The organism is Burkholderia sp. Bp8986, from assembly GCF_003854225.1.
Classification (GTDB): domain Bacteria; phylum Pseudomonadota; class Gammaproteobacteria; order Burkholderiales; family Burkholderiaceae; genus Burkholderia.
This window is the reverse complement of the sequence record NZ_QTQM01000006.1, coordinates 113,208-168,858: the sequence shown is the minus strand read 5'-3', so window position 1 is coordinate 168,858 and position 55,651 is coordinate 113,208. Positions and strand designations below refer to the sequence as shown.

56 protein-coding genes (2 of these 56 only partly in view) are annotated in these 55,651 nt (G+C 67.9%); 13 read left to right on the top strand and 43 right to left on the bottom strand.

Annotation, left to right across the window (positions count from 1 at the left end; genetic code table 11):
• Positions 1-172: 172 nt before the first annotated feature.
• On the bottom strand, positions 173-988 hold the full coding sequence (locus DID99_RS08975; RefSeq protein ID WP_044848208.1) for a MetQ/NlpA family ABC transporter substrate-binding protein: 816 nt from the start codon (positions 986-988) through the stop codon (positions 173-175).
• A gap of 245 nt (positions 989-1,233) precedes the next feature.
• Here DID99_RS08975 and DID99_RS08970 point away from each other — a divergent pair, with 245 nt between their 5' ends.
• Complete coding sequence (locus tag DID99_RS08970; RefSeq protein ID WP_044848209.1) at positions 1,234-1,524, top strand: YciI family protein; 291 nt, start codon at positions 1,234-1,236, stop codon at positions 1,522-1,524.
• Positions 1,525-1,682: 158 nt separating this feature from the next.
• Here the strand turns inward: DID99_RS08970 and DID99_RS08965 are convergent, their stop codons facing one another.
• From DID99_RS08965 to DID99_RS08945, 5 genes are all read right to left on the bottom strand, one after another.
• Positions 1,683-2,300, bottom strand: a complete 618-nt coding sequence (locus DID99_RS08965; RefSeq protein WP_124486528.1) for an SCO family protein — start codon at positions 2,298-2,300, stop codon at positions 1,683-1,685.
• An 18-nt stretch (positions 2,301-2,318) separates the two neighbouring features.
• The gene (cyoE, locus tag DID99_RS08960) at positions 2,319-3,221 is read right to left on the bottom strand and encodes a heme o synthase (RefSeq protein ID WP_006477738.1); all 903 of its coding nucleotides are present in this window, start codon (positions 3,219-3,221) and stop codon (positions 2,319-2,321) included.
• An 8-nt stretch (positions 3,222-3,229) separates the two neighbouring features.
• Positions 3,230-4,342 carry a heme A synthase gene (locus DID99_RS08955; RefSeq protein ID WP_124666518.1) on the bottom strand — a complete coding sequence of 371 codons (1,113 nt, stop codon included), beginning with the start codon at positions 4,340-4,342 and terminating at the stop codon, positions 3,230-3,232.
• 25 nt (positions 4,343-4,367) lie between these two features.
• Positions 4,368-4,994: a cytochrome C oxidase subunit I gene (locus tag DID99_RS08950; protein ID WP_124571330.1), complete on the bottom strand. Its 627-nt coding sequence runs from the start codon at positions 4,992-4,994 to the stop codon at positions 4,368-4,370.
• A gap of 62 nt (positions 4,995-5,056) precedes the next feature.
• Positions 5,057-5,767 (bottom strand): SURF1 family protein, encoded by a 711-nt coding sequence (locus DID99_RS08945; protein WP_260428100.1) that lies wholly within the window; start codon positions 5,765-5,767, stop codon positions 5,057-5,059.
• Between the two features lie 84 nt (positions 5,768-5,851).
• On the opposite strand from DID99_RS08945, the gene DID99_RS08940 reads away from it, so the two are divergent.
• Positions 5,852-6,061: a twin transmembrane helix small protein gene (locus DID99_RS08940; protein ID WP_044848213.1), complete on the top strand. Its 210-nt coding sequence runs from the start codon at positions 5,852-5,854 to the stop codon at positions 6,059-6,061.
• A gap of 186 nt (positions 6,062-6,247) precedes the next feature.
• On the opposite strand, the gene DID99_RS08935 is transcribed toward DID99_RS08940, so the two are convergent.
• The 8 genes from DID99_RS08935 to DID99_RS08905 all read right to left on the bottom strand — a co-directional run bounded on the left by DID99_RS08935 (position 6,248) and on the right by DID99_RS08905 (position 13,324).
• Entirely contained in the window at positions 6,248-7,105 is an 858-nt protein-coding gene (locus DID99_RS08935; RefSeq protein ID WP_044848214.1) for a cytochrome c oxidase subunit 3, read from the bottom strand.
• Positions 7,106-7,243: 138 nt separating this feature from the next.
• A complete protein-coding gene (locus DID99_RS08930; protein ID WP_006760730.1) occupies positions 7,244-7,444 on the bottom strand; it encodes a DUF2970 domain-containing protein in 201 nt (66 codons plus the stop codon).
• A gap of 16 nt (positions 7,445-7,460) precedes the next feature.
• Entirely contained in the window at positions 7,461-8,069 is a 609-nt protein-coding gene (locus tag DID99_RS08925; protein WP_044848216.1) for a cytochrome c oxidase assembly protein, read from the bottom strand.
• Positions 8,070-8,106: 37 nt separating this feature from the next.
• Entirely contained in the window at positions 8,107-8,247 is a 141-nt protein-coding gene (locus DID99_RS37170; RefSeq protein ID WP_027789063.1) for a cytochrome oxidase small assembly protein, read from the bottom strand.
• A 91-nt stretch (positions 8,248-8,338) separates the two neighbouring features.
• Positions 8,339-9,946, bottom strand: coding sequence for a cytochrome c oxidase subunit I (gene ctaD / locus DID99_RS08920; protein ID WP_124666516.1), 1,608 nt, complete (start codon positions 9,944-9,946; stop codon positions 8,339-8,341).
• Between the two features lie 43 nt (positions 9,947-9,989).
• Entirely contained in the window at positions 9,990-11,585 is a 1,596-nt protein-coding gene (gene coxB / locus DID99_RS08915) for a cytochrome c oxidase subunit II (protein WP_124486532.1), read from the bottom strand.
• A gap of 56 nt (positions 11,586-11,641) precedes the next feature.
• A complete protein-coding gene (locus tag DID99_RS08910) occupies positions 11,642-12,163 on the bottom strand; it encodes a DUF2244 domain-containing protein (protein WP_044848219.1) in 522 nt (173 codons plus the stop codon).
• A gap of 195 nt (positions 12,164-12,358) precedes the next feature.
• The gene (locus tag DID99_RS08905) at positions 12,359-13,324 is read right to left on the bottom strand and encodes a methyltransferase domain-containing protein (protein WP_124666515.1); all 966 of its coding nucleotides are present in this window, start codon (positions 13,322-13,324) and stop codon (positions 12,359-12,361) included.
• 83 nt (positions 13,325-13,407) lie between these two features.
• On the opposite strand from DID99_RS08905, the gene DID99_RS08900 reads away from it, so the two are divergent.
• Both DID99_RS08900 and trmL read left to right on the top strand, forming a co-directional pair.
• The gene (locus DID99_RS08900; protein ID WP_124571332.1) at positions 13,408-14,220 is read left to right on the top strand and encodes a ComF family protein; all 813 of its coding nucleotides are present in this window, start codon (positions 13,408-13,410) and stop codon (positions 14,218-14,220) included.
• Between the two features lie 106 nt (positions 14,221-14,326).
• Positions 14,327-14,797: a tRNA (uridine(34)/cytosine(34)/5-carboxymethylaminomethyluridine(34)-2'-O)-methyltransferase TrmL gene (trmL, locus tag DID99_RS08895; protein WP_044848221.1), complete on the top strand. Its 471-nt coding sequence runs from the start codon at positions 14,327-14,329 to the stop codon at positions 14,795-14,797.
• Between the two features lie 44 nt (positions 14,798-14,841).
• Here the strand turns inward: trmL and DID99_RS08890 are convergent, their stop codons facing one another.
• From DID99_RS08890 to DID99_RS08870, 5 genes are all read right to left on the bottom strand, one after another.
• Entirely contained in the window at positions 14,842-15,366 is a 525-nt protein-coding gene (locus tag DID99_RS08890; protein WP_124486536.1) for an O-acetyl-ADP-ribose deacetylase, read from the bottom strand.
• A 106-nt stretch (positions 15,367-15,472) separates the two neighbouring features.
• Positions 15,473-16,471, bottom strand: a complete 999-nt coding sequence (locus DID99_RS08885; RefSeq protein WP_044848223.1) for an NAD(P)H-dependent glycerol-3-phosphate dehydrogenase — start codon at positions 16,469-16,471, stop codon at positions 15,473-15,475.
• 26 nt (positions 16,472-16,497) lie between these two features.
• Positions 16,498-16,980, bottom strand: coding sequence for a protein-export chaperone SecB (gene secB, locus DID99_RS08880; RefSeq protein WP_014895954.1), 483 nt, complete (start codon positions 16,978-16,980; stop codon positions 16,498-16,500).
• 107 nt (positions 16,981-17,087) lie between these two features.
• Positions 17,088-17,348, bottom strand: coding sequence for a glutaredoxin 3 (grxC, locus tag DID99_RS08875; protein ID WP_124666514.1), 261 nt, complete (start codon positions 17,346-17,348; stop codon positions 17,088-17,090).
• Positions 17,345-17,767, bottom strand: coding sequence for a rhodanese-like domain-containing protein (locus tag DID99_RS08870; protein ID WP_050014781.1), 423 nt, complete (start codon positions 17,765-17,767; stop codon positions 17,345-17,347). The genes grxC and DID99_RS08870 overlap by 4 nt, the downstream gene beginning before the upstream one ends.
• A gap of 136 nt (positions 17,768-17,903) precedes the next feature.
• Here DID99_RS08870 and gpmA point away from each other — a divergent pair, with 136 nt between their 5' ends.
• The 3 genes from gpmA to DID99_RS08855 all read left to right on the top strand — a co-directional run bounded on the left by gpmA (position 17,904) and on the right by DID99_RS08855 (position 21,323).
• Complete coding sequence (gene gpmA, locus DID99_RS08865) at positions 17,904-18,650, top strand: 2,3-diphosphoglycerate-dependent phosphoglycerate mutase (RefSeq protein WP_044848226.1); 747 nt, start codon at positions 17,904-17,906, stop codon at positions 18,648-18,650.
• Positions 18,651-18,896: 246 nt separating this feature from the next.
• Positions 18,897-20,438 carry a S41 family peptidase gene (locus DID99_RS08860; RefSeq protein ID WP_124486538.1) on the top strand — a complete coding sequence of 514 codons (1,542 nt, stop codon included), beginning with the start codon at positions 18,897-18,899 and terminating at the stop codon, positions 20,436-20,438.
• A gap of 132 nt (positions 20,439-20,570) precedes the next feature.
• Positions 20,571-21,323, top strand: coding sequence for a molybdopterin-synthase adenylyltransferase MoeB (locus tag DID99_RS08855; RefSeq protein WP_124666513.1), 753 nt, complete (start codon positions 20,571-20,573; stop codon positions 21,321-21,323).
• A 100-nt stretch (positions 21,324-21,423) separates the two neighbouring features.
• Here the strand turns inward: DID99_RS08855 and ptsP are convergent, their stop codons facing one another.
• From ptsP to DID99_RS08820, 7 genes are all read right to left on the bottom strand, one after another.
• A complete protein-coding gene (gene ptsP, locus DID99_RS08850) occupies positions 21,424-23,196 on the bottom strand; it encodes a phosphoenolpyruvate--protein phosphotransferase (protein WP_044848237.1) in 1,773 nt (590 codons plus the stop codon).
• 207 nt (positions 23,197-23,403) lie between these two features.
• Positions 23,404-23,673, bottom strand: coding sequence for an HPr family phosphocarrier protein (locus DID99_RS08845; protein ID WP_006752075.1), 270 nt, complete (start codon positions 23,671-23,673; stop codon positions 23,404-23,406).
• A gap of 74 nt (positions 23,674-23,747) precedes the next feature.
• Positions 23,748-24,218 carry a PTS sugar transporter subunit IIA gene (locus DID99_RS08840; protein ID WP_044848229.1) on the bottom strand — a complete coding sequence of 157 codons (471 nt, stop codon included), beginning with the start codon at positions 24,216-24,218 and terminating at the stop codon, positions 23,748-23,750.
• Between the two features lie 231 nt (positions 24,219-24,449).
• Entirely contained in the window at positions 24,450-25,406 is a 957-nt protein-coding gene (gene gshB / locus DID99_RS08835; protein ID WP_124571335.1) for a glutathione synthase, read from the bottom strand.
• Positions 25,407-25,431: 25 nt separating this feature from the next.
• Complete coding sequence (gene gshA / locus DID99_RS08830; RefSeq protein WP_044848231.1) at positions 25,432-26,721, bottom strand: glutamate--cysteine ligase; 1,290 nt, start codon at positions 26,719-26,721, stop codon at positions 25,432-25,434.
• A 241-nt stretch (positions 26,722-26,962) separates the two neighbouring features.
• A complete protein-coding gene (locus DID99_RS08825) occupies positions 26,963-28,480 on the bottom strand; it encodes an ammonium transporter (protein WP_124571336.1) in 1,518 nt (505 codons plus the stop codon).
• A 33-nt stretch (positions 28,481-28,513) separates the two neighbouring features.
• Positions 28,514-28,852, bottom strand: coding sequence for a P-II family nitrogen regulator (locus DID99_RS08820; RefSeq protein WP_006398175.1), 339 nt, complete (start codon positions 28,850-28,852; stop codon positions 28,514-28,516).
• Between the two features lie 365 nt (positions 28,853-29,217).
• Here DID99_RS08820 and DID99_RS08815 point away from each other — a divergent pair, with 365 nt between their 5' ends.
• The gene (locus DID99_RS08815; RefSeq protein WP_006398174.1) at positions 29,218-29,469 is read left to right on the top strand and encodes an accessory factor UbiK family protein; all 252 of its coding nucleotides are present in this window, start codon (positions 29,218-29,220) and stop codon (positions 29,467-29,469) included.
• Positions 29,470-29,788: 319 nt separating this feature from the next.
• Positions 29,789-31,450, top strand: coding sequence for a YifB family Mg chelatase-like AAA ATPase (locus tag DID99_RS08810; RefSeq protein WP_124666512.1), 1,662 nt, complete (start codon positions 29,789-29,791; stop codon positions 31,448-31,450).
• A gap of 334 nt (positions 31,451-31,784) precedes the next feature.
• Here DID99_RS08810 and DID99_RS08805 read toward each other — a convergent pair whose 3' ends face one another.
• A complete protein-coding gene (locus DID99_RS08805; RefSeq protein WP_044846738.1) occupies positions 31,785-32,357 on the bottom strand; it encodes a hypothetical protein in 573 nt (190 codons plus the stop codon).
• Positions 32,358-32,520: 163 nt separating this feature from the next.
• Here DID99_RS08805 and DID99_RS08800 point away from each other — a divergent pair, with 163 nt between their 5' ends.
• Positions 32,521-33,057, top strand: coding sequence for a TlpA disulfide reductase family protein (locus DID99_RS08800; protein ID WP_124666511.1), 537 nt, complete (start codon positions 32,521-32,523; stop codon positions 33,055-33,057).
• Between the two features lie 103 nt (positions 33,058-33,160).
• Here DID99_RS08800 and DID99_RS08795 read toward each other — a convergent pair whose 3' ends face one another.
• The 9 genes from DID99_RS08795 to DID99_RS08755 all read right to left on the bottom strand — a co-directional run bounded on the left by DID99_RS08795 (position 33,161) and on the right by DID99_RS08755 (position 46,126).
• Complete coding sequence (locus tag DID99_RS08795) at positions 33,161-34,516, bottom strand: sigma-54 dependent transcriptional regulator (protein WP_044846740.1); 1,356 nt, start codon at positions 34,514-34,516, stop codon at positions 33,161-33,163.
• Between the two features lie 72 nt (positions 34,517-34,588).
• On the bottom strand, positions 34,589-36,613 hold the full coding sequence (locus tag DID99_RS08790) for an ATP-binding protein (protein WP_124486543.1): 2,025 nt from the start codon (positions 36,611-36,613) through the stop codon (positions 34,589-34,591).
• 4 nt (positions 36,614-36,617) lie between these two features.
• Positions 36,618-37,907 carry a dicarboxylate/amino acid:cation symporter gene (locus tag DID99_RS08785; protein ID WP_044846742.1) on the bottom strand — a complete coding sequence of 430 codons (1,290 nt, stop codon included), beginning with the start codon at positions 37,905-37,907 and terminating at the stop codon, positions 36,618-36,620.
• Positions 37,908-38,268: 361 nt separating this feature from the next.
• A complete protein-coding gene (locus DID99_RS08780; protein ID WP_124666510.1) occupies positions 38,269-39,954 on the bottom strand; it encodes a cation acetate symporter in 1,686 nt (561 codons plus the stop codon).
• 11 nt (positions 39,955-39,965) lie between these two features.
• Positions 39,966-40,271, bottom strand: a complete 306-nt coding sequence (locus DID99_RS08775; RefSeq protein ID WP_014895931.1) for a DUF485 domain-containing protein — start codon at positions 40,269-40,271, stop codon at positions 39,966-39,968.
• A gap of 97 nt (positions 40,272-40,368) precedes the next feature.
• Positions 40,369-41,574, bottom strand: coding sequence for a CaiB/BaiF CoA-transferase family protein (locus DID99_RS08770; protein ID WP_124666509.1), 1,206 nt, complete (start codon positions 41,572-41,574; stop codon positions 40,369-40,371).
• Between the two features lie 30 nt (positions 41,575-41,604).
• Positions 41,605-42,750, bottom strand: a complete 1,146-nt coding sequence (locus tag DID99_RS08765; protein WP_124571341.1) for an acyl-CoA dehydrogenase family protein — start codon at positions 42,748-42,750, stop codon at positions 41,605-41,607.
• A gap of 14 nt (positions 42,751-42,764) precedes the next feature.
• Positions 42,765-43,961: an acyl-CoA dehydrogenase family protein gene (locus tag DID99_RS08760; protein ID WP_044846745.1), complete on the bottom strand. Its 1,197-nt coding sequence runs from the start codon at positions 43,959-43,961 to the stop codon at positions 42,765-42,767.
• Between the two features lie 29 nt (positions 43,962-43,990).
• The gene (locus DID99_RS08755) at positions 43,991-46,126 is read right to left on the bottom strand and encodes a 3-hydroxyacyl-CoA dehydrogenase NAD-binding domain-containing protein (protein WP_124666508.1); all 2,136 of its coding nucleotides are present in this window, start codon (positions 46,124-46,126) and stop codon (positions 43,991-43,993) included.
• A 244-nt stretch (positions 46,127-46,370) separates the two neighbouring features.
• Between DID99_RS08755 and DID99_RS08750 the strand changes: the two genes are divergently transcribed.
• Both DID99_RS08750 and ggt read left to right on the top strand, forming a co-directional pair.
• Complete coding sequence (locus DID99_RS08750; RefSeq protein ID WP_124486547.1) at positions 46,371-47,333, top strand: LysR family transcriptional regulator; 963 nt, start codon at positions 46,371-46,373, stop codon at positions 47,331-47,333.
• A 71-nt stretch (positions 47,334-47,404) separates the two neighbouring features.
• On the top strand, positions 47,405-49,288 hold the full coding sequence (gene ggt, locus DID99_RS08745) for a gamma-glutamyltransferase (protein ID WP_124666507.1): 1,884 nt from the start codon (positions 47,405-47,407) through the stop codon (positions 49,286-49,288).
• A gap of 61 nt (positions 49,289-49,349) precedes the next feature.
• On the opposite strand, the gene DID99_RS08740 is transcribed toward ggt, so the two are convergent.
• The 6 genes from DID99_RS08740 to DID99_RS08715 all read right to left on the bottom strand — a co-directional run bounded on the left by DID99_RS08740 (position 49,350) and on the right by DID99_RS08715 (position 54,572).
• Entirely contained in the window at positions 49,350-50,315 is a 966-nt protein-coding gene (locus tag DID99_RS08740) for an ABC transporter permease subunit (RefSeq protein ID WP_124666535.1), read from the bottom strand.
• Positions 50,315-51,112 carry a taurine ABC transporter ATP-binding protein gene (locus DID99_RS08735; RefSeq protein WP_124666506.1) on the bottom strand — a complete coding sequence of 266 codons (798 nt, stop codon included), beginning with the start codon at positions 51,110-51,112 and terminating at the stop codon, positions 50,315-50,317. The genes DID99_RS08740 and DID99_RS08735 overlap by 1 nt, the downstream gene beginning before the upstream one ends.
• Positions 51,113-51,152: 40 nt before the next feature.
• Positions 51,153-52,169: a taurine ABC transporter substrate-binding protein gene (tauA, locus tag DID99_RS08730; protein WP_124486550.1), complete on the bottom strand. Its 1,017-nt coding sequence runs from the start codon at positions 52,167-52,169 to the stop codon at positions 51,153-51,155.
• Between the two features lie 252 nt (positions 52,170-52,421).
• Positions 52,422-53,414 (bottom strand): lipoyl synthase, encoded by a 993-nt coding sequence (gene lipA / locus DID99_RS08725; RefSeq protein WP_124486554.1) that lies wholly within the window; start codon positions 53,412-53,414, stop codon positions 52,422-52,424.
• Entirely contained in the window at positions 53,407-54,162 is a 756-nt protein-coding gene (lipB, locus tag DID99_RS08720) for a lipoyl(octanoyl) transferase LipB (protein ID WP_124571346.1), read from the bottom strand. The genes lipA and lipB overlap by 8 nt, the downstream gene beginning before the upstream one ends.
• Before the next feature lie 83 nt (positions 54,163-54,245).
• Positions 54,246-54,572 (bottom strand): DUF2917 domain-containing protein, encoded by a 327-nt coding sequence (locus DID99_RS08715; RefSeq protein ID WP_044846777.1) that lies wholly within the window; start codon positions 54,570-54,572, stop codon positions 54,246-54,248.
• Between the two features lie 102 nt (positions 54,573-54,674).
• Between DID99_RS08715 and DID99_RS08710 the strand changes: the two genes are divergently transcribed.
• Positions 54,675-55,651, top strand: the 5' portion of a protein-coding gene (locus DID99_RS08710) for a transcriptional regulator GcvA (RefSeq protein ID WP_044846754.1). Its footprint extends 13 nt past the window's final position; the window shows 977 of its 990 coding nt (coding positions 1-977); the start codon lies at positions 54,675-54,677; its stop codon lies off the right edge, out of view.
• A protein-coding gene (locus DID99_RS08705) for a YbeD family protein (RefSeq protein ID WP_044846755.1) crosses the window boundary here: on the bottom strand, positions 55,648-55,651 show its end. 305 nt of this gene lie beyond the right edge of the window; the window shows 4 of its 309 coding nt (coding positions 306-309); the start codon falls outside the window, past its right edge — the gene reads right to left on this strand; the stop codon is at positions 55,648-55,650. The genes DID99_RS08710 and DID99_RS08705 overlap by 17 nt on opposite strands.

Below are 55,651 nucleotides of genomic sequence, written 5' to 3'. Positions count from 1 at the left end.
TTACCAGCGAGTACGCAGCAATTGCGTTGTGTGATCTTCCCTGCGCTGGCGAATCTCGGGCATGTTAAAGCCAGCGAGGCGGCGCCTGCGCAGCGTCAATAGAACATCCCTCACCGCACAAACAAAAAAGGCCTGCGCACATGCAGGCCTTCGTTCGGTCAATCGATCGCGTTCAGAACGACGCGACCATCGAGCCCTTGAACTGCTTCTTGATGAACTCCCGCACTTCCGCCGACTGGTACGCCTTGACCAGCTTCTTCACCCACGGCTGATCCTTGTCCTTCGCGCGCACGGCGATCAGGTTCGCATACGGGCTCGTCAGCGATTCGAGCGCGATCGCGTCCTTGGTCGGCTGCAGGTTCGCGGCGAGCGCGTAGTTCGTGTTGATCACGGCGGCGTCGACGTCCGACAGCACGCGCGGCAGTTGCGCGGCGTCGAGCTCGGAAATCTTCAGCTTCTTCGGGTTCTCGGCGATGTCGAGCACCGTCGCGTTGTTGCCGCCCGTGCCGGCGCCCGTCTTCAGCTTGATCACGCCTTGCGTCTGCAGCAGCAGCAGCGCGCGGTTCTCGTTCGACGGATCGTTCGGCACCGCGAGCTTCGCGCCTTGCGGCAGGTCCTTCAGCGCCTTGAACTTCTTCGAGTACACGCCGATCGGCGAGATGTAGGTCAGGCCCGCGCTGACGATCTTGTAGCCGCGCTGCTTCACCTGGCTGTCGAGGTAGGGCTGGTGCTGGAAGCTGTTCGCGTCGAGGTCGCCCGAGTCGAGCGCCGCGTTCGGCTGCACGTAGTCGTTGAACTCGATGACCTTCACGTTCAGGCCTTCCTTCTCCTTCGCGACCTTCTGCACGACCTGCCAAACTTCCGCATCCGGGCCGGCCACCGTGCCGACCTTGATGACCTTGTCCTCGGCGTGCGCGCCCGCCGACAGCGTCAGCGCGGCACCGGTGGCCAGCACGGAAAATACCTTCAGGAGACTGCGACGCTTCATCTGTTTCTCGCTTTCTTGCTAACTGAAAATGGGGCGCGATACGGGTATCCCCGGACTCGCAGGAAGGGGCAAATGGTGTCACAGGATCGGCCGGAAGTGAAATACATCCCGCTCATATGGGTATGCACCGCGGCGGTGCTGGTGGACGATGCGCGACGACGGCCGGCACGACAGGGAACGGCCGCTGTGCTAAAAAGACCGGCCGACCGGCACACCACGCGCCGGCGACAATTCCAGGGCCATCCATGTACGTCATCGACATCCATTACAACGCATCGCTCGAGCGCATCGACGATGCACTCGAACGCCACCGCGCGTATCTTCAGCCGCTGTTCGAGCGCGGCATCTTCATCGCGGCGGGGCCGAAGGTACCGCGCGAAGGCGGCGTGATCCTCGCTGCCCGCATCGACCGCGACGAACTGGACGCGATCCTCGAGACCGATCCGTTCGTGACCGAAGGGCTCGCGACGTATCGCGTGACGGAATTCCGGATCACGCGTGCCGCGCAAGGCTTCAACGTGCCGGCGCTGCCGTAACGCGCGCAAGCGCATCAGCGCCCGAATGTTCATACGCAGCCGCCCCGCGAGGCGGCGCATGCAGATCGAGGGGGAGAAGGAGGAATGCGTGACGGCGCGTCGCGGCCGTCACGCGTAGCGCCAGGCGAGCGCCCGGGCGAACCTGCGGCGTACGCCGTTCAGTCGACCAGCAGCTTCAGGTCGTGGACCCACGGGCCGGGGCCCTGGCCGTCGCGCACGAACAGGCGCAGCTTGCCGTCGCGATCGAACACGTAGCTCGCGGCGGTGTGATCCATCGTGTAGCTGCCGGGCGTCTTGCCGGGCACCTTCGCGTAGTACACGCGGAAATCCTTTGTAACCTTCTTGAGCTGCGCCTCGTCGGCCGGCCGCAGGCCGATGAACGACGGATCGAACGCAGGCACGTACTGGCCGAGCAGCGCGGGCGTGTCACGCTCCGGATCGATGGTGACGAACAGCACCTGCACACGCTTCGCGGCATCGGGGCCGAGCTGCTTCAGCGCTTCGGACAGTTCGGCCATCGTCGTCGGGCATACGTCCGGGCAGTGCGTATAGCCGAAGAACACCACGACCGCCCGGCCCTTGAAGTCGCCGAGCGTACGCACCTTGCCCGCCGTATCCGGCAGCGAGAAATCGCTGCCGAACTGCGTGTTGCCGGTGATGTCGAGATTCTGGAATTTCGGCGCGTTGTCGCAGCCGGCGAGCAGCGTGGCTGCCGCGAATGCGCACGCGAGCATCCAGCCTTGGCGCGCGCGGCGCCCGAACCATGAATGGAGCATTGCGTTCAAACCGTGCGGTTACACGCCGAGCAGCGGGCGCGCATAGTGATCGACGAGCAGCGCGGCGAACAGCAGCGACAGGTAGACGATCGAGTAACGGAAAGCCTTGCGGGCGAGTTCGTCCGAATAGTCGCGATGGATCTTCCACGCATACGCGAGGAACACCGCGCCGAGCAGCACCGCGCTCGTCAGGTAGACGGCGCCGCTCATCCCGGAGATGAACGGCATCAGCGTGACCGCGAACAGGATCACCGTGTACAGCAGGATGTGCAGCCGCGTGAACTTCTCGCCGTGCGTGACGGGCAGCATCGGCAGGCCCGCGTTTTCGTAGTCCTTGCGGCGATAGAGCGCCAGCACCCAGAAATGCGGCGGCGTCCACACGAAGATGATCAGCACGAGGATCCACGCGTCGCCGGGCACCGCGCCGGTGACCGCGGCCCAGCCGAGCGCCGGCGGCATCGCGCCCGATGCGCCGCCGATCACGATGTTCTGCGGCGTCATCGGCTTGAGCAGCAGCGTGTAGATCACCGCGTAGCCGACGAACGTCGCGATCGTCAGCCACATCGTCAGCGGGTTCGTGAAGGTATAGAGCGTCCATGCGCCGACGCTGCCCAGCACTGCCGAGAACAGCAGGATCTGCGGAGTCGTGATCTCGCCGCGCGCGGACGGACGCCACGCGGTACGGCGCATCATCGCGTCGATCTTCTGCTCGACGAGGCAGTTGATCGCGAACGCGGCGCCGGCCAGCAGCCAGATGCCGACCGTGCCGCCGATCAGCACATGCCACGGCACCATGCCCGGCGTCGCGAGAAACATGCCGATCACCGCGCAGAACACCGCGAGCTGCGTGACACGCGGCTTCGTCAGCGCCATGTACTGCGAGAACCGGCTACCGGGCGATTGGGAAAGGGTGCTTTGCATGGGGACGGTCACGCCGGGGCGGCGTCGCGCGCGGGCTGCACGACACGGCCGGGGCGGCTTGAAAGGATGCGAAAGTTTAACATGACGACGAGCAGCAGCAGGATCGCGGCACCGCCGTTGTGCGCGACGGCGACCGGCAGCGGCCACTGCAGCACGATGTTGGTCAGGCCCGTCAGGAACTGCAGCAGAACCACCAGCAGCACGCCGTTCGCGGGCCGGCGCAGCGACTCGAAGCGGCGCATCTTCAGCGCGAACGCGACCAGGTACGCGACGACGACGAACGCGAACGTGCGGTGGGTCCAGTGGATCGCGACCAGCGCGTCCTGCGTGATCGCGTCGCCGTCCTTCGTCATGCCGAGCGCGCGCCACAGATGGAAGCCCTGACCGAAGTTCATCGGCGGAATCCACTGGCCGTTGCAGGTCGGGAAGTCGGTACACGCGAGCACCGCGTAGTTGGTGCTCACCCAGCCGCCGAGCGCGATCTGCACGACCAGCAGCACCAGCGCCGCGAGCGCGGCCGCGCGGTAGCGGCCGGCCTCCGGGTCATGCGACGGCAGCGGCGTCTGCCGCGCCGCGAGCCAGCCGAGCGTGCCGAGTAGCATGAGGCCGAGCAGCAGGTGGGTCGTGACGATCACCGGCTGCAGCTTCATCGTGACCGTCCACGCGCCGAACACGCCCTGCACGACGATCAGCAGCAAGAGGCTCGTCGGCCACCACGGCGACACGTGCAGCGGGCGGCGGCGCAGCCGCGCGGACCAGGCGATCACGACCTGCGCGATGATCAGCACGCCGATCGCCATCGCGAAATAGCGGTGGATCATCTCGATCCATGCCTTCGTCATGCTGACGGGGCCGGTCGGCATCGCCTGGTGCGCGGCCGTGATCGCGGCGTGCGCGATGAACGGCGACGACGTGCCGTAGCAGCCGGGCCAGTCGGGGCAGCCGAGGCCCGAATCGGTCAGCCGCGTGAAGCCGCCGAACATCACCAGGTCGAGGGTCAGGAACGTGGTGATCCACACCAGCTTGCGGAACTTGTCGTCGTCGGCCTTCACCCACACGTACGACAGCGGCAGCAGCGCGATGCAGAGGCCGATCAGGCCGAGTTGCAGTAGATACGACATCGAATGGTTGCCTCGTCGTCTCGCCTTAGCCGATGCTCGACCACTTCAGCAGCTTGGTCACGTCCGACTTGATCTTGCTGGGATTCGGGTCCTTCGGGAAACGCATCATCAGGTTGCCGTTCGGATCGACCATGTAGAGGTGGTCGCTGTCCTTCGTGCCGGCGTCGGCCGGCAGCCATGCAGCCACCGCGGCCGGATCGGCGACCAGCCGGCGCGTGTCCGGATAGGCTTCCAGAACCTTCTGCGGAATCGCGTCCGCATCACTGCGCAGCCACACCATCGTGATCCGGTGCCGCTCGCCCGCCTGCGTGACGCGGATCTGGCGCATGAAGTAGAGCTTTTGCGCGCATGCATCGTCGCACGCGCTGCGGTCGGTCATCACGAACAGCCACACGCCGCGCAGCGACGACAGCGGCACCGTCTTGCCGGTTTCGTCGGTGACCTGCAGGTCGGCCGGGATCGGCCGCTGCGGCTCGATCAGCGTGCCGTAGTTGGTCGAGCCGCCCTTCGGCTTGATCACGTAATAGGTGAAGTACGACGCGATGATCGGCGCCGCGCACACGAGACCCAGCAGCACGAGCATCCAGCGGCCGCGCTTGCGGGCCGCGGGCGAGATCGGCGCGGCGGCCGGACCCTGACGGGAAGATTGCATGGACAAATCAGACCTCTCGAAACGAACCCGCGGCGCGCGTGCGCCGCGTCCTGCCATGGCGCTCACGCGCCGGCCGACTTCTTCGCCGCACGCCGCGCGGCGTACAGGCCAAAGCCGAGCGCGACCGCCGCCATGGCCCACCACTGAAACATGTAACCGTAATTGCGCTCGACGCCGGTCGTCGCCGCCGGCCAGTCGCGCACGAGCTTGTCGCCGTCGTCGCTCGTCTGCTGGATCACGAACGGCTGCAGCGGCAGCCCCGTTTCCTTCGCATACGCGGCGACGTCCAGGTTCTGCCGGATCTTCTGGTGCGCGGCCGAGCCGCCTTCGCCGAGTTCGAACGCGCGCGACGCGTCGGCGCGCGCGATGCCTTCGATCTCGATCTCGCCGTCGGGCGTCGGGAACGGCTCGATCGCCGTGCGATCGGCGATGTTGCGCGGCAGCCAGCCGCGGTTCACCAGCACGGCGCCGCCGCCCGTGAGTTTAAACGGCATCACGACGTAAAAACCCGGCTGGTCGTTATACGGCCGATTGTCGAGGAACACCGCCTGCTCCGGCAGGAAGCGGCCCTTCGCCCGCACGCGGTGGAACTCGATCGACGCGAGCGGAATCGGCTGCGCACCGACGTCGACGGGCACCGCGTGCTCGTAACGCACGACGTTCGCCTGCAGCGCTTCCTTCTGGTGCGCGCGGTCGCGCTGCCAGAACCCGAGGCGAATCGTGACCGCGACGACGACGAGAATCAGCAGCGCAGGCAGCCAGCGGATCTTCATCGGGCCACCCGCGAGGCGCATTCGCGAAAGCGAAGTGCGATAATTATCCTCTTCCTTTCGAATTGCCGTCGTCCGGTTCGTGTCATGCACATCCTCGTTCCCATCGCCTTCGTCCTCATCGTCGCCAGCATGGGCTCGGCGCTCTACTTCATGATGCAAGACCGCGGCCATACGAAACGCATGGTGTGGTCGCTTGCCACCCGTGTCGGGCTGTCGATCTCGCTGTTCCTGTTCATCCTGTTCGCGAACTGGATGGGCTGGATCCATTCGACCGGCCTGCCGATCGGGCGTTGATGCCTTCACCGCGCCGGCCTCTGTAATCGCTGTGACATTTCGCCGCACAGCGGCGCTACCAAGCAAAAGCGCCGCCTGACTGAGTCGCGGCGGCGCCGGATTGGCGTTGAGCGCAAGCAGCCGGCCGCTGCCCCGTCCCCGCCAATGAAAACGGCCCGCGCATCGCTGCGCGGGCCGTTGTTGCATTTACAGCCAGTAGACGACGACGTACAGGCCGAGCCAGACGACGTCGACGAAGTGCCAGTACCACGCGGCGCCTTCGAATGCGAAGTGGTGATCAGGCTTGAAGTGGCCGCGGATCATCCGCACCAGCACCACCGCGAGCATCGTGCCGCCGAGGAACACGTGGAAGCCGTGGAAGCCCGTCAGCAGGAAGAACGTCGAGCCGTACACGCCCGAGTTCAGCGTCAGGTTCAGTTCGTTGTACGCGTGGTAGTACTCGAAGCCCTGCGTGAACAGGAAGCAGACGCCGAGCACGAGCGTCGCGGCCAGCCACGCGATCGCCTTGTTGCGATGATTGTCGCGCAGCGCGTGGTGCGACACCGTCAGCGTCGCGCCCGACGACAGCAGCAGCGCCGTGTTCAGCGTCGGGATCGGCCACGGGCCCATCGTCTTGAAGTGACCGGCGAGCGCGGCCGGGCCTTCGTTCGGCCACACGGCGGAGAAATCCGGCCAGATCAGCTTGTAGTCGAGGCTGCCGAGCTGGTGCAGCGCGATTTCACGCGCGTAGAACAGCGCGCCGAAGAATGCGCCGAAGAACATGACTTCGGAGAAGATGAACCAGCTCATGCTCCAGCGGTACGACTTGTCGACGTTCTTGCCGTAATGACCGCCTTCCGACTCGGCGATCGAATCGCCGAACCAGTGGTACAGCGTGAAGAGCAACCACAGCAGGCCAAGCAGCGCCGTGTACGGAGCCCAGTCGTGACCGTTGATCCACAGCGCCACCGACGCGAGCATGACCAGCAGGCCGCAGGCCGCGCTGATCGGATGCTGCGACGGATGCGGCACGAAATAGTACGGGGTCTGGTTTTGACCGCTCATGCTTGATTCTCCACTTCAGTCCAATTTGTGTACCGGAAACCGCTCCGGCTTTATTTCTTGCACGGCACGACCGCCGCCGCTCTTTCCCGCACGCAGCGCCCGGGCGCTACGCACTGCATTCTTTCGTGGCCGCGAGCCTCAGCCCACGACCGCACGCACGATCAGGATCAGCACGCCGATGAACACACCGGCCGCGATCAACGCGACGATCAGCACGTGCAGCGGATTGAGCTGCGTCGCGTCGGCCTCCAGGTCGCGCCGCTTGCGCACACCGAAGAACGACCACAACACCGCTCGCAACGCCTGGCCGAACGACCCGCTCCGCTTGGTCTCTGTCACTGCCCCGTCTCCGTCGTCATGCGTCCGGCTTCGCGTCGCCCTGCGCCGCCGTCTTGCGCGGTGCCGGCGCCGGCGCGGCCGGCGTGTTCAGCTCGAAGAACGTGTACGACAGCGTGATCGTCTTCACGTCCTTCGGCAGCTTCGGATCGATCACGAACACCACCTGCATCTTGCGCGACTCGTTCGCAGCCAGCGTCTGCTGCGTGAAGCAAAAACACTCGATCTTCTTGAAGAACTCCGTCGCCTGCTTCGGCGCGTAGCTCGGAATCGCCTGCGCCACCACCGGCCGGCCCTGCCCGTTGGTCACGTCGTACACGATCGTCGTCAGTTCGCCCGGATGCACGTCGAGGCTGTTGCGCTCCGGCTTGAAACCGAGCGGGCCGCGCGCATTCGCGTCGAACTCGACCGACACCGTGCGGCTCATGTCGACCTGCGAGTTCTTCACCTCGCGTTCGCTGACATCGCGCTGCACCAGGTTGTTGATGCCGGTGATCTGGCAGATCGCGCGATACATCGGAATCAGCGCGAAGCCGAAGCCGAACATCAGTCCGGCCACGACGAAGAGCTTCACCAGCATCGAACGATTGAATGCGCGATCGACGGCGCCCTCTTCCGGCTTCGACATACGACGACTTCCTCGCTACTGCGTCAGTTACTGCATATCAGTGAGTGGACAGCCACCACTGCTTGATCACGACACCCACAAAAAAAACGGCGGCGATGACGAGCAGGATGAGGCCGAGCCGCTTGTTGCCCGCGCGAATCTGCTCGGGCGTTCGTCTTTGTTGTGGATTCCGGTTCATCTGAAACTTCGCTGAAACTTCGCTGATACATCGATTCGGCGCCCGCCGCGCCTGCCTGCGCGGCAGGCAGCGGCGGAACGCCGGGTGAAACTTATTCGACGTGCGGCGGTTGCTCGAACGTGTGGAAGGGAGCCGGGCTCGGCACCGTCCACTCGAGGCCCGTCGCGCCATCCCACGGCTTGTCCGACGCCTTTTCCAGGTCGCCGCCGCCACGGTAGGCCGGCAGCGCGACCGCGAACAGGAAGTACACCTGCGCGAGGCCGAAGCCGAATGCGCCGATCGTCGCCACCTGGTTGAAGTCCGTGAACTGCGCCGGGTAGTCCGCATAACGACGCGGCATGCCCGCGAGACCGACGAAGTGCATCGGGAAGAACGTCAGGTTGAAGAAGATCATCGACGACCAGAAGTGGATCTTGCCGCGCGTCTCGTTGTACATCCAGCCCGTCCACTTCGGCGCCCAGTAGTACCAGCCCGCGAACAGCGCGAACAGGGAGCCTGCCACCAGCACGTAGTGGAAGTGCGCCACCACGAAGTAGGTGCCGTGGTACTGGATGTCGAGCGGCGCCATCGCCAGCATCAGGCCCGTCAGGCCGCCGAACGTGAACACGAACAGGAAGCCGATCGCGAACAGCATCGGGGTCTCGAACGTCATCGAGCCGCGCCACATCGTCGCGAGCCAGTTGAACACCTTCACGCCCGTCGGCACCGCGATCAGCATCGTCGCGTACATGAAGAACAGCTGGCCGGTGACCGGCATGCCCGTCGCGAACATGTGGTGCGCCCAGACCATGAACGACAGGATCGCGATCGACGCCGTCGCATACACCATCGAGCTATAGCCGAACAGCGTCTTGCGTGCGAACGCCGGGATCACCTGCGACACGATCCCGAACGCCGGCAGAATCATGATGTACACCTCGGGGTGGCCGAAGAACCAGAAGATGTGCTGGTACATCACCGGGTCGCCGCCGCCTGCCGCGTTGAAGAACGACGTGCCGAAGTGGCGGTCGAACAGCACCATCGTGATCGCGCCTGCCAGAACCGGCATCACGGCGATCAGCAGGTACGCGGTGATCAGCCAGGTCCATGCGAACATCGGCATCTTCATCAGCGTCATGCCCGGTGCGCGCATGTTCAGGATCGTCACGACGATGTTGATCCCGCCCATGATCGACGACGCGCCCATGATGTGGACCGCGAAGATCGCGAAGTCCATGCCCGGGCCCATCTGCGTCGACAGCGGTGCGTACAGCGTCCAGCCGGCGGCCGTCGCGCCGCCCGGCGCGAAGAACGAACCGACCAGCAGCACGGCCGCGACCGGCAGCAGCCAGAAGCTGAAGTTGTTCATCCGCGCGAACGCCATGTCGGACGCGCCGATCTGCAGCGGAATCATCCAGTTCGCGAAGCCGACGAACGCCGGCATGATCGCGCCGAACACCATGATCAGGCCGTGCATCGTCGTGAGTTCGTTGAAGAACTCCGGACGCATGATCTGCAGGCCCGGCTCGAACAGTTCGGCACGGATGCCGAGTGCCATCACGCCGCCCGACAGGAACATGATGAACGAGAACAGCAGGTACAGCGTACCGATGTCCTTGTGGTTGGTGGCGAACAGCCAGCGCCGCCAGCCGTGCGGCATTTCGTGCGCGTGGTCGTCGTGCGCGTGGTCCGCGGCTACGTCGTGCCCGATGCTAGACATGAGAATCTCCTAATGCGAATACGTCGACTAACTCAGCGACACGTCAAGCCGCCGGCCCGATCTCGACCCGCCGGGCTTCCTTCGCGTCAGCCCCGCCCGTGATCGTTTCCGGCTTTTTGAGAATAATGTGGTCTTCCGCCACGCCTGCTGCCTTCAGCGCGTCGCGCACGGCCTGTGCACGATGCTTGGCCAGTTCGGCGTTCGCGTCGGCCGAGCCCGTCTTGTCGGTGAAACCCGACAGCGCGAGCTTCGCGTCCGGATGTGCCTTCGCATAGTCGGCCGCTGCGGCGATCGCCGCCTTCGCGTCGGCCGGCAGCACGCTCTTGCCCGTTTCGAAGTAGATCGTCGACACAGCCGCCGATGCCGACGCTGCCGCCGGTTGCTCGGCCGCACCCGACGCGGCTTGCGCCGGTGCCGAGGCCGCTTCGGCGGGCGCCGCGGCGCCCGCCACGTCTTCCGGCATCTTGCCGTTGCGCGCGTCGGTCACTTGCTTCGGCTGCAGCAGGTCGTTCTTGTGGTTGCCCCACGAGTTGCGCTCGTACGTGATGACCGATGCGATGTCGAGGTCCGACAGCGACGCCCACGACGGCATCGCACCCTTGCCGTGCAGCACGCGCTCGACGTGGCCGGCGATCGGGCCGTTCACGATCGGGCTGCCGTCCATCGCAGGGAAGGCGCCGAGGCCCTTGCCGTTCACCTGGTGGCAGGCCGCGCAGTTCGCCTTGTAGACTTCCTCGCCGTGCGCGACGAGTTCGGCCATCGTGTAAACCTTGTTCGGATCGACCGACGCGCTGGCCAGCTTGGCCTTCTGCGCGCTCACCCACTTCGCGTAGTCGTCGTCCGACAGCACCACGACCACGACCGGCATGAACGCGTGTTCCTTGCCGCACAGTTCGGTACAGAAGCCGCGGAACGTGCCGACCTTGTCGGCCTTGAACCACGTATCGCGCACGAAGCCGGGGATCGCATCCTGCTTCACGCCGAACGCCGGCACGTACCACGAGTGAACGACGTCGTTCGCGGTCGTGATGATGCGGATCTTCTTGTTGACCGGCACGACGAGCGGGTTGTCGACTTCCTGCAGGTAGGTCTCGGTGATCGGCTTCTTGCCCATCACTTCGTCACGCGGGGTGCTGAGCGTCGACAGGAAGCTGATGCCCTCGCCCGGCCCCTTCACGTAGTCGTAGCCCCACTTCCACTGGTAGCCGGTGACCTTGATCGTGAGATCGGCGTTGGTCGTGTCCTTCATCGCGACGACGGCCTTCGTGGCCGGCAGCGCCATCAGCACGACGATGATGAACGGCACGATCGTCCAGATGATTTCGACGGTCGTGCTTTCATGGAAATTGGCGGCCTTGTGGCCTTTGGATTTGCGGTGCGCGAAGATCGAATAGAACATCACGCCGAACACGCCGACGAAGATCACCGTACACAGGATCAGCATCATCGTGTGGAGATCGTAGAGCTCCTCGGCGATCTTCGTGACAGGCGGCTGAAAGTTGATCTCGTTGACGCGGGGGCCGCCCGGGCTATCACCGACCGCCAGAGCCGCGCCGGCAAAGAGCAATCCGCTGCATGCCAGCACGCCCGTGAGGGCTCGCTTGATTGTTTTCATAGCATCCTTACCCAAAATTTCCATTCAAACCCTCCCCCGTCGCAAGGCGCCGGCCTGTTCCGGCCGGTGCCCGCGCCTCGTCAGCCGCAGCGCCTGAGCGACACGCGCAGTTCGTCGGCGAACTGCGCACGCTTGTGCTGCGCGAGATGCTGCCCGATTACGACGGTCTGCCCGCGCGATACCAGTCGAATCGGATCGCGTGGCGTCGCACCCGGCTCGACCCGCACCCAGCGCGGATTGAATTCGATCTGCGTGAGCCGCTCCGCATCCATCCGCTCGATCACGAGCCGGTGCGGAAACAGCCTGATGCGCTCGTAATCGACCGCATGACGGGCATGGATCGCAAACGCGACGCCGACCGCCAGCAATTCGATTCCCGTGAAGGGCATGACGAGCCAGGCCCCCCGCCACATCAGCACTGCCGCGATCACCAGCGAGAAGCCCGCGAGCGACGCGTAAAACAGCACGAACTGGCGCGGCGACACCGAACAGTTGCGTTTCATGAGCCAGTCTTCGAGGACCGGTTCATCGTTCGTCTCCGCCGACACCCTTGCTGCTTCCATCGCCGCCTCACGCGAATGGCATGCGATGCATGCCTGCATCGGACTCGTCGGCCCGTATTGCGGGGACCCCGGGACGACAAGCTGACGCATTATAGGCGGGTTCAATGGCATCCACAAGCAAGCGGCTATCGGCCCGCGAGCCAAGCGCCACAAGCTTCCCGGCCGTTTTTGGCGTCTATTCGACCCCGCTTTGCGCCGCTAATTTCAGACATAACAAAACCCCTCTTTACCGCTTTACCGATTCTTCGGACGCCCCTTGCCGATATCTTCGATGCGCACGATGCCGTGCCCCTCGGCGGTCGTGCGCGGCACGGCCTTCCATGCGTGGCCGTAGATCACCTCGAACGTCAGGGCAATCGTGCCGTCCGCGCGCCGGCGCGCTTCCAGCGCGTCGCCGAGCGCCGCGCGAAAGCGCCGCGCCGCATGCTGCGGCACCGCGCGGTCGAACGGATAGGCGCCCCAGCGGCGCACGTCGGCCAGCAGGGAATCGGGGGTCTTGTACGTGACGGTCAGCACTTCCTGGTCCATCACCGGAATCTCGAAGCCGCTCTCGACGAGCATGTCGCCGAGGTCGTGCATGTCGACGAAATCGACGACGCGCGCGGCCGCCGGCGCGATGCCGAGCGCCGCTTCGGCGTCCGCGCAGGCCGCGCGCAGCTCGCGCAGCGTGTCGGGGCCGAGCGTGCTGAACATCAGCAGGCCGTTCACGCGCAGCACGCGCTGCCATTCAGGGAACACCGTATCGGGACGCGAATGCCAGTGCAGCGCGAGATTCGACCAGATCAGGTCGAACGCGCCGGCCGCGAACGGCAGCACCGAGAAGTCGGCCTGCGCGACGCGCGGGCCGCGCTGGCCCAGCGCCCGGCCGAGCGACGCGGGCAGCCAGCGGCGCCAGCTCGCCTGCTCGACCTCGCGCTGGCCCGCCCGTGCGAGCATCGCGCCGGACAGGTCGACGCCGAACACCGGGGCTTCGGGAAAGCGCGCGCGCAGCGCCGGCAGGTCGTCGCCCGGGCCGCAGCCTGCGTCGAGCACGGCCGCGGGGCTCACCTTGATGTATTCGAGGCGCTCGTTCATCCGCTGCGCGATCTCGCGCGGCAGGAACGCGACCGCGTCGAACGTGGCGGCGCGGCGATCGAAGATCCGCCGCAGACGCCGGGCGTCATTGGCCGGACGGCCGGTTGAAGTCGAAGCTGGAGACATGTCGGGCACACTGGCGAAGAGCCCGAAGTATACTCGCTCGCCTCGTAGCCTTCATCGAGGCGGGGCCGCCAGGAGTGTTCGCGATGGATCGCAGTTCCGCCCCGCGCCCGATGCGCGTCGTTTTGTCGCAGGTTCGCGCGCTGGCCGTGCGCGTCATCGCACTCGCCTTGCCGAATCGGTGCGCGCTGTGCGGCAATTTGTCACATCCGGTGATTTGCAGCGCCTGCGACGCCGCGTACTGGAACGAAGCGCGGCTGCGCTGCGACGTCTGCGCGGTACCGCTGGGCGTCGGGCGGCCGCGGCCGCGCGCAGCCCGCGGCGGGCACGGCGGCGCCGGTTCCGCGTCCGCGTACCGGTGCGAAGCATGCCGCGCGACGCCGCCGCCGTTCGATGCGACGCTCGCGCTCGCCGATTACCGCGCCCCGCTCGACGGGCTCGCGCGCGGCCTGAAGTTTCATGCGCGGCTCGCGCTCGGCGCGGAATTCGCGGCCCGGCTCGCACAGCGGATCGACGACACGGACGCGCTGCGCGCCACCGGCGGCTTCGACGTGATCGCACCGGTGCCGTTGTCGCACGGGCGGCTCGTCGCGCGCGGCTACAACCAGGCGTGGGCGATCGCGCGGCCGCTCGCGCGCCGGCTCGGCGTGCGCGCCGATGCGGCGCTGCTGGCACGCGTGGCCGAAACCGCGCCGCAGTCGCGGCTCGACCGGCGCGCGCGGCGCGACAACGTGCTCGCGGCGTTCGCGGTGGCGGGCGACCTCACCGGCCGCCACGTGGCACTCGTCGACGACGTGATGACGTCCGGCGCGACGCTCGCGGCGGCCGCGCAGGCATTGAAGGCGGCGGGCGCCGCACGCGTGACGAATCTGGTTGCGCTGCGCACCGCCAGGGATTAATTAGATAGAGAGGCCGGCCACCCGCGCGCGGCGCCGGCCGTCACGAACCGGCCGGCCGGGACGAGTGCACGTCGCTCCGTCCCGGCCGGCCCAGCCAGACCCAACCATGTTCAACGTCGTCCTCGTCGCCCCCGAAATTCCGCCGAACACCGGCAACGTGATCCGCCTGTGTGCCAATACCGGCGCGCGCCTGCATTTGATCGAGCCGCTCGGCTTTCCGCTCGACGACGCGAAGATGCGCCGCGCGGGCCTCGACTATCACGAGTACGCGGAAATGCGCGTGCATCGCGACTGGGACGCGTTCGTCGCGACCGAAGCACCCGATCCCGCGCGGATGTTCGCGTTCACGACCCGTGGCTCGGGCCGCTTCCATGACCATGCATTCGTGCCGGGCGACTGGTTCGTGTTCGGCTCGGAAACACGCGGCCTGCCGGCCGAGGTGCTCGAACGCTTCGCGAACGAACAGCGCGTACGCCTGCCGATGCGGCCGGGCAACCGCAGCCTGAACCTGTCGAACACGGTGGCGGTGGTCGTGTTCGAGGCGTGGCGCCAGGCCGGCTTCGAAGGCGGCGCCTGACGCGCCCGCCCGGGCCACGCCGCGCGGCCGGATCCGCTCACGCGCTAGATACGCGCGAGCCGCGCGCGATACAGGTCGTAGATGTCGGATGAAAAGCACGCGAACACCACGCGTGCGAGGTTCGGCGCCTGCGGCAGCATTTCGGCGACCGTGCCGACCGCGATGTCGACGGCCTCCTCGGCCGGATAGCGGTACACGCCGCAGCTGATCGCCGGGAATGCGATCGAGGTTGCCGCAACCTCCTCGGCCAGCTCGATCGCACGCCGGTAGCATGCCGCGAGCAGCTCGGGCTCGCCGCGCCCGCCGCCGTGCCACACCGGGCCGACCGCATGAATCACGTACCGGGCCGGCAGCCCGTGGCCGCGCGTGAGCTTCGCGTCGCCGGTCTCGCAGCCGCCGAGCGTGCGGCACTCGGCGAGCAGGCCCGGGCCGGCCGCGCGATGGATCGCGCCGTCGACCCCGCCGCCGCCGAGCAGCGAACCGTTCGCAGCATTGACGATCACGTCGACGTCGAGCGTCGTGATGTCGACGCGTTGCGCGTCGAGCGTGGTGGAACCGATCTGCAGCATGACACCCTCCCGAAACGCCGGAGACGGTTCAAGCGTAGTGCGCTTTGGCGCCGCCCGCTTTGCGCGAGCGCGCCCGGCCGCAAAAAATCGGTGTGATTCGTCGGCGTTATTCGGCGCGCGCGTCGCGCCGCAGCAGGCCGCTGACCGCATCGCGCGGTGCGACGCCGTCGAACAGCACACCGCACACGGCTTCGGTGATCGGCATTTCGATCGCCTGCGCGCGCGCGAGCGCGAGCACGGCCTGTGCGCAGCGCACGCCTTCGGCCACATGGCCGAGCGCGCCGAGGATGTCGTTCAGCGAGCGGCCGGCCGCCAGCTGCAGGCCGACCGTGCGATTGCGCGACAGGTCGCCCGTCGCGGTGAGGATCAGGTCGCCGAGGCCCGTGAGGCCCGTGAAGGTCTCCGCGCGGCCGCCGAGCGCGACGCCGAGCCGCGACATTTCGGCGAGACCGCGCGTGACCAGCGCGGCGCGCGCGTTCAGCCCGAGGCCGAGGCCGTCGGCGATGCCGGTCGCGATCGCCAGCACGTTCTTCACCGCGCCGCCGACCTCGACGCCGACCACGTCGTCACCCGTATAGATCCGCATCGCGCCGTGATGGAACGCGGCCAGCGTGCGCTCGCGGCATTCGGCGGACGTGCTCGCGACCGTCAGCGCGACGGGCAGCGCGAGCCCGACCTCGCGGGCGAAGCTCGGCCCCGACAGCACGCCGTTGCTGTGCTGCCCCGGCAGCTCGGCCGCGATCACCTGGTGCGGCAGCAGATGCGTGTCGGCCTCGAAGCCCTTGCAGACCCACACGACATGCGCGGGCACGCAGCCCGCGTCGCGCATCGCGCCGAACAGCGTGCGCAGCCCGGCCACGGGTGCTGCGATCACGCACAGTGCGTCGTCCGCGGCGCCGTGCGCGAGCGCCGCGCCGAGATCGGCGTCGTAGCGCAGCGCATCGGGCAGCGCGATGCCGTCCAGATAGCGGGAATTTTCGTGCCGGGCCTGCAGCCCGGCGATCAGCGCGGCGTCGCGCGCCCAGAGAAGCGTATCGTGCCGCGCGGCCAGATGGCCCGCGAGCGCGGTGCCCCAGGCACCGGCGCCGAGAACGGCTACTTTCATACCCAGCACCGGTCCGGAGTGAAACGTCAGTTCAGCGTCGTGCCGTTCGGCGCGCCTGCCGCACCGGCCTGCTGCTGCTGAAGCTGCGCGAGACGCTGCTCGTACAGCGCCTGGAAGTTGATTTCCGCCAGGTGGATCGGCGGGAAGCCCGCACGCGTGATCGCGTCGGCGATGTTCGAGCGCAGGTACGGGAACAGGATCGTCGGGCAGGCGATGCCGACGAGCGGGTCGAGCTGTTCGTCGGGAATGTTGCGAATGTCGAAAATGCCGGCCTGCTTCGCTTCGATCAGGAATGCGACCTTGTCCTTCACCTTCGCGGTGACGGTGCCCGACACGACGACTTCGAAGACGCTTTCCGCGAGACGTTCGGCCTTGACGTCGACTTCGACTTCAACCGACGGCATGTCCTGCTCGAGGAAGATCGCCGGCGAATTCGGCTGCTCGAGCGACATATCCTTCAGGTAGACGCGCTGGATGTTGAAGAACGGTTGGTTTTCGACGTCGGACATGGTGTTTCCCTAAAAGTGGTGACGCGGCGGCCCGGCTTCACGCCGGCCGCCTCGGTTGAATCCTGCGCGCTCATGCCGCGGCGCGGCCGGCGGCCATTCTGCCCTAATCAGGCCGCTTGCAGAAGCGGCACGAGCCCGCCTTCGCGGTCGAACTTCGACAGATCGTCGTAGCCGCCGACGTGCGTGTCGCCTATGTAGATTTGCGGGACCGTGCGACGGCCGGTGCGCGTCATCATTTCCTCACGGCGGGCCGGATCGCGGTCGATCAGCACCTTTTCGATCTGCTCCACGCCGCGCAGCTTCAGCAGGCGCTCGGCCTGAATGCAATACGGACACACCTGCGTGCTGTACATCAAAACCTTGCTCACTTCGCCACTCCTTGTTTGACGACCGGCATCCCGGCCTGCTGCCAGGCGGCAACGCCGCCCTCGAGCACGTGTACCTCGGCATAGCCTGCCGCCTCGACCTCGCGCGCCGCCTTCTGCGACTGCTGGCCGTTCTGGCAGACGAGCAGCACGGGGGTGCTCTTGTTTTTCGCGACCTGCGCAATTTTCGCGCCGATCTCGCCGGCGGCGACCTGGCGCGCCGACGGCAGGTGGCCGGCGGCGAAGTCGGACGCGGTACGCAGGTCGATCACGACCGCGTTGCGGCGATTGATGAGCTGCGTCGCCTCCGCGGCCGACAGGCCGCCGCGGCCGCGGCGCAGGGCCGGCCATGCGAGCAGGCCGCCGGAAACCAGAAGGATCGCGATAAGGGCCAGGTTCGTGTAATTGGTAAAGAACGTCACGGAATGCCGCCGGAAAAAGAGAAATCGGATGAGGACAATCGCGCCATTATAAAATAACCGCCTTGCGCGATGGCGGACCCGGGCCGGGTACCGCGCGACGCGCCCCGCTTCCCTATCACTACCGACCGCAAGATCCATGTACAAACTCGTTCTCATCCGCCACGGCGAATCGACGTGGAACAAGGAAAACCGCTTCACCGGCTGGGTCGACGTCGACCTGACCGAACAGGGTCGCAACGAGGCCTATCAGGCCGGCGAATTGCTCAAGGAGGCCGGCTACACGTTCGACATCGCCTACACGTCGGTGCTCAAGCGCGCGATCCGCACGCTGTGGCACGTGCAGGACAAGATGGACCTGATGTACCTGCCGGTCGTCCACTCGTGGCGCCTGAACGAGCGCCACTACGGCGCGCTGTCGGGCCTGAACAAGGCGGAAACGGCCGCCAAGTTCGGCGACGAGCAGGTGCTCGTGTGGCGCCGCAGCTACGACACGCCGCCGCCGGCGCTCGAGCCGACCGACGAGCGCGCGCCGTTCGACGATCCGCGCTACGCGAAGGTGCCGCGCGAGCAGCTGCCGCTCACCGAATGCCTGAAGGACACGGTCGCGCGCGTGCTGCCGCTGTGGAACGAGTCGATCGCGCCGGCCGTCCGTGCGGGCAAGCAGGTGCTGATCGCCGCGCACGGCAACTCGCTGCGCGCGCTGATCAAGTACCTCGACGGCATCTCGGACAGCGACATCGTCGGCCTGAACATCCCGAACGGCGTGCCGCTCGTGTATGAGCTCGACGAGAACCTGAAGCCGATCACGCACTACTACCTGGGCGACCAGGACGCGATCGCGAAGGCGCAGGCCGCCGTCGCGAAGCAGGGCAAGGCGGGCTGATACCCGTCGTGCCGGGCGGGCCGCCTCGCGCGCGGCCTGGCCGGCCGCTCCGGCGCGCGGGCGCGAACCTTCGCGGCCCCGGTGCTGTCGAACCCGCTTTCGAATCCGCTGCGCATCCGGCGCCCCCGCCGGGACCGGGCTCCCGGACCATTTCGCACCGGTCCACTGAGCAATCGGGCGAACAGTTATACTTGTCCGCTACATCCCCGCTACCGCCACGCGCTTCCCGACCGCACCAGACTCTCTATGCGAATGAAATTGAAGAACATCGGCCTGATTGCCGCGGGCCTCGCCACGGGCGTATTCGCCACGCTGCAGGTTTCGGCATCGGCCGAGCAGACCGCCACGGCACCGCTTCCCCTCGACCAGCTCCGCCTGTTCGCGGAAGTGTTCGGCCAGATCAAGCGCGAGTACGTCGAGCCGGTCGACGACAAGAAGCTGCTGACGGCGGCGATCAAGGGCATGGTGTCGAGCCTCGACCCGCACTCGTCGTTCCTCGACAAGACCGACTACGACGAGCTGCAGGAGCAGACCAAGGGCCGCTTCGCGGGTCTCGGCATCGAGATCTCGCAGGAAGACGGCCTCGTCAAGGTGATCTCGCCGATCGAAGATACGCCCGCGTTCCGCGCCGGCATCCGTCCGGGCGACCTGATCACGCGCATCAACGACAAGCCGGTGCGCGGCATGACGCTCGACAAGGCCGTCAAGCAGATGCGCGGCGAGCCGGGCACCAAGGTCACGCTGACGATCTTCCGCAAGAGCGACGACCGCACGTTCCCGATCACGGTCACGCGCGCGATCATCAGGGTCCAGAGCGTGAAGATGAAGCTGCTCGACCCGGGCTACGCGTATATCCGGATCACGAGCTTCCAGGAGCGCACGACGCCCGATCTCGCCGCGAAGCTGCAGGACATCGCGCGCCAGCAGCCGAACCTGAAGGGCCTGATCGTCGACCTGCGCAACAACGGCGGCGGCCTGCTGCAGAGCGCGGTCGGCGTCGCCGGCGCGTTCCTGCCGCCCGACTCCGTCGTCGTGTCGACCAACGGCCAGATCCCGGATTCGAAGCAGGTCTACCGCGACACCTACGACAACTACCGCCTGCCGTCCTTCGACGGCGATCCGCTGAAGAGCCTGCCGCCGATCTTCAAGACCGTGCCGATGGTCGTGCTGACGAACGCTTACTCGGCGTCCGCGTCGGAGATCGTCGCCGGCGCGCTGCAGGATTCGAAGCGCGCGCAGATCATGGGCAAGACGACGTTCGGCAAGGGCTCGGTGCAGACGGTCCGTCCGATGACGGCCGACACCGCGCTGCGCCTGACGACCGCCTACTACTACACGCCGAGCGGCCGTTCGATCCAGAACAAGGGCATCACGCCCGACGTGCCGGTCGATCAGTATGCGGACGGCGATCCGGACGACGTGCTCGTGACGCGCGAGGTCGACTACACGAACCACCTCGCGAACACGCAGGATCCGAACGAGAAGAAGGAACAGGAAGAGCGCGAACAGCGCCGGATGGATCAGCTGCGCGTCCTCGAGGAGCAGAACGACAAGAAGACGCCGGAGCAACGCCAGAAGGACCGCGATCGCAAGCCGATCGAGTTCGGCAGCGCCGACGACTTCATGATGCAGCAGGCGCTCAACAAGCTCGAGGGCAAGGCGGTGCAGGAATCGAAGTCGCTGCTCGCCGAGAGCACGACGAAGAGCCCTGCGACCAAGGCCGCGTCCCCCGCGAAGGCGTCGGGCACGAAGGCCGCCGCACCGAAGCCCGCGTCGGCGCCGCAGTAAGCGCCGGCCGGCATCCGACGGGCCATCGCGGGAAGACCGCGATGGCCCGTTTTTCATGTGCGCCTAGAATACGCAGATGGACGCAGAGGCGTCCGCGCCGCCGCCGGCGGCATGCCTCACCCGACCTCTCCCATGAACGACGATCAACTCCTCCGCTACTCCCGCCACATCCTCGTCGACGAAATCGGCATCGAGGCGCAGCAGCGCTTCCTCGACGCGCATGCGATCGTCGTCGGTGCCGGCGGTCTCGGCTCGCCGGCCGCGATGTATCTCGCGGCGTCCGGGGTCGGCACGATCACGCTCGTCGACGCCGACACGGTCGACCTCACGAACCTGCAGCGACAGATCCTGCACGTGACGGCCTCGGTCGGCCGCAGCAAGGTCGAATCGGGGCGCGACACGCTCGCGCAGCTGAACCCGGAAGTGACCGTGCATGCGGTCGCGGCGCGCGTCGACGATGCATGGCTCGACGCGCACGTGCCGCAGGCGACCGTCGTGCTCGACTGCACCGACAACTTCGCGACGCGGCATGCGATCAACCGCGCGTGCGTCGCGCACGGTGTGCCGCTCGTGTCGGGCGCCGCGCTGCGCTTCGACGGCCAGATCAGCACCTTCGACTTCCGCGACCCGGCCGCGCCCTGTTACGCGTGCGTGTTTCCGGAGGACCAGCCGTTCGAGGAAGTCGCGTGCGCGACGATGGGCGTGTTCGCGCCGACGGTCGGGATCATCGGCGCGATGCAGGCCGCCGAAGCGCTGCGCGTGATCGGCGCGATCGGCACGACGCTCAACGGGCGGCTGATGATGCTCGATTCGCTGCGGATGGAATGGACGACGATGAAGATCGCGCGCCAGGCCGACTGCCCCGTGTGCCAGGGCCGGCACTGACGCGCGCGGGATGCATGAACGCATGCGCCGGGCGGCGCATGCGCGACGTTTCGCTACCTTCGCGACGCGCGCGACGGTTTCGCCGCGCAGTCCGCGCCGCCTAGGCGGCCGCGTCCGCGCGCGGTTCCGCGACCGACAGGCGCTTGAGCGCCGCCTGCACTTCCTCCGGCTCGAACGCGGCCAGCACGTCGGCCGTCGGCTTCTCGAGCGCCTTCAGGTGCGCGCGCAGGATCTCCTGCTTCACGACCAGCAACTGGCTCGGGTGCATCGAGAACTCGGTGAGCCCCATCCCGAGCAACAGGCGCGTGAGCGCCGGATCGCCCGCCATCTCCCCGCACACCGACACCGACACGCCTGCACGCTTCGCCTCGCGCAGCGTATAGGCGATCAGGTGCAGCACCGCCGGATGCAGCGGGTCGTACAGGTGAGCGACCGCGTTGTCCGCGCGGTCGATCGCGAGCGTGTACTGGATCAGGTCGTTCGTGCCGATCGACAGGAAATCGAAGCGCTTCAGGAACAGCGGCAGCGCGATCGCCGCGGCCGGGATCTCGATCATCGCGCCGACGCGCACGTTCGGATCGTATGCGAGCCCCGCGTCGTCGAGCTGGCGCTTCGCCTCGCGGATCAGGTCGAGCGTCTGGTCGATCTCCTGCGCGTGCGCGAGCATCGGGATCAGGATCTTCACCTGCCCGAACGCGGACGCGCGCAGGATCGCGCGCAGCTGCGTGAGGAACATCTGCGGCTCGGACAGGCTCCAGCGGATCGCACGCAGGCCGAGCGCCGGGTTCGGCGCCGTCTCGTAGCCTTCGTCGAGCGCCTCGAGCGGCTTGTCCGCGCCGACGTCGATCGTGCGGATCGTCACCGGCATGCCCTTCATCCACTCGACCGCGCGCTTGTACGCGGCGAACTGCTCCTCCTCCTCGGGCATCTCCTTCTGATGCATGAACAGGAACTCGGAGCGGAACAGCCCGACGCCGACCGCGCCGGCCTCGACCGCCGCCTTCGCGTCGTCGGGCAGCTCGATGTTCGCGTAGAGGTCGATCTTCGTGCCGCACAGGGTTTGCGTCGGCGAGAACTTCAGGCGCTGCAGCTTGCGCTGTTCGAGCAGCTTCTCGGACTGGCGGTACGAATATTCCTCGAGGACGATCGGCGCGGGATCGACGATCACGATCCCCTGGTCGCCGTCGACGATGATCAGGTCGTCCTGGCGGATCAGCGAACTCGCATGCTGGACGCCGACCGCGGCCGGAATGCCGAGGCTGCGCGCGACGATCGCCGTGTGCGACGTGCGGCCGCCGAGATCGGTGACGAACGCCTGGAACGACTGCGTCTTGAACTGCATCATGTCGGCCGGCGCGATGTCGTGCGCGACGACGATCATCTCGTTCGTACCGTTCTTGGCCGCGCGATCGAGCGCCTGCGACGCCGACGGCGCACCGGCGAGCGCCTTCAGCACGCGCTCGACCACCTGCTCGATGTCGGCCTTGCGCTCGCGCAGGTATTCATCCTCGATATCGTCGAAGTGGCGCGTGAGCAGCTCGAGCTGCTCGGTCAGCGCCCATTCGACGTTGTAGCGTCGCGTGCGGACCAGGTCGATGGTTTCCTGCACGAGCATCGCGTCGCTCAGGATCATCGCGTGGACGTCGATGAACGCGCCCACTTCGGTCGGGGTGTCGTCGGTCAGGTCGGCGCGCAGCGCCTCGAGTTCGCGATGCACGACCTCGCGCGCCGTGCTGAAACGCTCGACCTCGGCGTCGATCTGGTTCGCCTCGACCAGGTAATGGGCGACGTCGAGCGCCGCCGGCGCGATCAGATACGCTCGCCCGATCGCGATACCACGTGAGACGGGAATGCCATGCAGCGTGAAGGACACGCGCACCTCCTCTGTACATGTAAAGCCGCGGCACACTGCTGCGATGCGCTTATGACCCCGGTTAGCGATTATAAATTCCGCACCTCCGTGCTGGCTGCATGCAGCGCAGCATTGCGATTTCCGCATCAATGCTACGGACGAAAAAAATGCCGCGACATACGCGGCATTCTGCTTCGAAACGGCAACGATCGCGGGGCAGGCCCCGGATCACTGACCTTCGCCGAACTTGTCCGCGATCAGCTTGAGCAACGCGTCCATCGCCTCGCGCTCGTCCGGACCTTCGGTCTCGATCGTCACGCTGCTGCCGATGCCCGCCGCGAGCATCATCACGCCCATGATGCTTTTCGCGTTGATCTTGCGTCCGTTGCGCGTCATCCAGACTTCCGACTGGAAGTTGCCGGCCAGTTGCGTAAGCTTGGCCGATGCGCGCGCATGGAGCCCCAATTTGTTGACGATGGTGGTTTCTTGTTGAAGCATGGTTCTCGGTCGGGTCGGTCGAGGCCGCCGGCGACGTGCGTCGGCGGGTCGGTCTAAAACGGAAAACGGGACGGTCAGTGCGATTCGGTGCGCGGTTGCGGCTCGGGCGGAATCGGCGCGCACTGGCCGCAGCCGGTTTCCGAAGGCGGCGGCGGCGTGCCGGCAGACACCTCGTGGACGCCCTTCGCGCCGCCGGACAGCGCCTTGTCGACGAGCTTGTCGAGCGGCACGGTACGGTAGCAGACGGCGCGCACCAGCATCGGCAGGTTCACGCCCGCCAGCACGCGCACGTTGTCGAGCTTCGCGAGCTGGCCCGCGATGTTCGCGGGCGTCGCGCCGTACATGTCGGTCAGCACGACGACGCCGTTCTCTTCCCTGAGCCGCGCGAGCTCCGCGTGTGCGAACGCCATCACCTGGGTCGGGTCGCTGTCCGCCAGCACGTCGATGCAGCCGATGCGCGCGGGCACGCCGCCGTAGATGTGCGCGATGCAGTCCCGCAGCGCGGTGGCGAGCGGCGCGTGCGCGATGATCAGAATCCCGGCCATGTCAGACTGCCCCCGGCCGCCCTTGGCGGGCCGACGCCCCGCAGCGGGGCAACGAGCATAGCGAGTATGGGAAACGTTTCATGTTCAGCCTTGCAACGGTTTCGGCCCGACCGCCGGGCCTTCGGCGCGCTGGTCGCGGCACCGGGCAAGCGGGCATTGTAGCAGGCCGGTCGAACCGCTCCGGCGACGGGGGGCCTGCGCGGCCGCCGCCGGGCTTGCGCGGAAAGCGGGCTACGCGGCCGCCCGCTCCAGCGCGTCGATGAACATCGCGGCGACGTCGAAACCCGTCTGCTCCATGATTTCGCGGAAGCACGTCGGGCTCGTCACGTTCACCTCGGTCAGCCAGTCGCCGATCGCGTCGAGCCCGACCAGCAGCAGCCCGCGCGCGGCGAGCACCGGCCCGAGCGTCGCGGCGATCTCGCGGTCGCGCGGCGTCAGCGGCTGCGCGACGCCGAGCCCGCCCGCGGCGAGATTGCCGCGCACCTCGCTGCCCTGCGGAATCCGCGCGAGCGAATACGGCACCGGCTCGCCGGCGATCAGCAGAATGCGCTTGTCGCCCGCCTTGATCTCGGGAATGAACTTCTGGATCATCAGCGAGCGCGTGCCGTCGTGGCCGAGCATCTCGATGATCGCGCCGAGATTCATCCCGTCGGCCTTCACGCGGAACACGCCCATCCCGCCCATGCCGTCGAGCGGCTTCACGATCACGTCGCCATGCTCGGCATGGAACGCTCGCAGGCGCGCGGCGTCGCGCGTGACGAGCGTCGGCGCGACGAACTGCGGAAACTCGCCGATCGCGAGCTTCTCCGAGTGATCGCGGATCGACTGGGGCTTGTTGAACACGCGCGCGCCCGCCCGTTCGGCAAGCTCGAGCATCCAGGTGGCCGTCACGTATTCCATGTCGAACGGCGGATCCTTGCGCATCAGCACCGCGCCGAACGACGTCAGCTGACGCGATTCGTGCGCGGCCGCCTCGAACCACGGCTGGCGATGCAGGTCGGCCGTGTCGCCGACGATCGTCACGCGCTGCACGTCAGCCTCGACGCCCGAGCCCGTCCATGCGAGCTGGTGCGGCTGGCACGCGTACACCGCATGCCCGCGCCGCGCGGCCTCCGCCATCATCGCGTAGGTCGAATCCTTGTAGATCTTGAAGCGCTCGAGCGGGTCGGCGATAAAGAGAATGTCCATGCGGGTCCTGTACGTAGCGAAGCCGTTACACCTGGATGGCTTCGGGATCGGTCTTTTCCAGTTCGATCGACGACGCGATCAGCGACAGGCGCGCGACGACGCCGTACATGTAGAAACGGTTCGGCGGCGCGGCGCCCGGCTTCGCGCCGGCATCCGGCAGCGCGGTGTGCTCGAAGCCGAGCGGCACGTAGTGCATGCCGGGCGCGTTCAGGTTCTGGTCGCGCTCGCGGCCGCCGTGCGTGCGGTAGAAACCGCCGACCACGTAGCGGTCGATCATGTACACGACCGGCTCGGCCACTTCGTCGCCGACGCGCTCGAACGTGTACACGCCTTCCTGGACGATCACGTCGCGCACCGCGAGGCCGGCCTTCGACTCGGCCATCTGCGCGCGCTCGGCCTTCGACATGCGGCCGATCTCGGCCGCGTCGTGCACGGTCATCACGCCGCGCCCGGCGGTGCCCGCGTCGGCCTTCACGACGACGTACGGCTTTTCGCTGATGCCGTATTCGCGATACTTGCGCGCGATCTTCTTCAGCACGCCGTCGATCGCGTCGGCGAGCGCCTGCTCGCCTTCATGCGCCTGCCAGTCGACGCCTTCGACGTGCGCGAAATACGGATTCACCATCCACGGATCGACGCCGACCATCTTCGCGAACTTCTTCGCGACGTCGTCGTAGCACGAGAAGTGCGTCGACTTGCGGCGCACGGCCCAGCCCGCGTGCAGCGGCGGCAGCAGGTATTGCTCGTGCAGGTTCTCCAGCACGGCGGGAATCCCGGCCGACAGGTCGTTGTTCAGCAGGATCGAGCACGGATCGAAATTCTTCAGGCCGAGGCGGCGCTGCGAACGCTCGAGCGGTTCGAGCACGATCTTCTGGCCGTCGGCCAGCGTGATCGGCGTCATGTCGGTGATGCTCGGGTCGAGCGAGCCGAAGCGCACGTTCAGGCCGGCCTGGCGCATGATCGTCGCGAGCCGCGCGACGTTTTCCAGGTAGAACGCGTTGCGGGTCGGCAGCTCCGGAATCACGAGCAGGTTCTTCGCGTCCGGGCAGATCTTCTCGATCGCGGCCATCGCGGCCTGAACGGCGAGCGGCAGCACTTCGGACGGCAGATTATTGAACGCGCCGGGGAACAGGTTCGCGTCGACGGGCGCCAGCTTGAAACCGGCGTTGCGCAGGTCCACCGAACAATAGAACGGCGGGGTGTGTTCCTGCCATTCGAGCCTGAACCAGCGTTCGATCGCAGGCGTCGCGTCGAGGATCTTCTGCTCGAGCTCGAGCAGCGGACCGTTCAACGCGGTAACGAGGTGGGGAACCATGAATCACTCGCGAGCGGGAGAATGAAGATTGTAGAGCAATTGCCTTGCCCATTTGGGGATTGTTCCCGGCTTCACAAGGATATGGAGGAAGTTTTCGGCTATTGACCCGATAGCCTGAAGGGTTATGCGCTACGACAGCACGCGGCAGGAGAAAAAAAGCCCGCCGGGTGGCGGGCCGAAGTCGCTGCGCTCATTCGTGGCGGGCGCCGTCTGCGCGGCGGCCCGCCGTCATCCTTGTGACTTATTCGACATGTTCGCCGTGCAGGATCACGTCGAGGCCCTCGCGCTCTTCCTCTTCGGACACGCGCAGGCCAATCGTCAGGTCGATCAGCTTCAGCAGCACGAAGCTCAGCACGCCGCTGTAGACCAGCGTGATCAGCACGCCCTTCGCCTGCAGCAGCAGGCTGCCGTCGGCGCCGCCGATGTCCTTGACCGCGAACACGCCCGTCAGCAGCGCGCCGAGAATCCCGCCAATGCCGTGCACGCCGAACGCGTCGAGCGAATCGTCGTAGCCGAGCTTCGACTTGAGCCACGTGGCCGACCAGAAGCAGATCACGCCCGCCGCGATGCCGATCACGAGCGCACCGGCGACGCCGACGAAGCCGGCAGCCGGCGTGATCGCCACGAGACCCGCGACCGCGCCCGACACGATGCCGAGCACCGACGGCTTGCCCTTCGCGACCCATTCCGCAAACATCCAGCCGAGCGCCGCGCAGGCGGTCGCCACTTGCGTGGTCAGCATCGCGAAGCCGGCACGGCCGTCGGCCGCGACCGCGGAGCCCGCGTTGAAGCCGAACCAGCCGACCCACAGCATCGAGCCGCCGATCATCGTCAGCACCAGGTTGTGCGGCGCCATCGATTCGCGGCCGTAGCCGACGCGCTTGCCGAGCACGAGGCACGACACGAGGCCCGCGATACCGGCGTTGATGTGCACCACCGTGCCGCCCGCGAAGTCGAGCACGCCGTCGGCCGACAGCCAGCCGGTCGGCTCCCACACCATGTGCGCGATCGGCACATAGACGATCAGCGACCAGAGCGTCATGAACACGAGCATCGCCGAGAACTTCATGCGATCGGCGAACGCGCCGCAGATCAGCGCCGGCGTGATGATCGCGAACGTCATCTGGTAGACGAAGTAGACCGATTCCGGAATCGTCGTCGCGAGATGGCTGACGGTCAGCGTGGTCGCCTTGTCGCCCTTGATGTAGTTCATGCCGTGCAGAAACACGCGCGACAGGCCGCCGATGAAGCCGTTGCCCGGCGTGAACGCGAGGCTGTAGCCCACCACCGTCCACAGCACCGTGATCGCGGCGGTGATCGCGAAGCTCTGCATCACGGTCGCGAGCACGTTCTTCTTGCGGACCATGCCCGCATAGAACAGTGCGAGGCCGGGGATCGTCATGAACAGCACGAGCGCGGTGGACGTCAGCATCCACGCGGTGTCGCCGGCACTGATCTTCGACGAATCGACGGAGAACGGCTCGGTCGGCGCGGCGGGTGCGGCCGGCGCGGACGCGGCGGCGGCGGCCGATGCGTCGGTGGCGGCGCCCGAAGCGGGTGCGGCGGCAGCGGCAGGTGCCGATGCGTCGGTGGCGGCCGGCGCCGAAGCGGCGGGAGCCGCGGCTGCCGATGCATCGGACGCCGTGGCGGCGGGCGCGGACGCTGCCGCGGCGGAGGCCGCGTCGTCGGCGAGCGCGGGACCGACGCCAGCCGCGATCAGCGAGCCAGCCATCAGCAGGGACATCAGAAGTTTGCGCATCTCGGGTTTCCTCTTGTCGCTTGTCTTGGTCTGTTACAGCGCGTCTGCGCCGGTCTCCCCGGTCCGGATCCGGATCACTTGCTCGATCGGCGTGACGAAGATCTTTCCGTCGCCGATCTTGCCGGTGCGGGCTGCACGCTCGATCGCCTCGACCGCCTGGTCGACGAGATCGTCGGACACGGCCGCCTCGATCTTCATCTTCGGCAGGAAATCGACCACGTATTCGGCGCCCCGGTACAGCTCGGTGTGCCCCTTCTGGCGCCCGAACCCTTTCACCTCAGTGACCGTGATGCCCGAGACGCCGAGCGCGGAGAGCGCTTCGCGCGTCTCATCGAGCTTGAACGGCTTGATGATTGCGGTAATCAGTTTCATGGAGTCCTCTCGCAGGTTGATCCCGTCGAATTGGTTGGAATGGTGTGACCGTCTCTCCTCAGCAACTCGCATGCCATGTTCGCGCGAGCACCGCCTCGAACGGCTCCGAAACGGGGTTGCATCGGGTGCTGAAAGGTACGGAAAGATGCGGAAGCCCGGCCGAATGGCCAACGTGGCCCAGGTTTGCTGGCGCGCCGAAAGGATCATTGCTAGAGTGCACGCACGTCCCGGATCTCCGGGCCATTCACCCATGCGGGCGCCATGCCCGGAATTCGCGCCACGCGCGCACCATTTCCGGTCATGCGTGCATCATGGGCACGTACGCAACTGAAGATGCACACTTTTTGTGCAAGGAAGGAAATCTCATGAAGCAACCCAGCGATGTTTTCAACGACCTGCAGTCGCGCGTCAGCGACCTGCTGAAAAACTCGCCGGCCAAGGATGTCGAGCGCAACGTGAAGGCCATGCTGTCGCAAGGCTTCTCGAAGCTCGATCTCGTCACGCGCGAGGAGTTCGACACGCAGGCACAGGTGCTCGCCCGCACCCGCGTGCGTCTCGAGGAACTCGAGAAGCGCGTCGCGGAACTCGAGCAGAAGCTCGCAGCGTCCCAGGCCTGACGCCCAACCCGACCGACAGGTCCGGGCGCGGGCCGCCTCGTGCGGCCCGCGCCTGACATCCGAAGTCGGCCGGTCAGCCGTTCCGTCGTTCCTCGCAATTCCCCGCTCTTCGCTGTTCTTCGCTGTTCCTCGCTCTTCGCTGTTCCTCGCTCTTCGCTGTTCCTCGCTCTTCGCTCTTCGCTGTTTGTAGCGCTTCGCTGTTCGTCGTTCCTCGTTCTTTTCCGCGCCACGCCGGCAAGCGCGCACCGATTCCTCCGATTCCCGCGGCATGCGGCCCGAATGGCCGTTGCCCGTCCGATTCATTTAAAGGAGCCTCGCCATGTCGCTCGCCGTGGTGCGCAGTCGCGCGCCGGCGGCCGGCCGCGCGCCGGACGTCACCGTCGAAGTCCATCTTGCCAACGGATTGCCGTCGTTCTCGATCGTCGGCCTGCCCGATCTCGAAGTCCGCGAAAGCCGCGAGCGCGTGCGCGCCGCGCTGCAGAACTGCGGATTCGACTTCCCCGTCAGGCGCATCACCGTCAATCTCGCGCCGGCCGACCTGCCGAAGGAGTCCGGCCGCTTCGACCTGCCGATCGCGCTCGGCATCCTCGCCGCGAACGGCCAGCTCCCGACCGACGCGCTGGCCGGCCGCGAATTCGCGGGCGAACTGTCGCTGACCGGCGCGCTGCGGCCGATGCGGGGCGCGTTCGCGATGGCGTGCGGCGCGGCACGGGACTGGCGCGCCGCGGCGACTGGAGCGGGCTTCGGATCCTGCGCCGCGGAGACCGGATCCGGCTTCGGGCCCGCCGCCGCGGGGACCGGCGCGGGCTTCGGGTCTCGCGCCGCGGCCGTCGCGCCGTGCGGGCCAGCGGCCGCAGCCCGTCCGCCCGAGCTGTACCTGCCGCTCGACAGCGCGGCCGAGGCCGCGCTGGTGCCGGGTGTCACCGTGTTCGGCGCGCCCGACCTGCCCGCGCTGTGCGCGCATCTGGCCGGTGCGCCGGATGCGCGGCTCGCGCCGGTCGAGGCGCCCGGCCTCGAAGGCGTGCCGGCGCCGGCCGCCCCCGATCTCGCGGACGTCGTCGGCCAGCGCGGCGCCCGGCGCGCGCTCGAAGTCGCCGCCGCGGGCGGGCACCACATGCTGATGATCGGGCCGCCCGGCGCCGGCAAGTCGATGCTCGCCGCGCGCCTGCCCGGCCTCCTGCCGCCGCTGACCGACGACGAGGCGCTGGCGTCGGCCGCGCTCCTTTCCGCGAGCCGCATCGGCTTCTCGCCCGCGCACTGGCGGCGGCGCCCGTTCCGCGCGCCGCACCACTCGTCGAGCGCTGCCGCGCTGGTCGGCGGCCGCAACCCGCCGCAGCCGGGCGAGATCACGCTCGCGCACCTCGGCGTACTGTTTCTCGACGAGTTCGAATTCGACCGGCACGTGCTGGAGATGCTGCGCGAGCCGCTGGAAGTCGGCCGCATCACGATCTCGCGCGTGGCGCAGCAGGCCGACTTCCCCGCCGCGTGCCAGCTGATCGCCGCGATGAATCCGTGCCCGTGCGGCTGGCACGGCGATCCGTCCGGGCGCTGCCGCTGCACCCCGGAGCTCGCCACGCGCTATCTGCGCAAGCTGTCGGGGCCGTTGCTCGACCGCATCGACATCCAGATCGACCTGCCCGCGCTATCGCCGGCCGAACTCGCGTCGCGCGCGACGGCGCCCGGCGAGCCGAGCACCGCGGTCGCCGCGCGGGTCGCCCGGGCGCGTGCGCTGCAGCTCGACCGGCAGGGCAAGACCAATCACATGCTGAGCGGGCGCGAGACCGACGACCTGTGCCGGCCGACCGACGACGGTGAGCGGCTGCTGCGCGAGGCCGGCGAGCGCTTCGGCTGGTCGGCACGCGCGTATTTCCGCGTGTTGAAGGTCGCACGGACGATCGCCGACCTGGCCGGTGACCCATTGCCGACGGCCGCGCAGATCGCCGAGGCGATCCGCTACCGGCGTGCGCTCACGGCGCTGTGAATGCTCGCGGAGGACAAAATATGACTGTCAAGACTTGACTTATGCACAATTTCACGAATCCGGCCCCTGATCACCCGGCGCGGGCACCTCTTCGTCATGAGATTCGTATCCCTTTGTTTTTATTGATTTTTTCGAAATGGATGGCCAACCGTCAAATGCGCCGGAAGGCCGTCCGGCGCGGCTTTGCGGGCGATTCGGTCAACTTTTCAACAAAGTTATCCACATGCGCTGTGGATAGCCGAAAAATCCCCGCAAAATCCGGCGATTAGCGTCGAAAGCTGCGAATGAACTTTCAATTGTCATGAAGTGTCTGAGCGCCCTCGCCGGCCGCTGTTCAGTCGAGCTTGAACGAGCCGAAAAACTGGTCCAGCTGCTCCTGCGCGAGCGGCCCGTCGGCGATCGCGACGGCCTGGTACGCGTGCCGGCCGCGCGCCACGAGCCGCGCGACGATCGTCTTGCGCGAGCGGTCGCCGCCGCTCGCCGCGCCCGCGATGCGCAGCTCGAGCCCGTTCACCGCGCCGCCGGCCGCGAGCGGCACCGGCACCGAGGCCGTCTGCGGCACGCCTTCGAGATTGCGCGACAGCCCGGAACGCAGGAACTCGAGCGCCGCGCGGCGCGTGTCGTCGCGGTCGTCGGGCAGCGTCAGCGTGCCGACCGCGAACACCGCGCCGTCGACGTGCGCGGCCTGCATCCGCATCGGCATCGACGCGCCGCCGACCGCCACCGGCTGGTTCTCGACAGTCGGCTTCGCCGGCAGGTCGATCGTGTAGCCGGCGTCGTTGTGCAGCGTACGCCAGTCATATGACGGCGAGCACGCGGCCAGCGCCGCGCTCACGCACGCGAGCGCGGCGAAGTGTCGCAGCGGACGAAAAAGGGGGCGCAACGAATCGATGACTTCCTTCGGCATGGCAGTGATGGGGACAGGCAAAAGGCCCATTATCCGCCGAAGCCGACACCCGGGATGTGTGGCGGCCGCCGGTGCGTGCGCCGCATTCGCGCTAAAATAACCGCCGAATTTCGACGTCCTTTGCATCGATCCGCGTCATCGACCGACTCCGAGAGCACCGCAGATGAACACCACGCCTCCCGCCCAGCGCCGCACCGGCCCCGCCCGCTATATCGTCGCGGCCGTCGTCGTCGCGGCCATCGCCGTTGCCGGCTTCTTCGCGTTCAACGGCAAGTCCACCGTGCCGGACGCCACGTTCACGCTGCTGTCCGGTCAGAAGGTGTCGACGGCCGGCGACCTGAAGGGCAAGGTCTACCTCGTGAACTTCTGGGCGACGAGCTGCGCGACCTGCATGCAGGAAATGCCGCAGATGGTCGATACCTACAATCGCTTCAAGGGTCAGGGGCTGGAGTTCGTCGCGGTCGCGATGAACTACGATCCGCCGATGTACGTCGCGAACTATGCGCAGACGCGCCAGCTGCCGTTCAAGGTCGCACTCGACGACGGCAGCGTCGCGAAGCAGTTCGGCAACGTGCAGCTTACGCCGACAACCTTCGTCGTCGACAAGGACGGCCAGATCCTGAAGCGCTACGTCGGCGCCCCGCAATTCGCGGAACTCGACGCGCTGCTCAAGAAGGCGCTCGACGGCAACGCGGCCTGAGCGCCGCCTCCGCACGACACGACGCGCAGGGCCGCCCGCCGCGCCCTGCTCCACATGACGGACCGCACGACCGGCCAGCCCGGTTCCGCGGTCCGTCTCTTTTTCAGCGCTCGGTTTCGCCTTTCGCCGACAGCCCGTAGCGCTTCATCTTCTCGTACAGCGTCGCCTTGCCGACATGCAGCCGGTCGGCCGTCGCGGCGACCGCGCCGCCCGTCTGGTTCAGCGCCTCGGCGATCACCGCGCGCTCGAACTGCTCGATGCGCTCCTTCAGCGTCTGGTCGCTCTCGGCGTCGTCGCCGCTCGCACCGGCTTCCTGCGGCATGTCGGCGACGCCGAGCACGAAGCGGTCGGCCGCGTTGCGCAGCTCGCGCACGTTGCCGGGCCAGTCGCGCTGCATCAGGCTCGCGCGCTGCCGGTCGGTCAGCACGGGGGCCGGCCGCCCGTAGCGCACGGCCGCGTCGAGCATGAAGTGCTCGAACAGCGGCACGATGTCCTCACGGCGCTCGGCGAGCGGCGGCAGCGCGATCGTCACGACGTTGAGCCGGTACAGCAGGTCGCGCCGGAACGTGCCGGCCGCGACGAGTTCGCTCATGTCGCCTTTCGCAGCCGCGACGACGCGGCAGTTCACGCGGATCGGCTGATTCGAGCCGAGCCGCTCGAGCACGCCGTCCTGCAGCACGCGCAGGAGCTTCACCTGCAGCGCGAGCGGCATGCTTTCGATTTCGTCGAGGAACAGTGTGCCGCCGGACGCATATTCGAGCTTGCCGACGCGGCGCTTCGCGGCGCCGGTGAACGCGCCGGGCTCGTAGCCGAACATCTCCGACTCGAACATCGGCTCGGGCAGCGCGCCGCAGTTCACCGCGATGAACGGCTTGTCGCGCCGCGGCGACAGCTCGTGCAGGCTGCGCGCGATCAGCTCCTTGCCGGCGCCCGTGTCGCCGTTGATCAGCACCGATGCGTCGGTCGGCGCGACGTTCGCGATCAGCTTGCGCACCTGTTCGATCGCCGGACTGCGGCCGATGATGCGCGGCGCGACGATGTTCTGGCCGGCCAGCTCGCGCCGCAGCGCATGGTTCTCGAGCACGAGCTCGCGCCGCTCGAGCGCGCGGCGGACCGTCTCGATCAGCCGCTCGGCCGCGAACGGCTTTTCGATGAAGTCGTACGCGCCGTCGCGCATCGCCTGCACGGCCATCGAGATGTCGCCGTGGCCGGTGACGAGGATCACGGGCACGTCGGGCACGCGCTCGCGGCACTGCGCGAGCAGGTCGAGCCCGCTTGCGCCGGGCAGCCGGATGTCGCTGACGATCGCGCCGGCGGTTTCCGCGACGATCGCCTTGTCGGCCGCCTCGGCCGATTCGAACCCGACGACGTCGAACCCGGCGAGCTGGAGGCTCTGCACGCTCGCCCGGCGAACGAGCGCATCGTCTTCGATATAGATCACTTGCAGCCGGTTGGCCATCGTAGTCACTTGCTCCTGACAGACCGCGCGGCGGTGGTGCGCGCGGCTCTCGTTGATGCGGTCGTGCGGTGCCTAGCGCGAGCCCGCCGGCTCGGACACGGCGTCCGGATGATGCGTGCGCGCGCGCCGCAGCGTCAAGACGAACAGCGCGCCGCCGGACGGCGCATTGCGCGCGGTCAGCGCGCCGCCCGCGTCGCTCGCGATCGACGACGAGATCGCGAGCCCGAGCCCGAGCCCGCGCCCCATTTCCTTGGTCGTGAAGAACGGTTCGAACAGCCGCGGCAGCAGCTCGGGCGCGATGCCGGAGCCGTTGTCGCGCACCTCGACCGCGAGCGTCGCGACCGACACCGCGATCGTCACTTCGATCGCCGGCGCGGCGACGCCCGCGACCGCGTCGAGCGCGTTGCCGAGCAGGTTGATCAGCACCTGCTCGAGACGCAGGTCCTCGCAGCGGGCGACGAGTTCCGGATAGTCGCGCGCCAGGTCGAGCGGCGCATCCTGCGCGGGCGACACCGTCGCATCCTGCAGCGTCAGCGTGAGCGCGACGCCGCGCAGCCGGTCGCCGAGCAGCGACAGCACGCTGCGCAGCGCGCGCACGACGAGCGCCTGTTCGTTGCGCGGCTTCGCGCGGCCGACGAACAGCTTCAGCTGGTTGGTGATCTTGCCCATCCGCTCGGTCAGCGCGGCGATCGCCTCGAGGTTCTCGCGCGCGGCCGCCTGCTCGCCGCGATCGAGCAGCACGCGCGTGTTGTCCGAGAAGCTGCGCAACGCCGCGAGCGGCTGGTTCAGTTCATGCGTGATGCCGGCCGCCATCTGGCCGAGTGCGGCGAGCTTGCTCGCCTGGATCAGTTCGTCGTGCGCGGCGCGCAATTCCTGCTCCGCGCGGATCCGGTCGCCGACTTCCTTCTGCAATTGCTCGTTCGCTTCCGACAGGTCGGCCGTGCGTTCCTCGACGCGCCGGTTCAGCTCCGCATACGCCTGCTGCAGCAGCGCGCGGCCGCGGATCATCTCGCGCACGCGCGCGCGGCGCATGCGCCAGTAGAACGCGAGCAACGCGACCGACACGAAGCCGAAGCCCGTGACGATCGTCGCGTTGCGCGCGTCGGCGTCGATGGGCGCGATCGGCGCGAGCGTGACGAGCAGCCAGTCGGGCTCGCCGATCCGCCGCTTGCTGGCGAGGAAACGCGGCGCGCGCAGGCCAGGGCCTACGCCGGCCGCACCGAGGCGCACGATCTCCGCATCGGCGCCGAGCACCTGCTCGACGCGCAGCGGCAGCGGCGTGACGGGCTGCTGCGCGTACTGGCGCGTCTCGTAGATCGACGCGGCGACGGGCCCCGTCAGCGGATGCAGCGTGTGGTACTTCCAGGCGGGCACGGACGACAGGAACACGACGCCGTGATCGTCCGCGACGACGAGCGGCTCGGACGCGTCGGCGCCCTGGAACCATTCGAGATTGAGCTTCACGACGACGACGCCCGCGATCCTGCCGTCGCGCCACACCGGCTGCGAGATGTAGTAGCCGGGGTCGCGGGAGATCGTGCCGATCGCGAAGAAGCGGCCGACCCGGCCGTTCATCGCGTCGATGAAATATGGACGAAACTGGTATCCGGTCCCGACGAAGCTGTCCGGCGCGCGCCAGTTGCTGGCGGCGACGCACAGGCCGTCCGCGCCGATCACGTAGGTGACGGTCGCGTGCGCGTGTTCGTTGAGGTCTTCGAGATAGCGGTTCGCGCGCGCGGTGAAATCGGCGCGCTTCGGCTCGGCGAGCAGGTCCAGCACGTACGGATGGCTGCCGAGCAGATAAGGCAGCGATTCGTAGCGGTCGAGCGTGCTCTTGAGCGCGTTGGTGGTGCGGTCGACCCGCACCGCGGCGTTGCGCTGCAGCTCGGCGACGCCGCGCTGCCACGTGATGGTCCACGTCAGCGCGCACGCCGCCGCGAGCGCGGCGGCAAGCACGACGAGGATGAGCAGGCGGCGCTTCACGGACGTGACTTCCTGGCGATGCGGATCGCCTATTGTGTCATAGGGCGCCTCGTCGCTGCCCCGGCCGCCGCGCGGCGCACCGCCCGCGGGCGGTGCCGCCGCCTGCTCCTTCATGACGTCAGACGCCGGCCGTCTCGGTCGGCGTGACCTCGCCGCCGCCCTTCAGCGCCTGGCGCAGCTTGTTGCGGTCGAGTTCCTTCTCCCAGGCCGACACGACGACCGTCGCGACGCCGTTTCCGACGATGTTGGTCAGCGCGCGGCATTCGCTCATGAAGCGGTCGATGCCGAGGATCAGCACCATGCCCGACAGCGGGATCGTCGGCACGACGGCGAGCGTCGCGGCGAGCGTGATGAAGCCCGCGCCCGTGACGCCGCTCGCGCCCTTCGACGTCAGCATCGCGACCGCGAGCAGCGTGAGCTGCTGCATCCACGTGAGCTCGATGTTGGTCGCCTGCGCGATGAACAGCACGGCCATCGTCATGTAGATGTTGGTGCCGTCGAGGTTGAACGAATAGCCGGTCGGCACGACGAGGCCGACGACCGAACGCGAGCAGCCGGCCTTCTCGAGCTTTTCCATCAGTTGCGGCAGCGCGGCTTCCGACGAGCTCGTGCCGAGCACGATCAGCAGCTCTTCCTTGATGTACGACACGAAGCGGATGATCGAGAAGCCCGTGAAGCGCGCGATCGCGCCGAGCACGACCAGCACGAACACGACCGACGTCAGGTAGAACGTGCCGATCAGCTTGAGCAGCGGCACCAGCGAGCCGACGCCGTACTTGCCGATCGTGAACGCCATCGCGCCGAACGCGCCGATCGGCGCCAGCTTCGTGACGATGTGCACGATGCCGAACAGCACGCGCGTGAGGCCGTCGATGAAGTCGGTCACGACCTTGCCTCGTTCGCCGAGGTGCGCGAGCACGCTGCCGAACAGCAGCGCGATCAGCAGGATCTGCAGGATTTCACCCTGCGCGAACGCATCGACCATCGTGTTCGGGATGATGTGCATCAGGAAGTCGACCGTCGACTGTCCGTGCGCCTTCGCCGCGTACGATGCGACTTCCTTGCCGTTCAGCGTCGCCGGATCGATGTTGAAGCCGACGCCCGGACGCAGGATGTGCGTGGCCGCGAGGCCGAGCAGCAGCGCGAAGGTCGACACGATCTCGAAGTACAGCAGCGCCTTGCCGCCGACGCGGCCGACCTTCTTCATGTCCTCCATGCCGGCGATGCCGGTGACGACCGTACAGAAGATGATCGGTCCGATCACCATCTTGATCAGCTTGATGAAGCCGTCGCCGAGCGGTTTCATCTCGGTGGCGAGCGACGGATAGAAGTGGCCGAGGATCACGCCGACGATGATGGCGAAGATCACCTGCACATAGAGCACTTTGTAGAAGGGTTTCTTCTTCACGATGGTTCCTGCTGAAGTAGATGATGAGCCGGTGGAAACGGCGTCACGCGCGCAGGCGAATGTCTCAGGGGAGAAGGCATTCGCCCGCGCGGCTGCCGTGCCGCAACAAGCGATGCCTCAGGACATCCGGAGGGGGAGGAAGGCATTGGTCATCGGTTGTCTCCTTGCTTGCTGTAGTAGTTCGGCCGGGGGATGGCCGTGCGCTTTATATCGCAAGGTCGATGCCAGGTTTCCGGAGCCCCTCAAGCCGTTGTTTTCATTGTATTTCTCATAATGCGGCAGGCAAGGAAATCCGGGATTCCGGATTTCCGGAAAATATCCGTCCGGCGATCCGGACGGAGCGATCGTTTCATCAGACGAATCAATGCTGCACGGCTTCACCGGCCAGCACGCCCGTCTGCGCATAGAACTCCTGCTGCGCGAACGCGTCGCGCTCGCGACGCGCGCGCTCGCCGCGGTCCGCGAACGAGCCGACGACGATCCCGACGAACGCTAGCGGCACCGACACGAGCGCCGGGTTGTCGAGAAACACCGGCGCGTGCGCGTGGTGCAGCACGTCGACCCACACCGACTTCGACAGCACCGTCAGCGCCACCGCCGACGCGAGGCCGAGGCCGCCGCCGAGCACCGCGCCGCGCGTCGTCATCCCGCGCCAGAAGATCGACATCGCGAGCACCGGGAAATTGGCGCTGGCGGCCACCGCCGCAACGAGGCCGACCATGAACGCGACGTTGACGTGCTCGAACAGGATCGACAGCGCGATCGCGACCGCGGACAAGCCAATCGTCGCCACGCGCGAGATGCGCATTTCCAGCCGCTCGTCGGGCTTGCCGCGCGCCCACATCTGCGCATACAGGTCGTGCGAGATCGTGGTCGCGCCGGCGAGCGTCAGCCCGGCGACCACCGCGAGGATCGTCGCGAACGTGACGGCCGCGATGAAGCCGTAGAACCAGTTGCCGCCGACCGCCTGCGCGAGCTTCACCGCGACCATGTTCGAGCCGCCGAGCAGGTCGTGCGTCAGGTTGAAGGTGCCGTTCGCGCCGAGCCGGAAGAATTCCGGATGCTGCGCGAGCAGCACGATCGCCGAGAAACCGATCACGAACGTCAGCAGATAGAAATAGCCGATGAAGCCGGTCGCGTAGAGCACCGACTTGCGCGCTTCCTTCGCGTTCGGCACCGTGAAGAAGCGCATCAGGATGTGCGGGAAGCCGGCCGTGCCGAACATCAGCGCGATGCCGAGCGACAGCGCGTTGGCCGGATCGCGGATCAGCTTGCCGGGCCCCATGATCGACAGCGCGCCCGGATGCACGGCCACCGCGCGACGGAACATTTCATCGACGCTGAAGCCGAATTCGGCGAGCGCGAGCAGGACGAGCAGCGTCGCGCCGCACAGCAGCAGCACGGCCTTGATCACCTGCACCCAGGTGGTCGCGGTCATCCCGCCGAAGAACACGTAGACGACCATCAGCACGCCGACGATCAGCTCGGCCGTGCCGTACGACAGCCCGAACAGCAGCTGGATCAGCTTGCCCGCGCCGACCATCTGCACGACCAGGTACAGCACGACGATCGTCAGCGCGTTCGCGGACGTCAGGAGCCGGATCGGCCGCTGTGCGAAGCGGTACGCGACCACGTCGACGAACGTGAACTTGCCGAGATTGCGCAGCGGCTCGGCGATCAGGAACATCACGAACGGCCAGCCGACCAGGAAGCCGATCGAGTAGATCAGCCCGTCGAAGCCGAACATGAACACCATCCCGGAGAGCCCGAGGAACGACGCGGCCGACATGTAGTCGCCCGCGATCGCGAGCCCGTTCTGCAGCCCGGTGATACCGCCGCCGGCCGTGTAGAAGTCGCGCGTCGAACGCGTGCGGCGCGCGGCCCAGCGCGTGAGCGCGAGCGTCGCGAACACGAACGCGAAGAACATCGCGATCGCCACCGGGTTCAGCTCGACCTTGTCGGGCATCGGGCCCGCGACGCCGGTCGCGTGCGCGGTGGAGGAAACGAGAACGGCCAGCGCGCCGAGCGCGCTCGAAGTGCGTCGCATGTCGGCCTCCGTCACGAACGCTGCAGGATCGCGTCGACGCGGCGGTCGAACGCACGGTTCGCGCGCAGCACGTAGCACGCGGTCAGGCCGATCGCGACCAGGATGATCGCGACGCCCGCGGCGATCCCGACCGTGGTCGTCGCACCGCGGTACAGCGGCGCCGCAAGCACGTGCGGCGCGAGCGCGACGAGCAGGATGAAGCCGTAGTACGTGGCGATCATCAGTGCCGTGAGCGTGAAGCTGAAGCGGCGCCGTGCGCGCACGAGCTGCTGGTAGTCACGGCGCGCCGTGACCGATTCGATGACGGAAAGCTCCATGGTGTCTCCAATGTCTCCTCGTCGTTTCGCGAGAAGTGTCTTGTGGATGGCCGGCGCGCCCATCGATCCGCCCGCGCCGTGGCGGCACGTCAATGCGTTACACGACGCGATCCGCGCGCAGCCGTGCCAGGTCGTCCGCCGACAGCCCGAGCCAGCCGCCGAGCACGTCGTCCGTATCCGCGCCGAGCACCGGCGGCGCGCCGCGCACCGGTAGCCGCGCACCGTCGAAGCGATACGGCGGCGCCAGCACGTCGACGCCGCCCGCGACCGGGTGCGGCTGCCGCGTGACGAGCCCCGCCCGGGTCGCGCGCTCGGAGGTCAGCGCCTCGTGCAGCCCGAGCACTTCGCCGCACGGAATGCCGCCGGCGGCGAGCGCCGCGAGCAGCGTCGCGCGCGGCCGCCGCGCAAGTTCGCCGCGAATCTCCGGCAGCAGCGCGGCGCGGTTCTCCGAGCGGCCGAGATTGGTCTTGTAGCGTTCGTCCGCGGCGAGGTCGGGCCGCTCGATCGCATCGCAGAAACGCGCGAACTGCGTGTTGTTGCCGACCGTGATCACGAGCGGGCCGTCGGCCGCGTCGAACACGCCATACGGCACGATCGACGGATGCGCATTGCCGTAGCGCGGCGGATCCTCGCCCATCAGCAGCGCATCGAGCCCGTAGTACGCGGTGATCATCAGCCCGCAGTCGAACAGCGCCATCTCGATGCGCCGCCCGCGCCCCGTCGCATGACGCTCGTACAGCGCGGCGAGGACCGCCTGCGCCGAATACATGCCGGTGAACAGGTCGACCGCCGCGACACCGAATTTCAGCGGCGGCTGGCCGGCCTCGCCGTTCAGCGCCATCAGCCCGGCCTCGCCCTGCACGACGAGGTCGTAGCCGGGCCGCGCGGCTTCCGGGCCCGAGCGGTCGTAGCCGGAAATCGCGCAATGCACGAGCCGCGGATTGAGCGCGGCCAGCGCGTCGTAGCCGAGCCCGAGTTTTTCCGCGCCGCCGAACTTGAAGTTGTGCAGCACCACGTCGGCCTGCGCGGCCAGCTCGCGCGCGAGCCGCCGCCCTTCGTCGGTCTGCAGGTCGAGACAGATCGAGCGCTTGCTTCGGTTCACGCTGTTGAAGTAGGTCGTTTCGGTGTCCCCGATCCGCAAGCCCCAGTCGCGCGTGTCGTCGCCGCGCGCCGGATGCTCGACCTTGATCACTTCCGCGCCGAAATCGGCAAGCACCATCGCGCACCACGGGCCTGCCAGCACGCGCGAGAAATCGAGCACCTTCACGCCGGCCAGCGGCAACGCGCGCGATTCGTTCGTCATCCTTGTCTCCTCCATTCGCGTCGTTCGTCTTTATTGTTTCGACAGCGCGATGTAGCGCGCGAGATGGTGATCCTCGTCGCCGAGCTGGTGATCGATCATCACGAGCCGCTTCGCGTAATGCGACAGCGGCAGCTCCCACGTCATCCCGATCCCGCCGTGCAACTGGATGCTCTCCTCGGCGACCAGCGTGCCGATCCGGCCGATGGTGTATTTCGCCGCCGCGAGCGCGCGTTCGCGCACCGCGCGCGGCGCATCGAGCTGCGCGGCCGCGTTGATCACCGCCGAGCGCGCCTGCTCGACTTCGAGCAGCAGGTCGGCCATCCGGTGCTGCAGCGCCTGGAAGCTGCCGATCGGCATGCCGAACTGCTTGCGCGTGCGCAGGTAGTCGAGCGTCGCTTCCTTCGCGACGTCCATCGCGCCGAGCGCCTCCGCCGACAGCGCGAGCAGCCCGTAGCCGAGCACGTGTTCGAGCAATGCGGCGCCTGCTTCGTCGTCTTGCGTTTCCGGCACGGCGAGCGCCGCATCGCCCGGCAGCACGACGCGCTCGAAGCGCACCTCGGCCGCGCGGCCGCCGTCGATCTTCTTGTAGTCCCGCAGCGACACGCCCGGCGCGTCGGCCGGCACGACGAACAGGCCGATGCCGGCCGCGTCGTCGTCCTGACCGGACACGCGCGCGCTGACGACGAAGAACGCCGCCTGCGCGGCCTGGTCGACGACGCCTTTCGCGCCCGTCAGCACCCAGCCGTCGCCGGCACGCTCGGCGCGCGTGCGCACGGTCGTCAGTTCGTAGTGCGAGCCCGGCTCGTCGTGCGCGAACGCGGCGCTCGCGCTGCCGTCGATCAGCGCGGCCAGCCGCGCGCGATGCGCGTCGCCGCCGGCCAGCGCCAGCGCGCGACCCGCGAGCAGCGTGCCGAGGAACGGCTCGACCACGAGCCCGCGGCCGAGGCATTCGAACACCACGGCGATGTCGAAACCCGCGCCGCCGAAGCCGCCGTCGGCTTCGGAAAACAGCGCGCCGACCGCGCCGAGCTCGGCGAAGCGCCGCCACATCGCGCGATCGAAGCCTTCGGCCGACTGCGCGATGCGGTCGCGCACCGGGAACGCATACCGTTCGGTGATGAAGCGGTTCAACGTGTCCGCCAGCATCCGGCGGTCTTCTGTGTGCTGGAAATCCATCGTCGCGTCCCTCGTTACAGCCCGAGCATCATCTTCGCGATGATGTTCTTCTGGATCTCGTTCGAGCCGCCGAAGATCGACAGCTTGCGGTTGTTGAAGTACTGCTGCGCGGCGCTCGCGGCCTCGTCCGGGCCGACCGGCTCGCCGTCGTAATCGGCATCGAGTGCTGCGTCGACGAACGGCTGCGCGTACGGCCCCATCGCGCGGCGCATCAGCGCGGTGATCTCCTGGCGGATCTGCGTGCCGCGGATCTTCAGCATCGAGCTTTCCGCGCCCGGCACGCCGCCGCCCGCGACCGCGGCGAGCACGCGCAGGTTGGTCGTGCGCATGTTCTCGAGTTCGATCTCGACGCGCGCGATGCGCGCCGCGAAGAACGGATCGTCGGCGAGCGGCCGGCCGTTCTTCGTGACCTTCGCGGCCACCGCGCGCAGCCGCTCGAGCGCGGCCGTCGAGAAGCCGATCCCGGCGATGTTGGTGCGCTCGTACGTGAGCAGGTATTTCGCGCAGGTCCAGCCGCGGTTTTCTTCGCCGACGAGGTTCGCCACGGGCACGCGCACGTCGGTGAAGAACACTTCGTTCACTTCGTGCTCGCCGTCGAGCGTGATGATCGGGCGCACCTCGACGCCCGGCGTGTTCATGTCGATCAGCAGGAAGCTGATGCCCTCCTGCTTGCGCACGTCGGTCGCGGTGCGCACGAGGCAGAAGATCATGTTCGCGTAGTGGCCGAGCGTGGTCCAAGTCTTCTGGCCGTTCACGACGTAGTGATCGCCATCGCGCACCGCGCTCGTCTTCACCGATGCGAGGTCGGAACCGGCGCCCGGCTCCGAATAGCCCTGGCACCACCAGTCGGTGCCGTCGAGAATGCGCGGCAGCCAGTGGCGCTGCTGCGCTTCGCTGCCGTACTTGATCAGCACGGGCCCAAGCATGTTGACGCCGAACGGCACGATGCGCGGCGCACCGGCGAGCGCGCATTCGTTGTCGAACAGGAACTTCTGCGCGACGCTCCAGCCGGGGCCGCCGTATTCGCGCGGCCAGTGGCTCGCGAGCCAGCCGCGGGCGTTCAGGATTGCGTGCCATTCGCGCATGTCGTCGCGCGTCAGGTGCAGGCCGCCCTTCACCTTGCGCGCGGTGCGCGCGGGCAGTTCGGCGGCGAGGAAGCGCTGCACTTCGGTGCGGAACGCTTCCTCTTCGGGAGTGAAATTGAGGTCCATCGTGGGTCCGTTGCGAATGCGGTGGGCGTTCAGTCGATACGGTTCAGGCTCGCGAAATCCGCGCCGCGCCCGACTAGCTCGACGAGCAGCGGCGACGGTTTCCAGAACAGCGGATCCTCCTGCGCGAACGCGCGGATGTCGGCGAGCACGTTCGCGAGGCCGACCGTGTCCGCGTAGTGCATCGGGCCGCCGCGATGGCGCGGGAAGCCGTAGCCGTACAGGAACACCGCGTCGACGTCGAGCGGGCGCAGCGCGATCTTCTCGTGCACGACGTTCGCGCCTTCGTTGATCATCGCGGCAAGGTAGCGGCGCAGGATCTCGTCGTCGGTGAACGTGCGCGGTGCGATGCCCTTCTTCGCGCGTTCGTCGGCGACGATTGCCTCGACTTCCGGGTCCGGCGTGCCGACGCGCGCGCCGTCCGGATACAGGTAATAGCCGCGCCCCGTCTTCTGGCCGAACCAGCCGCGCTCGCACAGCCGGTCGGAAATCTCCACGTAGCGCGCGCGCGGGTCGCGCGTGGCCGCGCGGCGCTTGCGGGTCGCCCAGCCGATGTCGCCGCCCGCGAGGTCGACGACCTGGAACGGCCCCATCGGGAAGCCGAATTCGCGCACTACGCGATCGATCTGGTACGGCGATGCGCCGTCCTCCATCAGGTAGTCGGCCGCGGTGCGATAGACGGCGAGGATCCGGTTGCCGATGAAGCCGTCGCACACGCCGGCGCGCACCGGCGTCTTTTTCAGCTGTTTGGCCAGCGCGAACGCGGTCGCGACGACGTCATCGGCGACGCGCGCCGGCACGACGATCTCGAGCAGCTTCATCACGTTCGCCGGCGAGAAGAAATGCAGGCCGATCACGTCGGCCGGCCGGTCGATGCCGGCGGCGAGCTCGTCGATGTCGAGATACGACGTGTTGGTCGCGAGCACCGCGCCCGGCTTGCACGCGCGCGCGAGCTCGGCGAACACCGCCTTTTTCACGGCCATGTCCTCGAACACCGCCTCGATCACGACGTCGGCCTGCGCGAGCGCGTCGTACGACGTGCTGCCCTTGAAGCGCGCGAGCCGCGCCGCGTGCGCGGCCGGCGTCATCCGCCCCTTCGCGACGAGCCCGTCGTACACCTTCTCGACATGCGCGCGGCCGCGCGCGAGCGACGCTTCGTCGCGTTCGATCATCGTCACCGGCAACCCGGCGTCGAGTGCCGCGACCGCGATGCCCGCGCCCATCGTGCCGCCGCCGACCACGCCGATCCGCTCGACCGGGCGCGCGCTCGCGCGGCGCGCCTCGGGCGCCTTCGCGGCCTCGCGTTCCGCGAAGAACGCGTGCACGAGGCCCGCGCGCTGCGGGCTGTCGACGCACTGCAGGAACAGGCTGCGTTCGAGCTTCATCCCCGCGTCGAACGACAGCGTGAGCGCGGCCTCGACCGCGTCGACGATCTTCGCCGGCGAGAACAGGCCGCGCGACTTCTTCGGCAACTCGGCGCGCGCCGCGTCGATCGCGGCCTGCGCGGCCGCGCGGTCGGCGAGCCCCTGCGCGTCGCGCGTGCGCCGAGCCGGCGCGCCGAGCGACACGAGTTCCTGCGCATAGGCGAGGCCTTCGGCGAGCGTGTCGTCGCTGTGCGCGACGCGATCGACGAGGCCGAGCGCGAGCGCTTCGTCGGCGCTCGCGTGACGCCCCGTCAGCATCAGGTCGAGCGCGGCCTGCGCGCCGATCAGGCGCGGCGCGCGCTGCGTGCCGCCCGCGCCGGGCAGCAGGCCAAGGGTGACTTCGGGCAGCCCGAGCTTCGCGCCGGGCACCGCGAGCCGGTAATGCGCGGCGAGCGCGACTTCGAGGCCGCCGCCGAGCGTCGCGCCGTGCAGCGCCACCACGACCGGCTTCGCACTCGACTCGATCCGCTCGCAGACGTCGGGCAGCGACGGCGGCACGGGCGGCTTGCCGAATTCGCGGATGTCGGCGCCCGCGATGAAGTTGCGGCCGGCGCCGACGATCAGCACCGCGCGGATCGCGGCGTCGGCCTGCGCGGCGTCGAGCGCGTCGGCGAGGCCGCGCCGCACATCGGCGGACAGCGCGTTGACGGGCGGATGGTCGATCGTGACGACGAGCACCTTGTCGCGCCGTTCGCGCGCGACGGTGCCGGTCTGGGCGGGTTCGGGGGAAGCGGTTGAATTCATCGTGTCTCCATTGCGGTGCGCCATGCGGGCGGGACCGGTCGCCAGGCCGGCGAGCGGCGCCGCTTCCCGATCCCGCGCGGCGGGAAACGATCCGGCGCATGTGCCGGGCATGACTCGATTCTCGATTGATCGAGATTCATTGACAATTCCCGCCCGGCTTTACAAGCTGTCAAGTCTGACTTGACATTGAATGCTTTCGGACCGCTTCGGGTCCTTAAGCGGGACGGATCAGGAGACACCGGGCATGGACCTGAACGCGCTGACGCTGCTCGTCGAGATCCTCGACGCGGGCAACCTGAGCAAGGCCGCGCAGCGGCTCAAGATGAGCCGCGCGAACGTCAGCTACCGGCTGAACCAGCTCGAGCGCTCGATCGGCCAGCAGCTCGTGCGCCGCACGACGCGCCGCATCGAGCCGACCGAAATCGGGCTGAAGCTGTACGAGCACGGCCGGCGCATCCGCAACGAGCTGCTCGCCGCGCAGGAATCGGTGACGACGCTCGGCCAGGACCTGCAGGGCCGCGTGCGGCTGTCGGTGCCGAGCGGCTATGGGCAGATGGTGATGTCCGACTGGCTGCTCGCGTTCAAGCGGCTGCATCCGGGCATCGTGCTCGACGTGGTGTTCGAGAATCGCGTGGAGGACCTGATGCGCGACGAAGTCGACATCGCGATCCGCGTGATGTCCGAGCCGCCGCAGAACCTCGTCGCGCGCGACATGGGCGCGGTGCGCTACGTCGCGTGCGCGTCGCCCGCGTTCGCGGCCGCGCATGGCATGCCCGCGAGCCTCGGCGCGCTGGCCGCCGCGCCGGTCGTCACCGCGACGGTGCTGGGGCGGCAGCTGCGGATCGCGGCGTACCTCGGCGACGAACGCCACGAGGTGCTGCTCGAGCCCACGCTGATTTCGGAGAACTTCCTGTTCCTGCGCCAGGCGATCCTCGCCGGGATCGGCGTCGGCATCGTGCCCGACTACGTGATGCAGGACGACATGCGGCGCGGCACGGTCGTCACGTCGCTCGACGCGTATCGTCTCAGCATCTTCGGCACGCACATGTACATGCTCTACATGCCGAACCGGCACCACACGCGTGCGACCGCGACGTTCATAGAGTTCATCCTCGAACAGGCCGGAAAGGCCGGCCGGGGCGGGCCCGGCGGGATGCGTCAGGGTTTCCTGTCGGATGACAATCCGCCGGCCGCACGGCGACAATAGCGCGCCGTCCGTGCGGAGCGCGTGCCGCGCACACGCCGCCTCCTTCGAATTCACTGTTGCCGAGGGTTTCAATGTTCGACCGGATCCGTCCGCATTCGCGTCCCCGGACGCTCGTCGCCACGCTCGCGCTCGCCGCGCTCGTCACGTTCGACGCCGGCTGCACATCGCCGTCCGCGCCGTCGGGCGCCGTCGTCCCGGTCGCTGCCGCGTCCGGCGCCGCGGTGCCGCTGCCCGGCGTTCACGCGCCCGAACTGGCGTCCGGCTGGACCGACAAGCCGGGCTGGACCTCGCAGCGCTTCATGATCGCGGCCGCGAACCCGCTCGCCACGCAGGCCGGCGACGAGATGCTGAAGGCCGGCGGCACCGCGATCGACGCGGCGATCGCCACGCAGATGGTGCTCGCGCTCGTCGAGCCGCAATCGTCGGGGCTCGGTGGCGGCGCGTTCATGCTCTACTTCGACGGCCGTGCGACGCAGGCGTACGACGGCCGCGAGACCGCGCCGGCCGCCGCGACCGACCGGCTGTTCTACGGCCCGACCGGCCAGCCGATGGGCTTCTACGAAAGTGTCGTGGGCGGCCGTTCGGTCGGCACGCCGGGCGTGCTGCGGATGCTCGACGCCGCGCACCGCGCGCACGGCAAACTGCCGTGGCGCCGGCTGTTCCAGCCCGCGATCCGGCTCGCCGAGCACGGCTTCACGATCAGCCCGCGCCTCGCGATGCTGATCGCGAACGACAAGTACCTGATGAACGACCCGGCCGCGCGTGCGTACTTCTACAACAAGGACGGCACGCCGAAGGCGGCCGGCACGGTGCTGAAGAACCCCGCGCTCGCGACCGTGCTGCGCCAGGTTGCCGATCGCGGCGCGAATGCGTTCTACACCGGCGCGATCGCGCGCGACATCGTCACGAAGGTGCGCAAGCACCCGACCAATCCGGGCCTGCTGTCGCTGCAGGATCTCGCGCGCTACAAGGCGAAGGTGCGGGCGCCGCTGTGCACCGGCTACCGGCGCTCGGTGGTGTGCGGGATGCCGCCGCCGTCATCGGGCGGCCTGGCGATCGCGCAGATGCTCGGCATCCTCGAGGCGATGCCCGACTGGCAGCAGATCGGCGCGCAGAAGCCGGTGCGCAACGAAGTCGGCTACGAGCCGACGCCGTTCGCCGCGCACCTGTTCAGCGAGGCGGGACGCCTCGCGTATGCGGACCGTGCGCGCTACGTCGCCGATCCGGATTTCGCGCCGCTGCCGGGCGGCAGCTGGGCGAGCCTCGTCGACCGGACCTATCTCGCGCAGCGCGCGCGCCTGATCGGCGACACCAGCATGGGCGTCGCGCAGGCCGGCACGCCGCAGGGCGCGACGCTCGCGCTGGCCGACGACCGCAGCCCCGAATTGCCGTCGACGTCCGACATCGCGATCGTCGACCGCTACGGCCAGGCGCTGTCGATGACGACCAGCGTCGAGGACGCGTTCGGTTCGCGGCTGATGGTGCGCGGGTTCATGTTGAACAACCAGTTGACCGATTTCTCGTTCGTGTCGAACGAGAACGGGCGACCGGTCGCGAACCGCGTGCAGCCAGGCAAGCGGCCGCGCTCGTCGATGTCGCCCGAGCTCGTGTTCGACCAGAAGACGAAGCAGGTGACGATGATCGTCGGCTCGGCCGGCGGCCCCGCGATCATCAATCACGTCGCGAAGACGATGATCGGCGTGATGGACTGGGGGATGACGATGCAGCAGGCGATCGCGCTGCCGAACGTCGGGTCGATGAACGGGCCGACGCAGCTCGAACGCGGCCGCGTGTCGGACGCGCTCGTCGACGGGTTGAAAGGGCGCGGGCACGACGTGCGGGTCGTCGAGATGAATTCGGGACTGCAGGGGATCCAGCGGCTGAACGTGCAGGGGCAGACGGTGTGGTTCGGCGGGGCCGACCCGCGGCGGGAAGGCGTCGCGATGGGCGAGTGACGCGACTGGCACGACCGGCACGGGCGGTGCGCATGCGCCGCCCGCGGGTCTCATCCGGGCATCACCCGCGTCCCTTCCACGGCACCACCCGCCGCTCGACCCACCGCATCGCGAGATCGAACAGCCATGCGATCGCGCCGATGATCAGGATCCCCATCACGACGAGATCGGTGCGCAGGAAGCTCGACGCGTTGAGCACCATCTGCCCGAGCCCGGCCGTCGCGGCGACCATTTCGGCCGCGACCAGCGTCGTCCAGCCGAATCCGATCGCGATCCGCAAGCCGGTGAGGATTTCCGGCAGCGCCGCCGGCAGCACGACATGGCGCACGATCTGCGCGAAGCTGCCGCCGAGCGAATACGCGGCGTTGATCTGCTCGACGGTTGCCGCGCGCACGCCGGCACGGGCGGCCATCGCGATCGGCGCGAAGCATGCGAGGAAGATCACGACGAGCTTCGCCGTCTCGTCGATGCCGAACCAGATCACGACGAGCGGCAGATACGCGAGCGGCGGCAGCGGCCGGTAGAACTCCAGCAGCGGATCGAGCACGCCGCGCGCGATGCGGCTCACGCCCATCAGGATCCCGGCCGGCACGCCGATCGCAGTGGCGAACACGAAGGCGCCGAACACGCGCGCGGCGCTCCACAACAAATGCTCCGACAACGGCAGGCCGCCCTGGATGCGGCCATGCCACGCGTCGACGAACGCGGCCCATACCGCTTCCGGCGCGGGCAGGAACAGCGGCGGCAACCACTGCCGGCGCGTCGCGACCCACCACAGCACGGCCAGCGCCGCGACCGTCGCCGCGCTGAGCGCGGCCGTCCGCCCCTGCCCCGGCAACCGGTAACGATGCGATGCGCGAGCCGGACGCACCGCGTGACGCTGTTGCGTCGCGCGTTGATCCTGCCCGACCTCCGCGGCCGCTCGATCGGCTGCCAACGAATCCTGCGTGCTCATGTCGTCCTGCCTGTGCAAAGTACTGATCCGGCCGCGCCCGACGGACGCGCCCCGTCGCGCGAACTCATGCATCACGCGCGCTCCGCCACCGCCTCGTCGCGATGCAGATACGCGATCAGCCGCTCGCGCCACGCGATGAATTCCGGCGACGACTTCACCGCGCGCGCATCGCGCGATTCGACGTAGCGCCGCGCGAACGGCAGCTCGAACGTCTCCGCGATCCGGCCGGGGCCGGGCGTCATCACGACGAGACGCGTCGCGAGGAACAGCGCCTCCTCGACGTCGTGCGTGATGAAGAACACCGTCTTGCCGGTGCGTGCCCACACGTCGAGCACGAGCGCCTGCATCGTGCCGCGCGTCATCGCGTCGAGCGCGCCCATAGGCTCGTCCATCAGCAGCACGCGCGGATCGCTCGCAAGCGCACGCGCGATGCCGACGCGCTGCTGCATCCCGCCCGACAGCTCGTACACGCGCGCGTGCGCATGCTTGTCGAGCCCGACCAGCGCGAGCATCTCCCGCGCCCGCGCTTCGCGTTCGGCCTTCGACACGCGTGCGAAGCGCAGCCCGAGCGCGACGTTCTCGAGCACGTCGAGCCACGGCAGCAACGCGTATTTCTGGAACACGACGCCGCGATCGGCGCCGGGGCCCGTGACCGGCACGCCGTCGACGCGCACGTCGCCGGTCGTCGGCGCGACGAAGCCGGCCATGCAGTTCAGCAGCGTCGTCTTCCCGCACCCGGACGCGCCGAGCGCGACGACGAATTCACCGGCTTCGATGCGCAGGTCGACGTGCGCGAGCGCCTGCGTCGTCGGCCGGCCGCGTTCGCCGGGATAGTCGACCGATACCTGACGGACTTCCAGCGTGCTCATGATCGAAGGGCTCCGCGACGAGTGGGCTGAACGGCCGCGCTCAGCGCGCGGCCTTCTGCACGAACTGCGGATCGACGCCGGCCGAATAGTCGGACAGCACCGTCTGGATCGTGCCTTGCGATTTGAGGAACGTGGCCGTGGCCGCGAGCGACTTCGCGGCGCCCGATTGCGCGCCGCCGCCGAGCCACGTCGGCGAAGCCTGCTCGGCCGCCGTCGGGAACGCGTAGAGCGCGAGGCTGGCCGGCACGTCCTGCGCGTTCGCGCCGGACACCTTCGCGACCGCCGCGACCTGCGGCGAACCGACCTTCCACGCTGCAGCGTGCGCGCGGTAGTCGGCGTCTGCCGCCGCGAGCACCTTCACGAAGCGCGTGACGAACTCGGGGTTCTCGCGCGCGAACTTGCGGCTCACGACGAAGCCGTCGAAGGTCGACTTGCCGCTTTCCTTCGCAACCTGGCCCGACGTCGTGAGCACGGTGCCCGACTGCTTGACCTTCGCGAGCACCGGATCCCAGATGTAGGTCGCGTCGATGTCGCCGCGCGCCCACGCAGCCGCGACTTCGGGCGGACGCAGGTTGACGATCTTCACGTCGTTCGGATTGACGCCCGCGGCCTGCAGCGCGACGAGCGTATGGAAGTGCGACGTCGACACGAACGGCACGCCGATCTTCTTGCCCTTCAGCCCGGCGACGTTCGTGACGCCCGAGCCGTTGCGCGCGACGAGCGCCTCGGCGTCGTTGATGTTGTCGAGCACCCAGAACAGCGAGATGTCGAGCCCCTGCGACAGGCCGGCCGCGATCGGGCTGGAACCGGCCTCGCCGAGCTGCACGGAGCCCGACGCGAGCGCGCGGATCACGTCGGCGCCGCTGTCGAGCTTGCGGAACGTGACCTTGTAGCCGGTCGCCTTTTCGACTTCACCGCTCGCCTGCGCATAGCGCCACGGCACGACCATGTCCTGGTACGCGATCACGACCTCGCGCGATTCGGCGTGCGCCGCGCCCAGCGCGGCAAAGGCGGTCAGCGCGACGACGGCGCGGCGGACGAAGCTGAAACGGGACATGCGGCTCTCCTTCGGGATGCGGGCATTGCTGCGGGAGAGCCGACTTTACGAGCTTTGCGCGCGGCGGGAGCGAACTTATCCTGCGAAGCTATCGATGCCGTTTCAGCTTTGCTTTCCATGCTCGACCGGATTGCGTGTCCGGTCGGGTGACGATTGCCGTGCGCATGCGCGGATGGCCGCCGCGCCAACGAAAAAGCCCGCATCGCTGCGGGCTTTTTTCGACTGCGCGAGACAATCGCGGCATCGCGACGCTCAGACCACCCCGGCCCCATGCGCCTGCAGATCGGCGTGATAGCTCGAACGCACCATCGCGCCGACGGCCGCGTGCGTGAAGCCCATCTTGTACGCCTCTTCCTCGTACATCTTGAACGTATCCGGATGCACGTACGCACGCACCGGCAGGTGGTGCTCGGACGGTTGCAGGTACTGGCCGATCGTCAGCATGTCGACGTCGTGCGCGCGCAGGTCGCGCATCACCTGCAGGATTTCCTCTTCGGTCTCGCCGAGGCCGACCATCAGGCCCGACTTCGTCGCGACGTCCGGATGCAGCGCCTTGAAGTCCTTCAGCAGCTTCAGCGAGTGCGCGTAGTCCGAACCCGGGCGCGCTTCCTTGTACAGGCGCGGCACCGTTTCGAGGTTGTGGTTCATCACGTCGGGCGGCGCGGCGTTCAGGATCGAGATCGCGCGGTCGAGACGGCCGCGGAAGTCCGGCGTCAGGATCTCGATGCGCGTGTCCGGCGACTGCTCGCGTACTTCACGGATGCACTCGACGAAGTGGGCGGCGCCACCGTCGCGCAGGTCGTCGCGGTCGACGCTCGTGATCACCACGTACTTGAGCTTGAGCGCCGCGATCGTGCGCGCGAGATTCTTCGGTTCGTCCGCGTCGAGCGGATCGGGACGGCCGTGGCCGACGTCGCAGAACGGGCAGCGGCGCGTGCACTTGTCGCCCATGATCATGAACGTCGCGGTGCCCTTGCCGAAGCACTCGCCGATGTTCGGGCAGCTCGCTTCCTCGCACACGGTATGCAGGTTGTGCTCGCGCAGGATCGTCTTGATCTCGTTGAAGCGCGAGCTGCCGGTGGCCGCCTTCACGCGGATCCACTCCGGCTTCTTCAGCTTCTCGATCGGAACGACCTTGATCGGGATGCGCGCCGTCTTCGCCTGCGCCTTCTGCTTGGCGGTGGGATCGTAGGCAGCGGTCGCGGCCGAGTCGGCCGGTGCGGGGGAAGCGGTAACGTCAGTCATTCGAATGTTCCAGTGCCTGCGGCTTGTCGGCGGCCGCGGATGCGCCATCGAGGTTGGCAATCAGACGACCCACCAGCGTGTGGGCGACGTCGTTCCAGTCGGCGGCAACCTCGAGGCTCGCCATGTCGACGGTTTCCAGTCCGGCATAGCCGCACGGGTTGATCGCGAGAAACGGGCGCAGATCCATCTTCACGTTCAGGCTCAGCCCGTGATAGCTGCAGCCGTTGCGGATCTTCAGGCCGAGGGCCGCGATCTTCGCGCCTTCGTGCACGCCGGATGCCACGTAGATGCCCGGCGCGCCCGCCTTGCGGACCGAAGCGAGATTATACGCCGCGAGGGTTTCGATCACGGCCTCCTCGATCTTCGTCACGAGCGTGCGCACCATCAGCTTGCGCCGGCGCAGGTCCAGCAGCAGGTAGGCGACGATCTGGCCGGGGCCGTGGTAGGTGATTTGCCCGCCGCGGTCGACCTTCACGAGCGGCACGCCGCTGTCGGCCACCAGCAGGTGGGCCGGGTCGCCGGCCTGGCCGAGCGTGTAGACGGGCGGATGCTCGACGACCCAGATTTCGTCGCCGGTGTCGGCCGTGCGCGTGTCGGTGAACGCGCGCATCGCGTCGAAGCTCGTCTCGTAGGCCTCGCTGCCCCGCCAACGCACGGTGACCGGCACGACGGGCTGGACCGGAGACCCGGCGGGCGATTCGGAAACAGCGACAGGCGTGGACACGATGGCAACCGGCGAGACGGACATGGGCGCTAGTTTACCGAAAACCCATGCGTCTCGCCGGCCCGGGAAGGGGACGGATCGCGAGCATCCGTCGGAGGAAAGGTCGGTCAGACGGTGCGCCAGCCGTCGTGGAACAGCGCGTTCACGCGGTTGCGCAGCCGCGCCAGCGCGCCGCGCGCGACTTCCCCGGCCGGCCGCGACACCGAGAACGCGACCTGCGCGCCCTGCCGGCCTTCCGCACTGAGCCACAGCCGCTCGCCGCGACGCAGCCGGAGCGTCTCGCCGTCGACCAGGAAGTAGTCTTCGACGTCGTTGCTGCGCGTCGCCCACACCGGCCCGCATTGCACCGTCAGACGCGTGCTGCGCTGCACCTTCATCGGCACGGTCTCGCCCGCGGGGATTTCGAACGTGATGCTTGAAGAAATTTCTTGCATGATCGACTCCGCCAATAAATGCTTCGATGGCTACAATCGTAGTCACTTCAAGGCACCCGACAAAACGACCAATTTTCACGTCGATGTGAGGAAAATTAGCAAATGGACCTCCGCCAGCTGCCTGCGCTGAACGCGATTCGCGCGTTCGAAGCCGCCGCCCGTCACGAGAATTTCTCCCGCGCCGCCGACGAGCTGTACGTCACCCACGGCGCGGTCAGCCACCAGGTTCGCGCGCTCGAGGAGGAGCTCGGCGTGCAGCTGTTCACGCGCAACGGCAAGCGGCTGTGCCTGACCGACGCCGGCATGCGCTACGCGCAGCAGGTCCGCACCGCGCTGATGCAGATCGCCGATGCGACGCGCGAGGTGCGCGCGAGCGACCGCGGACGGCGGCTGGTGGTGTCGATGCTGTCGTCGTTCGCCGCGCGCTTCATCACGCCGCGCATCGGCACGTTCATCGAGCGGCATCCGGAAATCGACGTCGAGTTGCAGTCCACCAACTCGCTCACCGACTTCGCGCGTGACGACGTCGATCTCGCGATCCGCTTCGGCTCCGGCAGCTATCCGGGGCTGCACGTCGAGCCGCTGTTCGAGGAAGTGTTCTTTCCGGCGTGCTCGCCGACGCTGAACGGCGGCAAGCTGCCGCAGACGCCCGCCGATCTCGTGCACTACAACCTGTTGCGCTCGGACGACGAGCTGTGGCGGCCGTGGTTCGACGCGGCGGGGCTCGATACATTGACCGAGCCGAAACGGGGGATTCTGTACCAGGATTCGTCGAACCTGCTGCTGGCCGCGATCGACGGCCAGGGCATCGCGCTGGTGCGCCGCTCGCTCGCGGTGCACGACCTGCTGGACGGGCGCCTCGTGCGCCTGTTCGACATCGACGGGCAGAGCCCGTGGCACTATTTTTTCGTGTGTCCGCCGCCGCTCGTGAACACGCCGCGCGTGCAGGCCTTCAGGACCTGGCTGCTTCAGGAAGTCGCGGAGTACCAGCAGCTGTGCGACGAGCTGGACGCGCGGCGCGCGGCGGGGAAAACCCCCGCCGAGTGCGCGCAGGAAGGAGGATGGAAAGCGGCCCTCAG

Coding starts and splice junctions, on each gene's coding strand:
- DID99_RS08975 (WP_044848208.1), bottom strand. CDS start 988: ATGAAGCGTCGCAGTCTCCTGAAGGTATTTTCCGTGCTGGCCACCGGT.
- DID99_RS08970 (WP_044848209.1), top strand. CDS start 1,234: ATGTACGTCATCGACATCCATTACAACGCATCGCTCGAGCGCATCGAC.
- DID99_RS08965 (WP_124486528.1), bottom strand. CDS start 2,300: ATGCTCCATTCATGGTTCGGGCGCCGCGCGCGCCAAGGCTGGATGCTC.
- cyoE (WP_006477738.1), bottom strand. CDS start 3,221: ATGCAAAGCACCCTTTCCCAATCGCCCGGTAGCCGGTTCTCGCAGTAC.
- DID99_RS08955 (WP_124666518.1), bottom strand. CDS start 4,342: ATGTCGTATCTACTGCAACTCGGCCTGATCGGCCTCTGCATCGCGCTG.
- DID99_RS08950 (WP_124571330.1), bottom strand. CDS start 4,994: ATGCAATCTTCCCGTCAGGGTCCGGCCGCCGCGCCGATCTCGCCCGCG.
- DID99_RS08945 (WP_260428100.1), bottom strand. CDS start 5,767: ATGAAGATCCGCTGGCTGCCTGCGCTGCTGATTCTCGTCGTCGTCGCG.
- DID99_RS08940 (WP_044848213.1), top strand. CDS start 5,852: ATGCACATCCTCGTTCCCATCGCCTTCGTCCTCATCGTCGCCAGCATG.
- DID99_RS08935 (WP_044848214.1), bottom strand. CDS start 7,105: ATGAGCGGTCAAAACCAGACCCCGTACTATTTCGTGCCGCATCCGTCG.
- DID99_RS08925 (WP_044848216.1), bottom strand. CDS start 8,069: ATGTCGAAGCCGGAAGAGGGCGCCGTCGATCGCGCATTCAATCGTTCG.
- DID99_RS37170 (WP_027789063.1), bottom strand. CDS start 8,247: ATGAACCGGAATCCACAACAAAGACGAACGCCCGAGCAGATTCGCGCG.
- ctaD (WP_124666516.1), bottom strand. CDS start 9,946: ATGTCTAGCATCGGGCACGACGTAGCCGCGGACCACGCGCACGACGAC.
- coxB (WP_124486532.1), bottom strand. CDS start 11,585: ATGGAAATTTTGGGTAAGGATGCTATGAAAACAATCAAGCGAGCCCTC.
- DID99_RS08910 (WP_044848219.1), bottom strand. CDS start 12,163: ATGCAGGCATGCATCGCATGCCATTCGCGTGAGGCGGCGATGGAAGCA.
- DID99_RS08905 (WP_124666515.1), bottom strand. CDS start 13,324: ATGTCTCCAGCTTCGACTTCAACCGGCCGTCCGGCCAATGACGCCCGG.
- DID99_RS08900 (WP_124571332.1), top strand. CDS start 13,408: ATGGATCGCAGTTCCGCCCCGCGCCCGATGCGCGTCGTTTTGTCGCAG.
- trmL (WP_044848221.1), top strand. CDS start 14,327: ATGTTCAACGTCGTCCTCGTCGCCCCCGAAATTCCGCCGAACACCGGC.
- DID99_RS08890 (WP_124486536.1), bottom strand. CDS start 15,366: ATGCTGCAGATCGGTTCCACCACGCTCGACGCGCAACGCGTCGACATC.
- DID99_RS08885 (WP_044848223.1), bottom strand. CDS start 16,471: ATGAAAGTAGCCGTTCTCGGCGCCGGTGCCTGGGGCACCGCGCTCGCG.
- secB (WP_014895954.1), bottom strand. CDS start 16,980: ATGTCCGACGTCGAAAACCAACCGTTCTTCAACATCCAGCGCGTCTAC.
- gpmA (WP_044848226.1), top strand. CDS start 17,904: ATGTACAAACTCGTTCTCATCCGCCACGGCGAATCGACGTGGAACAAG.
- DID99_RS08860 (WP_124486538.1), top strand. CDS start 18,897: ATGCGAATGAAATTGAAGAACATCGGCCTGATTGCCGCGGGCCTCGCC.
- DID99_RS08855 (WP_124666513.1), top strand. CDS start 20,571: ATGAACGACGATCAACTCCTCCGCTACTCCCGCCACATCCTCGTCGAC.
- DID99_RS08845 (WP_006752075.1), bottom strand. CDS start 23,673: ATGCTTCAACAAGAAACCACCATCGTCAACAAATTGGGGCTCCATGCG.
- DID99_RS08840 (WP_044848229.1), bottom strand. CDS start 24,218: ATGGCCGGGATTCTGATCATCGCGCACGCGCCGCTCGCCACCGCGCTG.
- gshB (WP_124571335.1), bottom strand. CDS start 25,406: ATGGACATTCTCTTTATCGCCGACCCGCTCGAGCGCTTCAAGATCTAC.
- gshA (WP_044848231.1), bottom strand. CDS start 26,721: ATGGTTCCCCACCTCGTTACCGCGTTGAACGGTCCGCTGCTCGAGCTC.
- DID99_RS08825 (WP_124571336.1), bottom strand. CDS start 28,480: ATGCGCAAACTTCTGATGTCCCTGCTGATGGCTGGCTCGCTGATCGCG.
- DID99_RS08820 (WP_006398175.1), bottom strand. CDS start 28,852: ATGAAACTGATTACCGCAATCATCAAGCCGTTCAAGCTCGATGAGACG.
- DID99_RS08815 (WP_006398174.1), top strand. CDS start 29,218: ATGAAGCAACCCAGCGATGTTTTCAACGACCTGCAGTCGCGCGTCAGC.
- DID99_RS08810 (WP_124666512.1), top strand. CDS start 29,789: ATGTCGCTCGCCGTGGTGCGCAGTCGCGCGCCGGCGGCCGGCCGCGCG.
- DID99_RS08805 (WP_044846738.1), bottom strand. CDS start 32,357: ATGCCGAAGGAAGTCATCGATTCGTTGCGCCCCCTTTTTCGTCCGCTG.
- DID99_RS08800 (WP_124666511.1), top strand. CDS start 32,521: ATGAACACCACGCCTCCCGCCCAGCGCCGCACCGGCCCCGCCCGCTAT.
- DID99_RS08795 (WP_044846740.1), bottom strand. CDS start 34,516: ATGGCCAACCGGCTGCAAGTGATCTATATCGAAGACGATGCGCTCGTT.
- DID99_RS08790 (WP_124486543.1), bottom strand. CDS start 36,613: ATGAAGGAGCAGGCGGCGGCACCGCCCGCGGGCGGTGCGCCGCGCGGC.
- DID99_RS08780 (WP_124666510.1), bottom strand. CDS start 39,954: ATGCGACGCACTTCGAGCGCGCTCGGCGCGCTGGCCGTTCTCGTTTCC.
- DID99_RS08775 (WP_014895931.1), bottom strand. CDS start 40,271: ATGGAGCTTTCCGTCATCGAATCGGTCACGGCGCGCCGTGACTACCAG.
- DID99_RS08770 (WP_124666509.1), bottom strand. CDS start 41,574: ATGACGAACGAATCGCGCGCGTTGCCGCTGGCCGGCGTGAAGGTGCTC.
- DID99_RS08765 (WP_124571341.1), bottom strand. CDS start 42,750: ATGGATTTCCAGCACACAGAAGACCGCCGGATGCTGGCGGACACGTTG.
- DID99_RS08760 (WP_044846745.1), bottom strand. CDS start 43,961: ATGGACCTCAATTTCACTCCCGAAGAGGAAGCGTTCCGCACCGAAGTG.
- DID99_RS08755 (WP_124666508.1), bottom strand. CDS start 46,126: ATGAATTCAACCGCTTCCCCCGAACCCGCCCAGACCGGCACCGTCGCG.
- DID99_RS08750 (WP_124486547.1), top strand. CDS start 46,371: ATGGACCTGAACGCGCTGACGCTGCTCGTCGAGATCCTCGACGCGGGC.
- ggt (WP_124666507.1), top strand. CDS start 47,405: ATGTTCGACCGGATCCGTCCGCATTCGCGTCCCCGGACGCTCGTCGCC.
- DID99_RS08740 (WP_124666535.1), bottom strand. CDS start 50,315: ATGCATGAGTTCGCGCGACGGGGCGCGTCCGTCGGGCGCGGCCGGATC.
- DID99_RS08735 (WP_124666506.1), bottom strand. CDS start 51,112: ATGAGCACGCTGGAAGTCCGTCAGGTATCGGTCGACTATCCCGGCGAA.
- tauA (WP_124486550.1), bottom strand. CDS start 52,169: ATGTCCCGTTTCAGCTTCGTCCGCCGCGCCGTCGTCGCGCTGACCGCC.
- lipA (WP_124486554.1), bottom strand. CDS start 53,414: ATGACTGACGTTACCGCTTCCCCCGCACCGGCCGACTCGGCCGCGACC.
- lipB (WP_124571346.1), bottom strand. CDS start 54,162: ATGTCCGTCTCGCCGGTTGCCATCGTGTCCACGCCTGTCGCTGTTTCC.
- DID99_RS08715 (WP_044846777.1), bottom strand. CDS start 54,572: ATGCAAGAAATTTCTTCAAGCATCACGTTCGAAATCCCCGCGGGCGAG.